At 68.0% G+C, this 57,671-nt stretch carries 48 protein-coding genes (2 of these 48 running past the window's edge); 31 read left to right on the top strand and 17 right to left on the bottom strand.

Annotated features, from left to right (window positions below):
- Positions 1–256: the 3' end of a hypothetical protein gene (locus LTI14_RS03340; protein ID WP_241470281.1), read on the top strand. The gene continues 521 nt to the left of window position 1, outside the view; 256 of the gene's 777 nt are visible here — the last part of the coding sequence; the start codon falls outside the window, past its left edge; it ends in the stop codon at positions 254–256.
- A 371-nt stretch (positions 257–627) separates the two neighbouring features.
- Here LTI14_RS03340 and LTI14_RS03335 read toward each other — a convergent pair whose 3' ends face one another.
- The 3 genes from LTI14_RS03335 to LTI14_RS03325 form a co-directional block, all read right to left on the bottom strand.
- Positions 628–999: a non-heme iron oxygenase ferredoxin subunit gene (locus LTI14_RS03335; RefSeq protein WP_241470280.1), complete on the bottom strand. Its 372-nt coding sequence runs from the start codon at positions 997–999 to the stop codon at positions 628–630.
- A gap of 55 nt (positions 1,000–1,054) precedes the next feature.
- A complete protein-coding gene (locus LTI14_RS03330; protein ID WP_241463655.1) occupies positions 1,055–1,450 on the bottom strand; it encodes an RNA-binding S4 domain-containing protein in 396 nt (131 codons plus the stop codon).
- A 207-nt stretch (positions 1,451–1,657) separates the two neighbouring features.
- Entirely contained in the window at positions 1,658–2,137 is a 480-nt protein-coding gene (locus LTI14_RS03325; protein WP_133725593.1) for a hypothetical protein, read from the bottom strand.
- A gap of 775 nt (positions 2,138–2,912) precedes the next feature.
- On the opposite strand from LTI14_RS03325, the gene LTI14_RS03320 reads away from it, so the two are divergent.
- Positions 2,913–8,183, top strand: a complete 5,271-nt coding sequence (locus LTI14_RS03320) for an SH3 domain-containing protein (RefSeq protein ID WP_342357713.1) — start codon at positions 2,913–2,915, stop codon at positions 8,181–8,183.
- A 196-nt stretch (positions 8,184–8,379) separates the two neighbouring features.
- Here the strand turns inward: LTI14_RS03320 and hisD are convergent, their stop codons facing one another.
- A complete protein-coding gene (hisD, locus tag LTI14_RS03305; protein ID WP_241475792.1) occupies positions 8,380–9,687 on the bottom strand; it encodes a histidinol dehydrogenase in 1,308 nt (435 codons plus the stop codon).
- A gap of 188 nt (positions 9,688–9,875) precedes the next feature.
- On the opposite strand from hisD, the gene LTI14_RS03300 reads away from it, so the two are divergent.
- Positions 9,876–11,486 (top strand): mechanosensitive ion channel domain-containing protein, encoded by a 1,611-nt coding sequence (locus LTI14_RS03300; protein WP_241475791.1) that lies wholly within the window; start codon positions 9,876–9,878, stop codon positions 11,484–11,486.
- Positions 11,487–11,562: 76 nt separating this feature from the next.
- On the opposite strand, the gene LTI14_RS03295 is transcribed toward LTI14_RS03300, so the two are convergent.
- Positions 11,563–12,546: an SDR family NAD(P)-dependent oxidoreductase gene (locus LTI14_RS03295; protein WP_241475790.1), complete on the bottom strand. Its 984-nt coding sequence runs from the start codon at positions 12,544–12,546 to the stop codon at positions 11,563–11,565.
- A 94-nt stretch (positions 12,547–12,640) separates the two neighbouring features.
- Here LTI14_RS03295 and LTI14_RS03290 point away from each other — a divergent pair, with 94 nt between their 5' ends.
- A complete protein-coding gene (locus LTI14_RS03290; RefSeq protein ID WP_241463662.1) occupies positions 12,641–13,048 on the top strand; it encodes a hypothetical protein in 408 nt (135 codons plus the stop codon).
- A 3-nt stretch (positions 13,049–13,051) separates the two neighbouring features.
- On the opposite strand, the gene LTI14_RS03285 is transcribed toward LTI14_RS03290, so the two are convergent.
- Entirely contained in the window at positions 13,052–13,861 is an 810-nt protein-coding gene (locus tag LTI14_RS03285; RefSeq protein ID WP_241463663.1) for an MBL fold metallo-hydrolase, read from the bottom strand.
- A 38-nt stretch (positions 13,862–13,899) separates the two neighbouring features.
- Between LTI14_RS03285 and LTI14_RS03280 the strand changes: the two genes are divergently transcribed.
- A complete protein-coding gene (locus LTI14_RS03280) occupies positions 13,900–15,048 on the top strand; it encodes a glutathione S-transferase family protein (protein WP_241475789.1) in 1,149 nt (382 codons plus the stop codon).
- 129 nt (positions 15,049–15,177) lie between these two features.
- Complete coding sequence (locus LTI14_RS03275; protein ID WP_241463665.1) at positions 15,178–15,969, top strand: SGNH/GDSL hydrolase family protein; 792 nt, start codon at positions 15,178–15,180, stop codon at positions 15,967–15,969.
- Between the two features lie 30 nt (positions 15,970–15,999).
- Here LTI14_RS03275 and LTI14_RS03270 read toward each other — a convergent pair whose 3' ends face one another.
- Entirely contained in the window at positions 16,000–17,295 is a 1,296-nt protein-coding gene (locus LTI14_RS03270) for an aspartate aminotransferase family protein (protein WP_241475788.1), read from the bottom strand.
- Between the two features lie 238 nt (positions 17,296–17,533).
- Between LTI14_RS03270 and LTI14_RS03265 the strand changes: the two genes are divergently transcribed.
- The 8 genes from LTI14_RS03265 (at position 17,534) to LTI14_RS03230 (ending at position 26,541) form a co-directional block, all read left to right on the top strand.
- Positions 17,534–19,012, top strand: coding sequence for an NAD-dependent succinate-semialdehyde dehydrogenase (locus LTI14_RS03265; RefSeq protein WP_241470273.1), 1,479 nt, complete (start codon positions 17,534–17,536; stop codon positions 19,010–19,012).
- A gap of 179 nt (positions 19,013–19,191) precedes the next feature.
- Positions 19,192–21,048: a molecular chaperone DnaK gene (dnaK, locus tag LTI14_RS03260; RefSeq protein ID WP_241470272.1), complete on the top strand. Its 1,857-nt coding sequence runs from the start codon at positions 19,192–19,194 to the stop codon at positions 21,046–21,048.
- Between the two features lie 13 nt (positions 21,049–21,061).
- Complete coding sequence (locus LTI14_RS03255) at positions 21,062–21,823, top strand: nucleotide exchange factor GrpE (protein ID WP_241463669.1); 762 nt, start codon at positions 21,062–21,064, stop codon at positions 21,821–21,823.
- A 31-nt stretch (positions 21,824–21,854) separates the two neighbouring features.
- Positions 21,855–22,850, top strand: a complete 996-nt coding sequence (locus LTI14_RS03250; protein ID WP_241475787.1) for a DnaJ C-terminal domain-containing protein — start codon at positions 21,855–21,857, stop codon at positions 22,848–22,850.
- Positions 22,851–22,894: 44 nt separating this feature from the next.
- Positions 22,895–23,329 carry a heat shock protein transcriptional repressor HspR gene (locus LTI14_RS03245; protein WP_241475829.1) on the top strand — a complete coding sequence of 145 codons (435 nt, stop codon included), beginning with the start codon at positions 22,895–22,897 and terminating at the stop codon, positions 23,327–23,329.
- 71 nt (positions 23,330–23,400) lie between these two features.
- The gene (locus LTI14_RS03240) at positions 23,401–25,341 is read left to right on the top strand and encodes a penicillin-binding transpeptidase domain-containing protein (protein ID WP_241475786.1); all 1,941 of its coding nucleotides are present in this window, start codon (positions 23,401–23,403) and stop codon (positions 25,339–25,341) included.
- Between the two features lie 2 nt (positions 25,342–25,343).
- Entirely contained in the window at positions 25,344–26,288 is a 945-nt protein-coding gene (gene trmB, locus LTI14_RS03235) for a tRNA (guanosine(46)-N7)-methyltransferase TrmB (protein WP_241470269.1), read from the top strand.
- A gap of 106 nt (positions 26,289–26,394) precedes the next feature.
- Complete coding sequence (locus LTI14_RS03230) at positions 26,395–26,541, top strand: hypothetical protein (protein WP_241470268.1); 147 nt, start codon at positions 26,395–26,397, stop codon at positions 26,539–26,541.
- Here LTI14_RS03230 and LTI14_RS03225 read toward each other — a convergent pair.
- From LTI14_RS03225 to LTI14_RS03215, 3 genes are all read right to left on the bottom strand, one after another.
- On the bottom strand, positions 26,523–26,852 hold the full coding sequence (locus tag LTI14_RS03225; protein WP_241475785.1) for a winged helix-turn-helix domain-containing protein: 330 nt from the start codon (positions 26,850–26,852) through the stop codon (positions 26,523–26,525). The genes LTI14_RS03230 and LTI14_RS03225 overlap by 19 nt on opposite strands.
- Positions 26,853–26,972: 120 nt before the next feature.
- Complete coding sequence (locus LTI14_RS13205; RefSeq protein WP_241463674.1) at positions 26,973–28,010, bottom strand: CPBP family intramembrane glutamic endopeptidase; 1,038 nt, start codon at positions 28,008–28,010, stop codon at positions 26,973–26,975.
- Between the two features lie 31 nt (positions 28,011–28,041).
- On the bottom strand, positions 28,042–28,833 hold the full coding sequence (locus tag LTI14_RS03215; protein WP_241463675.1) for a methyltransferase domain-containing protein: 792 nt from the start codon (positions 28,831–28,833) through the stop codon (positions 28,042–28,044).
- A 167-nt stretch (positions 28,834–29,000) separates the two neighbouring features.
- Here LTI14_RS03215 and LTI14_RS03210 point away from each other — a divergent pair, with 167 nt between their 5' ends.
- Positions 29,001–30,545: a hypothetical protein gene (locus tag LTI14_RS03210; RefSeq protein ID WP_241470267.1), complete on the top strand. Its 1,545-nt coding sequence runs from the start codon at positions 29,001–29,003 to the stop codon at positions 30,543–30,545.
- Positions 30,546–30,549: 4 nt separating this feature from the next.
- On the opposite strand, the gene LTI14_RS03205 is transcribed toward LTI14_RS03210, so the two are convergent.
- The gene (locus LTI14_RS03205; protein WP_241463677.1) at positions 30,550–31,512 is read right to left on the bottom strand and encodes a DMT family transporter; all 963 of its coding nucleotides are present in this window, start codon (positions 31,510–31,512) and stop codon (positions 30,550–30,552) included.
- A gap of 8 nt (positions 31,513–31,520) precedes the next feature.
- Positions 31,521–31,877, bottom strand: coding sequence for a metal-sensitive transcriptional regulator (locus tag LTI14_RS03200; RefSeq protein WP_446740371.1), 357 nt, complete (start codon positions 31,875–31,877; stop codon positions 31,521–31,523).
- 117 nt (positions 31,878–31,994) lie between these two features.
- On the opposite strand from LTI14_RS03200, the gene LTI14_RS03195 reads away from it, so the two are divergent.
- From LTI14_RS03195 to LTI14_RS03170, 6 genes are all read left to right on the top strand, one after another.
- Positions 31,995–32,216, top strand: coding sequence for a heavy-metal-associated domain-containing protein (locus LTI14_RS03195; protein WP_241475784.1), 222 nt, complete (start codon positions 31,995–31,997; stop codon positions 32,214–32,216).
- A gap of 5 nt (positions 32,217–32,221) precedes the next feature.
- Positions 32,222–34,546, top strand: a complete 2,325-nt coding sequence (locus tag LTI14_RS03190; protein ID WP_342357712.1) for a heavy metal translocating P-type ATPase — start codon at positions 32,222–32,224, stop codon at positions 34,544–34,546.
- Positions 34,547–34,603: 57 nt separating this feature from the next.
- Complete coding sequence (locus LTI14_RS03185; protein ID WP_241475783.1) at positions 34,604–35,473, top strand: PhzF family phenazine biosynthesis protein; 870 nt, start codon at positions 34,604–34,606, stop codon at positions 35,471–35,473.
- Positions 35,470–36,006 carry a DUF1648 domain-containing protein gene (locus LTI14_RS03180; RefSeq protein WP_241475782.1) on the top strand — a complete coding sequence of 179 codons (537 nt, stop codon included), beginning with the start codon at positions 35,470–35,472 and terminating at the stop codon, positions 36,004–36,006. Before LTI14_RS03185 ends, LTI14_RS03180 begins: the two co-directional genes overlap by 4 nt.
- Before the next feature lie 96 nt (positions 36,007–36,102).
- A complete protein-coding gene (locus LTI14_RS03175; RefSeq protein ID WP_241470263.1) occupies positions 36,103–36,414 on the top strand; it encodes a hypothetical protein in 312 nt (103 codons plus the stop codon).
- Positions 36,415–36,512: 98 nt separating this feature from the next.
- Positions 36,513–38,000 (top strand): HNH endonuclease signature motif containing protein, encoded by a 1,488-nt coding sequence (locus LTI14_RS03170; protein WP_241475781.1) that lies wholly within the window; start codon positions 36,513–36,515, stop codon positions 37,998–38,000.
- A 395-nt stretch (positions 38,001–38,395) separates the two neighbouring features.
- Here the strand turns inward: LTI14_RS03170 and LTI14_RS03165 are convergent, their stop codons facing one another.
- Positions 38,396–39,823: a GntR family transcriptional regulator gene (locus LTI14_RS03165; protein ID WP_241475780.1), complete on the bottom strand. Its 1,428-nt coding sequence runs from the start codon at positions 39,821–39,823 to the stop codon at positions 38,396–38,398.
- Between the two features lie 149 nt (positions 39,824–39,972).
- Between LTI14_RS03165 and LTI14_RS03160 the strand changes: the two genes are divergently transcribed.
- From LTI14_RS03160 to LTI14_RS03150, 3 genes are all read left to right on the top strand, one after another.
- Positions 39,973–43,620: a bifunctional proline dehydrogenase/L-glutamate gamma-semialdehyde dehydrogenase gene (locus LTI14_RS03160; RefSeq protein ID WP_241475779.1), complete on the top strand. Its 3,648-nt coding sequence runs from the start codon at positions 39,973–39,975 to the stop codon at positions 43,618–43,620.
- A gap of 361 nt (positions 43,621–43,981) precedes the next feature.
- A complete protein-coding gene (locus tag LTI14_RS03155; protein WP_241475778.1) occupies positions 43,982–44,683 on the top strand; it encodes an FMN-binding negative transcriptional regulator in 702 nt (233 codons plus the stop codon).
- Complete coding sequence (locus tag LTI14_RS03150) at positions 44,680–46,251, top strand: amidohydrolase (RefSeq protein ID WP_241475777.1); 1,572 nt, start codon at positions 44,680–44,682, stop codon at positions 46,249–46,251. Before LTI14_RS03155 ends, LTI14_RS03150 begins: the two co-directional genes overlap by 4 nt.
- Before the next feature lie 24 nt (positions 46,252–46,275).
- Here LTI14_RS03150 and LTI14_RS03145 read toward each other — a convergent pair whose 3' ends face one another.
- On the bottom strand, positions 46,276–46,470 hold the full coding sequence (locus tag LTI14_RS03145; RefSeq protein WP_241475776.1) for a hypothetical protein: 195 nt from the start codon (positions 46,468–46,470) through the stop codon (positions 46,276–46,278).
- A 210-nt stretch (positions 46,471–46,680) separates the two neighbouring features.
- On the opposite strand from LTI14_RS03145, the gene rlmN reads away from it, so the two are divergent.
- From rlmN to LTI14_RS03110, 7 genes are all read left to right on the top strand, one after another.
- Positions 46,681–47,919 (top strand): 23S rRNA (adenine(2503)-C(2))-methyltransferase RlmN, encoded by a 1,239-nt coding sequence (gene rlmN / locus LTI14_RS03140; RefSeq protein ID WP_241475827.1) that lies wholly within the window; start codon positions 46,681–46,683, stop codon positions 47,917–47,919.
- A 20-nt stretch (positions 47,920–47,939) separates the two neighbouring features.
- Positions 47,940–50,294: an ATP-binding cassette domain-containing protein gene (locus LTI14_RS03135; protein ID WP_241475775.1), complete on the top strand. Its 2,355-nt coding sequence runs from the start codon at positions 47,940–47,942 to the stop codon at positions 50,292–50,294.
- Between the two features lie 79 nt (positions 50,295–50,373).
- Positions 50,374–50,778: a TOBE domain-containing protein gene (locus LTI14_RS03130; RefSeq protein WP_241463689.1), complete on the top strand. Its 405-nt coding sequence runs from the start codon at positions 50,374–50,376 to the stop codon at positions 50,776–50,778.
- The gene (gene modA, locus LTI14_RS03125; protein ID WP_241475774.1) at positions 50,768–51,613 is read left to right on the top strand and encodes a molybdate ABC transporter substrate-binding protein; all 846 of its coding nucleotides are present in this window, start codon (positions 50,768–50,770) and stop codon (positions 51,611–51,613) included. Before LTI14_RS03130 ends, modA begins: the two co-directional genes overlap by 11 nt.
- 5 nt (positions 51,614–51,618) lie before the next feature.
- Positions 51,619–52,293 carry a molybdate ABC transporter permease subunit gene (gene modB / locus LTI14_RS03120; RefSeq protein ID WP_241475773.1) on the top strand — a complete coding sequence of 225 codons (675 nt, stop codon included), beginning with the start codon at positions 51,619–51,621 and terminating at the stop codon, positions 52,291–52,293.
- Positions 52,278–53,384: an ABC transporter ATP-binding protein gene (locus LTI14_RS03115; RefSeq protein ID WP_241475772.1), complete on the top strand. Its 1,107-nt coding sequence runs from the start codon at positions 52,278–52,280 to the stop codon at positions 53,382–53,384. The genes modB and LTI14_RS03115 overlap by 16 nt, the downstream gene beginning before the upstream one ends.
- A complete protein-coding gene (locus LTI14_RS03110; RefSeq protein ID WP_241475771.1) occupies positions 53,381–54,577 on the top strand; it encodes a pyridoxal phosphate-dependent aminotransferase in 1,197 nt (398 codons plus the stop codon). The genes LTI14_RS03115 and LTI14_RS03110 overlap by 4 nt, the downstream gene beginning before the upstream one ends.
- 6 nt (positions 54,578–54,583) lie before the next feature.
- Here LTI14_RS03110 and LTI14_RS03105 read toward each other — a convergent pair whose 3' ends face one another.
- The 3 genes from LTI14_RS03105 to LTI14_RS03095 form a co-directional block, all read right to left on the bottom strand.
- Positions 54,584–56,269 (bottom strand): molybdopterin-dependent oxidoreductase, encoded by a 1,686-nt coding sequence (locus LTI14_RS03105; RefSeq protein WP_241475770.1) that lies wholly within the window; start codon positions 56,267–56,269, stop codon positions 54,584–54,586.
- Positions 56,270–56,331: 62 nt separating this feature from the next.
- On the bottom strand, positions 56,332–57,144 hold the full coding sequence (locus tag LTI14_RS03100; RefSeq protein WP_241475769.1) for an anti-sigma factor: 813 nt from the start codon (positions 57,142–57,144) through the stop codon (positions 56,332–56,334).
- Positions 57,141–57,671: the 3' portion of a sigma-70 family RNA polymerase sigma factor gene (locus tag LTI14_RS03095; RefSeq protein WP_241463696.1), read on the bottom strand. Its footprint extends 27 nt past the window's final position; only the last 531 of its 558 coding nucleotides appear in the window; its start codon lies beyond the right edge, outside the window — the gene reads right to left on this strand; its stop codon occupies positions 57,141–57,143. Before LTI14_RS03095 ends, LTI14_RS03100 begins: the two co-directional genes overlap by 4 nt.

Below are 57,671 nucleotides of genomic sequence, written 5' to 3'. Positions count from 1 at the left end.
GATGATGTTCGGGTTCTTCTGGTCGATCCTCTACCGCCGGGTCAGCCTGGCGATGCTCTGGATCATCGCGCTGGGTCTCGTGGCCCTGCTGGCCGTCACCATCATGGTCGTCGCGCAGAACCAGTGGTGGCCCCATGTCGGGGACTGGCTGGCCGTGCAGAGCTCGTACTCCTTCGCCGGATGGGTGCTGCTGCTCACGCTGGTCCTGACTGCGGTGAACTATCTGGTGATCCGCCGGGCCGTACCCACTGCATGAGCGGCGGACCTCTCCAAGGCAGAAAGAAGGGAGCCCCAGATCGGCCAGCGTGAGGGGGACGCTGTATCGGCCGATCCGGGGCTCCCGAATCACTCGCACCTTGATGAGGTAGTCCTACCTTAGGACGTCTCCTTGGGCGGGCACTTGCGGTTTGCTGGTAAGTCACTGGAAATCGTGGCCCCAGTCTTGGCCATGAGAAGAGCCCCGAGTCGGCCAGCGTGAGGGGACGCTTTAAATGGCTGACTCGGGGCTCTGAATCACTCGCACCTTGATGAGGTAATAACTACTCTAGGCGACATTCTTGGCGTTTCCCCGTGCAGTTCCTGGGAGCTTCCTGAGTCTTAGTCTGCGACGCCTCACAGCTGCTCCGGTCAGGCGGCTGAGTCCTCGCTCGGGCGCGGTGTGCCGGGATGCAGCACCAGTCGATCTCCGTCGATCGTGACCTGATGCGTCTTCACCGGGCGCAGCGCTGGCAGCGTCTCCGGGACGCCGGTGCGCAGGCAGAAGGCTGAGGCGTGCATGGGGCACTCCAGAGTGTCTTCCTCGACATAGCCATCGGAGAGAGACACTGCCTCGTGGGAGCAGGTGTCGTCCAGGGCGTAGAAGCCGCCATCCTCGGCGTGGACCACCGCGATGTCGTCGTTCCACCCTGAGTCCTCTGCTGAGACTCGGAAGACCTCACCTTCTGGGTATTGGCTTGCGGGGCCGAGGTCGATCGGGGGGAGTGCGTCGGTGGCGGACATCTGTAGTGCCTCTCTAGCGGTGAGTATGTGCAGCCTGCATTCTTTCAGAATCCGATCAGCCCGGGAGCTGGCCGCGGAGCTCCTCGAGCTTCCGACGTTCCCGTTTCGTCGGGCGCCCCGAGCCGCGCTCGCGCACCGGCAGGCCCACGTCGCGGGGCCTGATCCGCTCAGGCGAGTGGTCGCGGTAGGCCTTCTGGGCCACCGGGGGGCCGACTCGCTTCGACAGGGTGTGGACGACGTCGAGGATGAGCTCGTGCCCTGGACGGCGGATGTGGATCCGGGTGCCGGGAGTGACGCGCAGCGAGGCCTTCGCCGGGTTGCCATCGATAGTGACGTGCCCGGCGCGGCAGGCGGTCGTGGCCGCGGACCGGGTCTTGAAGAGTCGGACCGACCAGAGCCATGCGTCGATGCGGACCGGGCCGGTGGGGCCGGTGGGGGCGGTCTCTGTCATGGAATCAGTCTAGAGAACCGCTGTCTCGCCTGCGGCGGAGATGTCCCAGTGAATGCGCAGACCCCGCGTCCGGAGTGTGAGGGAACACTGTTCCGATACGCGGGGTCTGCTGAATCACTCGCACCTTCAAGAGGCAGTTCCTACATTAGAGAGGCTTCTTGGGCAGTCGATGGTCGTGACCTGTGAGCTGCCTGAAACTCTTGGGGCTCAGGCGTCGCCGCCTGAAGTCTGGTTGTGATATTCGCCTTCACAGAATTCAACCGTGAACCATCCGTCCACCGGTTCCGCCGCGACCAGGACTGCTTCCTCGTCGAGTGATTCAACATCGGTGTCGACCAGAGCAAGAATGTTTTCAAGCGGCTCGCGCAGTTCTACTGGGACGAGAATATAGTTCTGCTCGACCGCAGAATAGATCTCATCAAGAACCTCTTGATCTTCAACCCCTTCATTCATGTCAGTTTGCAGGCCTTCCATCATTGAACCGATGAACATGCAAGCCTCTTCTTCAGAGAAATAAGCACCTAGTTCCTCAGTTCTTTCGATGTCGATCTCATCGGGATCGGGAAGGTCGCCTCCCGGTCCTTCTCCCTGGGGAATCTCGCCAGAATCGCCGTCGTCCGGTGAGGTGTCGGGCTGCTCCTCCGGTTCCGGGGTCGACGTCTGCTGTGGCTCCTCGGACTCCTCCACGGGGGGCGCCGACTCCGAGCTCGGCTGCGTCGGAGAGCTCGGCTCCTCCTCGGCTGCGCATCCCAACAGTGCGAACGGCGTCATGGAAGCGAGTATCAGCATCCCTCGCACTCTGGTGCGGGCCATCTGGGTGCCCTGCACGGGGGCGAATTTCGAAGCTGGAGGCGGCGTCATGGGTCCAGTGTGGCACGCGCTGCGCGGCGTGAGTCACGAACGCATCACAATGGCGTGCCGCGCCGGGCGTCGGCTCGTTCCTGCTCTCCTGGAATGGGATACTTTTCCAGCGAGGGCAGTGCAGCGCCACGCGAGCATCCTGCGGTAGTGATGTTCGCCAGCTGCGCTGCCCTCCAATCATTCCCAGGCGCTCGCGGACGCCTGGACGTCGACTCGAACGCTGCTCTTGCGTCCTTCACCGTGTTCATCAACGTGTCGTGTTCTGTTCGTTTCCATGATCACAGCGTGGTTAAAGTTCAACTTGAAGCTTTTTTAAAAACTCTTGTCGCGGACAACTAATCATGGGTTACAGTTGTCCCGACTCGGCTTGCTGTACGCGTAGGTTTCCCATCTCTTAGTACGGTTCGCTGCTTCCCCAGTCGCCATATCTGCTTATGAATACTCCGCATGCACGTGTTTCGCGTGCTGGTCCTCACTCACCCCGCAAGGGGGCTCGACGGTCTCCCAGCCGATGAGCGCGAGGGTCCCAGTCGTCGACCTTCGTGCCTGGCGGGGCGTTCATGGAGCCGTTCTGTTCTGAACGACTAGTGAGGAAGCACCTGTGCCGAAGAAACTCTCGTCTGCCGTTGTCGGCACCCTGGCCGTAGGCCTGACCATGCCACTGACCGCGAATGCCGCCGCCGCGGACACCGCGCCTATGAATGTGGCCGCGCTGCCCACCGCGGGGGTGGAAGCCCCAGCGACGAATCTCTCCGGACTGAGCACGGTGGACATCTCCGCCACGCAGAACGCCACCCAGTTCCGGTACCCGCTGGCCCAGCGCTCCTATACCTACACCTCCCCGTACGGCTCGCGCTGCATGCCGACCCAGGGCGCCTCCACCGCCCACTTGGGACAGGACCTCGGTGCCGCCGACGGCAGCCCGATCTACTCTGTGGCCGCAGGCACCGTGGTGCGCGCCTTCAGCGGCAACCGGTACAACACCGGCTTCGTCGTCGTGCAGCACCAGATCAACGGCAGGACCTTCCACAGCGCCTACCTCCACATGTGGGATGCACACACCCATGTCCGCGTCGGGCAGGCGGTGCAGGCGGGTCAGACCATCTCACGGGTGGGAAGCTCGGGTGCATCCACCGGGCCTCACCTGCACCTGGAGATCTGGGAGGGTGCCTGGATGCACGGCACCTCGCACAATCCGACGACCTGGCTCGCACAGCGTGGTGTCGACCTGCGCGCCTCCGCCTCATTCGTGATGAACATCACCAACCCGTCTGCCTGCAACTACTGGACCGTGAACTCAACTCCGCTGCGCGCCACCGCGAGCAGCACCGGTTCCGTCATCATGCAGCTCGGAGCGGGCGCCACGCTGACCGCAGCCCCGGGTGACACCAGCAACGGCATGGTGCGGGTGAACGCAAACGGTCGTATCGGCTGGGTGGCGCACTCTTCACTGACGCCCTCCCGCCCGGCCGGAGGCGGCACTGTGCCTGCGGCCAACGTCCCCCAGGGCACCTCCATCACGCCCACCCAGTACCGGACCACCGCGGCGCTGAATGGCCGCAGCGGACCCGGTACCAACTACGCGGTTCTCCAGGGGCTCACCTCGGGCACCACGGTGACCGTCACCGCAACCCACGGCGGCTGGATGAAGTTCACCCGCAACGGCCAGTCGGTCTGGTCCCACAGCGACTTCCTGGACGAGGTCGTCGCTCCGACCGTTGCTGCCAGCGGGACCTACAAGGTGAAGAGCGGTGTGAGTCTTCGGGCGCGCAGCGGGGCGAGCACCTCGAGCTCGATCGTGAAGGTGCTCGATCCGGGGACCACGGTGAGCGTGACGGGCAGGAGCGGTGACTGGTTCAGCTACCGGGACGGGTCGCAGACGCTGTGGCTGCAGGGGAGCTTCCTGGATCAGGTCAGCTCTGCCAGCGCGTCGAACACGGTTTCGGCCAGTGGCACCTATCGGGTGAAGAGCGGTGTGAGTCTGCGGGCGCGCAGCGGGGCCAGCACCTCGAGCTCGATCGTGAAGGTCCTGAACCCGGGCACCCAGGTGTCCATCACCGGGCGCAACGGGATCTGGGTGAGCTACCGGGACGGGTCACAGACGCTGTGGCTGCAGGAGAGCTTCCTGGATCAGGTCAGCTCTGCCAGCGCGTCGAACACGGTTTCGGCCAGTGGCACCTATCGGGTGAAGAGCGGTGTGAGTCTGCGGGCGCGCAGCGGGGCCAGCACCTCGAGCTCGATCGTGAAGGTCCTGAACCCGGGCACCCAGGTGTCCATCACCGGGCGCAACGGGATCTGGGTGAGCTACCGGGACGGGTCACAGACGCTGTGGCTGCAGGAGAGCTTCCTGGATCAGGTCAGCTCTGCCAGCGCGTCGAACACGGTTTCGGCCAGTGGCACCTATCGGGTGAAGAGCGGTGTGAGTCTGCGGGCGCGCAGCGGGGCCAGCACCTCGAGCTCGATCGTGAAGGTCCTGAACCCGGGCACCCAGGTGTCCATCACCGGGCGCAACGGGATCTGGGTGAGCTACCGGGACGGGTCACAGACGCTGTGGCTGATGGAGAGCTTCCTCGCCCAGGCTCACAACGGGACCGGCTCAGGCCCCGAGTCCTCAAGCTCGACACCTGTCACCTCGTCCGGGATCTACACGGTCAACAGCGGGGTGAACCTCAACGCTCGCACGGGTGCCAGCACCACCAGCTCCAGTGTGAAGGTGCTCGCACCGGGCACGAGGATCACCGTCACCGGGGAGCAGAACGAGTGGGTCAGCTTCCGGGACGGCTCACGCACACTGTGGGTGCACTCGGACTATCTGACCCAGGTCACTGCGAGTGCGGACACTTCTTCCACCACCGCTGCCAGCGGCACCTATCAGGTGCAGAGCGGTGTGAGCCTGCGGGCTCGCAGCGGGGCCAGCACCTCGAGCTCGATCGTGAAGGTCCTGAACCCGGGCACCCAGGTGTCCATCACCGGGCGCGACGGGATCTGGGTGAGCTACCGCGACGGGTCACAGACCCTGTGGCTGATGGAGAGCTTCCTGACCCAGGCCACGGCGAGCTCGGGCGCCGGCTCCAGCAGTGCGGACACTTCTTCCACCACGGCAGCCTCCGGCAGCTATGCGGTCAAGAGCGGGATCAATCTCAACGCCCGGACCGGCCCCAGCGCCACCAGCTCCAGCGCGCAGGTGCTCGCACCGGGAACTACGATCTCCATCACAGGCAAGAACGGTGAGTGGGTCAGCTACCAGGACGGCTCACGCACACTGTGGGTGCACTCGGACTATCTGACCCAGGTCACTGCGAGTGCGGACACTTCTTCCACCACCGCTGCCAGCGGCACCTATCAGGTGCAGAGCGGTGTGAGCCTGCGGGCTCGCAGCGGGGCCAGCACCTCGAGCTCGATCGTGAAGGTCCTGAACCCGGGCACCCAGGTGTCCATCACCGGGCGCGACGGGATCTGGGTGAGCTACCGCGACGGGTCACAGACCCTGTGGCTGATGGAGAGCTTCCTGACCCAGGCCACGGCGAGCTCGGGCGCCGGCTCCAGCAGTGCGGACACTTCTTCCACCACCGCTGCCAGCGGCACCTATCAGGTGCAGAGCGGTGTGAGCCTGCGGGCGCGCAGCGGGGCCAGCACCTCGAGCTCGATCGTGAAGGTCCTGAACCCGGGCACCCAGGTGTCCATCACCGGGCGCGACGGGATCTGGGTGAGCTACCGCGACGGGTCACAGACCCTGTGGCTGATGGAGAGCTTCCTGACCCAGGCCACGGCGAGCTCGGGCACCGGCTCCAGCAGTGCGGACACTTCTTCCACCACGGCAGCCTCCGGCAGCTATGCGGTCAAGAGCGGGATCAATCTCAACGCCCGGACCGGCCCCAGCGCCACCAGCTCCAGCGCGCAGGTGCTCGCACCGGGAACTACGATCTCCATCACAGGCAAGAACGGTGAGTGGGTCAGCTACCAGGACGGCTCACGCACACTGTGGGTGCACTCGGACTATCTGACCCAGGTCACTGCGAGTGCGGACACTTCTTCCACCACCGCTGCCAGCGGCACCTATCAGGTGCAGAGCGGTGTGAGCCTGCGGGCTCGCAGCGGGGCCAGCACCTCGAGCTCGATCGTGAAGGTCCTGAACCCGGGCACCCAGGTGAACATCACCGGGCGCGACGGGATCTGGGTGAGCTACCGCGACGGGTCACAGACCCTGTGGCTGCAGGAGAGCTTCCTGGACCGGGTCACAGCATCCGCTTCAAGCGGTTCCACCACCGGGTCCACAGCGACCACGGCGGCAAGCGGCACCTTCGAGGTCAAGAGCGGCGTGAACCTGAACGCCCGGACCGGAGCGAGTGCCACCAGCTCCAGCGCGAAGGTCCTCGCGCCGGGCACGAAGATCACCATCACCGGAAAGAACGGTGAGTGGGTCAGCTTCCAGGACGGTTCCCGCACACTCTGGGTCCATTCCGCCTACCTGACCCAGGTCGCCGCATCCGCGCCCACCGGGAGCACCAGCGCGAACACCGGGACCACGGTTTCGGCAAGTGGCACCTATCGGGTGAAGAGTGGTGTGAGCCTGCGGGCGCGCAGCGGGGCGAGCACCTCGAGCTCGATCGTGAAGGTCTTGAACCCGGGCACTCAGGTGTCCATCACCGGGCGCGACGGGATCTGGGTGAGCTACCGGGACGGGTCACAGACGCTGTGGCTGCAGGAGAGCTTCCTGGATCGGGTCACCGCCTCTGCGGACACCAGCGCACCGACGAACAGCGGGTCGTCTTCGAGCACCTCGGCGAGCGGCACTTACCACGTCAAGCCCAACGTCTACCTGAATGCTCGCAGCGGCCCAGGCACCTCACATCAGGTGGTCCTGAACCTGAACCCGCTGCGCCAGTTCGAGATCACCGGGCGCAGCGGCGGCTGGGTGAGCTTCGTCTTCAGCGGGCAGACCGTCTGGGTCGACTCCACCTACATCAACGCCGGTGCCGCCGGCAGCTCCGGGTCCAGCAGCACGGGCTCCAGCAGCTCGACCCCCACCCTGGCGAACTCGACGAACAGCACGAGCAAGGTCGTCGGGACCGCCTTCACCACGGCCCAGGTGAACGTCCGGATGGGCCCGAGCACCGAGAACAGCACGATGTTCTCCGTGCGCACCGGGACGAAGGTCGAGCTGCTCGAGAAGAAGACGACCGGCTGGCAGGAGGTCAAGGTCAACGGTGCCACCGGCTGGATGTCGGCGCAGTTCCTGAGCACCTCAGCTCCGGCAACCTCCGGCTCGACCACCGGCGGCTCCACCACCGGGTCCTCCGGCAGCGGCACCTCCACCGCACCGTCGACCTCGAACATGCACACCAAGAGCTCTAACGGCCCGTACAGCTCGGCCTGGGACAAGCTGGCACAGTGTGAATCCGGTGGAAACTGGAAGATCAACACCGGCAACGGCTTCTACGGCGGCATCCAGTTCAGCCCTGAATCCTGGAAGGAAGTGGGCGGCTCCGGCTTCCCGCACCAGGCCACCAGAGCGGAACAGATCAAGCGGGGTCACATGCTCTGGAAGAAGCAGGGCTGGAACGCTTGGCCGCACTGCACCTCCCAGCTGGGCCTCAAGGGTGACCCGGGCGGCTACGGGGACGACTACTACAAGGTCCACCCCAGCGCGAAGACCGTCTCCTCGGTCTCGGCCGCAGGGACCTGGACTGCGAGCTACAGCGTGCCGCTGCGCGAAGAGGCCTCCACATCCAGCGACAAGCTCGTGCAGGTCCCGCGCGGCACGGAGCTCAAGCAGCTTCAGCGCGAGGGGTCCTGGCTCAAGGTCCAGCACAAGGTCGGCGGGGACAGCTACACCGGCTGGGTCAACACCAGCTACATCTCCCAGGCCTGAGCGTTCCGCTCAGAGCTGGTAGAGAACTCAACACGGCAGCTCGGGGAGCGGCGCCACCAGTGGTGCCGCCTCCCCGAGCTGCCGTGTTGAGGACCAAGACGCATCAGTAGGACGACGGCGGGCTCGACTCCCTCATTCGCGGGAGAGTCGCGTCCGCCGTCGTCGTCGGTAAGGCTGCCGGCGGCGGGTCAGCGGGTCAGCGAAACCGGGCCTGGACGGCGTCGCCGTGGGCCGGCAGCCCTTCGGCCTGGGCCAATGCCGAGACGTGATCCGCCACCGCGCGCAGCCCCTCCCGGTCGTACTGGATGACCTGCTGGGAGCGCAGGAAGCTGGAGACGTTCAACCCGGAGGAGTACGCGGAGGCGCCTCCGGTGGGAAGCACATGGTTCGATCCGGCGCAGTAGTCACCCAGTGACACCGGGGTGTGGGCGCCGACGAACACCGCGCCGGCGTTGTGGATCTGCTCCACGATTCCGGCATCATCGCTGGTCATCACCTCGAGGTGCTCCGCGCCGTATGCGTTGGCGATCTCCACGCCCTGCCCCATCGTGTCGACCACGAGCACCGCAGACTGGGTGCCGCTGAGCGCCTGCTTGACCCGATCCGCGTGCCGGGTGCTGCGCGCCTGCAGCTCGACCTGGGCTCCCACAGCCTCGGCGAGGGACATCGAGGGCGTCACCAGCACCGCGGCGGCCAGCGCATCATGCTCCGCCTGGGAGATCAGATCCGCCGCGATCAGATCCGCCGGCGCGGTCTCATCGGCGAGCACCATGATCTCGGTGGGGCCGGCCTCTGAATCGATGCCCACCACCCCCTGGACCGCGCGCTTGGCCGTGGCCACGAAGATGTTCCCGGGTCCGGTGATCAGCGAGACCGGAGGGCAGGCCTGCTGGCCCTGCTCGTCCCGGGCCCCATAGGCGAACATCGCCACGGCCTGGGCGCCGCCGACGGCGTAGACCTCTTCGATCCCAAGCAGGTGCGCCGCACCGAGGACAGTCGGGTGGGGAAGGCCCCCGAAGTCCGCCTGCGGGGGTGACGCGATCGCCAGCGATCGCACCCCGGCCACCTGCGCCGGAACGACGTTCATCACCACTGAGGAGGGGTAGACCGCCTGACCGCCGGGCACATACAGGCCCACCCGTCGGATCGGGGCCCAGCGGTTGATCACCCGGGCGCCGGGGCCGGGTGAGACCTCCGAGGCCTCCGGCAGCTGGGCCTCGTGCACCTGCCTGGCTCGGAGGATCAGCTCCTCGAGCGCCGCACGAACCTCAGGCTGAAGCTCCTCGGCGGCTTCGCGGAGCTTCTCCGCCGGAACCCGCAGCGAGGGCGGCCGGACGCCGTCGAACTTCTCGGAGTAGTCCAGCAGTGCGGAGACACCTTTCAGCCGCACATTCTCCAGGATCGGGGCCACGGCCTCGATGGTGGTCGAGATGTCCTGGGAGGCGCGCGGAAGCACGGAGGCGGCGTCGATCGCGCTGCCGCGCAGATCCTTGAGGGTCAGCATGGGTCTCCTAGGGGTGAGGCGATCGGGTGCTCGCCCGCTGGATCGAGGGTGAACACCCCTCTATTGTCTCCATTGCGGCAGCCTTGCGCCCACTTCGTGACGTGAGAGCCCACACACCGGACGCCCCGCGGTGTTTCAGTGCCCGTCCAGAACGGCGTGGCATGATGCTGGCCATGGTCTTTTCCCGGATGGATTTCTCGTCGAGCTTCCTGGCGCCCGCTGTGCCGCAGACCGCCGATCTCGCTCCCGAGGAGACGGCGCCCACCGAAGGGGTCGGTGACATCGTCGAGGAGAGCGTCCCTGAGGGACTCGAAACCCTGATCGCCGAACAGGGCCCGTTCTTCGGCATCATCACCGGCCTGATCATCGCGGTGGTGATCGCCCTGGTGGTCACCGTGATGTCCTCGATGCTGCTGAAGCAGATCTTCCGGCACAACGATGGGGTCAAGCATGCGGTGAACCGGACCAGGACCCCGCTGTTCGTCACCCTGGTGCTGATCGGAACCTGGTTCACGCTGAACATCACGCTGCGCGCCGCCGAGTGGTTCCTGCCGGTCTCCTTCGTGCTGCTGGTCGCCGTGGTGATCGGGATCGCCTGGTGGGCGCTGCGGATCGTACGGATCGCCGAGGCGATGATCTATTCGAAATACATCGGTCACTCCGAGGGTGAGCTGGATGTGGAGGACCGGCGCGGCCGCCGTCTGGCCACCCAGGTCTCCCTGATCCGGCGGATCCTCACCGCGGTCATCATCACCGTGGCGGTGGCGGCGATCCTGTTGATGATCCCGCAGGTGCGCGCACTCGGCGCCGGCCTGCTCGCCTCCGCCGGCGTGGCCTCGGTGGTGGTCGGCCTGGCGATGCAGTCGGTGCTCACCAACGTCTTCGCCGGCATCCAGCTGGCCTTCACCGATTCGATCCGCGCAGGAGACGTCGTCGTGGTCGAGGGCAACTTCGGCACAGTGGAGGACATCACGCTCACCGCCGTGGTCATCAAGTCCTGGGACGAGCGCAGGTTCATCTATCCCTCCAGCTACTTCGTGGCCACCCCCTTCGAGAACTGGACCCGGGTGGGCACCGACATCCTGGGCACCGTGGAGCTCGACGTCGACTGGCGCGTCCCGATGGATCCGCTGCGGGCCCGGCTGAAGCGGCTGCTCGATTCTGCCGACCTCTGGGACGGCAGGGACTACTCGCTGCAGGTCACCGACGCCGTGGGCGGCATGATCAAGGCACGGGTCGTGGTCTCCGCGCGGAACTCCGGGGAACTCTGGGACCTGCGCTGCCTGATCCGTGAGGATCTGGTGAACTACCTGCGCGCCGAGCACCCCTATGCGGTGTTCACCCAGCGGATGCTGCTGACCAATGAGGAGGCGCTGGCGAAGGCTCCCGCGCCGGTGCGCACCGGGCAGGTCGGCGTCGTCGATCCCGGCGCAGATTCTCAGCCGGTGACCCAGGCGGGGGAGGGGGCTTCGGTCTTCACCGGCTCGATCGCCGCCGTGCAGCGTAACCGAGAGTTCTCCGGCCCCGGAGCCGAGGCCTACCGCGAGCGGCTTGAACGGCAGGAGGAGCGCCAGGACGGCCATGAGCTCGACGCCGACGGCACCGCCTATCCCGAGGATGCCGCGCCCACGCCGGCGGTCACCCCGCTGAAGACTGATGCGCCGCAGGAACGGGACGTTTCGGCGACGCGGAAGGTGTCGGCGAACGAGGAGGTCGAGGATGCGGAGGAGGAGGCCTTCGGTGCTGCGGCGACACGGCGTCCGGGCGAGGTGCCGCCTCGGCCTGGTTCATCGCGCTGAGCTCCCGATCGCGCTGAGCTCCCGTCAGCGCTGAGGACGCCGCTGGGTTGAGGCTCCGACCGCAGGTCGGTCCTGCTCACTCCTTCGGCGGCTGGGACTCTCGGTTGGCGCTGCCCTTGGCGGAGCTCTTGGCCTTCGCCGACTTATAGGCGTTGACGGTCTTGATCGCGTCGGTGGTCGGCTCCGCGGTGCCGTCACCGGTCCCGTACTCCGCACTCACCGAGGAGTCGCGATTCGCAGCGCGGAAGTCGCTCGCTCCTGCGGTCTCGCCCTCTGAGTCCTCACCGTTTTCAGGAGACCCGGTGCGCTTGTCCACGGCCCACTGCACCACCGAGTCGGGCATGAAGCGCAGTCCGGCGGTGAGCATCTGGTAGCTGCGCGCCGGCACGCAGGTCGAGGCGCCCTGGGCATTGGCAGTCAGCGCCTGGCGGACGACGTCGTCGGCGTCCAGCCACATCCAGCGCTTGACGGACTTGATCTTGATCCCAGAACGCTGGTGGAACTCGGTGCGCACCAGGCCGGGCACGAGCGCGGTCACGGTCACCCCGCGCGAGCGCAGCTGCGAATGCAGCCCCTTGGAGAAGTTGATCACCCAGGACTTCGCCGCGGAGTAGGTCCCGGTGGAGATGTATCCGGCCGTCGAGGCCACATTGATGATCCGCCCGCCGCGGCGACGCACCATCGCGTTGGCCGCAGTGTGGGAGAGCTCCATGGTGGTCTGCACATGCAGGCGCAGCAGCTTGCGCTCGTCGTCGAGGTCCGAGTCGATGAAGTCTGTGGCCAGCCCGTGCCCGGCGTTGTTCACCAGCAGGTGCACCGGATTCGTTCGGTCGGCGAGCCGCTCCTGGACCGCCGCCACGCCGTCGTCGGTCACCAGGTCCGCGACGATGACCGAGGTCCTCACCCCGTATTGGGAGGACATGGACTCGGCCTGCATCCGCAGGCGCTTCCCGTCGCGGGCGACCAGGACGAGGTTGTAGCCCTGTGCAGCCAGCTGGCGCGCGAACGCTGCGCCGAGGCCGGCGGTGGAACCGGTGATGACGGCCGTATGGTTGCTCATGCTCGCTATCCTAGAGTGCAGAGATGTGCGGAGCAGTCAGCATTGCACGCGGCGTGCTTCGTCTGGCCTCCGCAGGAACACAACAGGAGGATCATTGCGCTGGAAGAAACGGGCCGCATGGGGGCGGCGTCCCTTGGCGGTCGAAGAGTGGGCGGTGCTCCATGCCGAGGTCATTGCGGAGGACCTGATAGCTGTGGACGACGCGGTGGAGGAGCTCACCGGGTTCATGGACCCCTTCCGTGCCGACGTCGAGGAGGGCCCCCTGGTGGGAGTCACCGACGGCCAGCTCTCTGTCGCCAAGAGAGAGTTCCACGACCAGCGGGGCCGCCGCGGGCTGAAGCTGAGCTTCTACGCCGCAGGGGCGGCGACCGGCACCGGGAACGACGCCTTCGACCGGTTGAACTCCGCGGCTTCGGCGCTGCTGGATCATCTCAATGCCGAGGGCATCACGGTGGAGTCGATCCGCTGGACCGAGGCGGACCACATGACGCGGCCGTTCTAGCGTTCAGCGTTCGCCCAGGTGTTGCAGATGCTGCAGCTGAGCCGCCGCGATCTTGGTCGTGATCCCGGCCGGAAGCCCGGCGCGTTCACCGTAGATCAGCTTTCCCAGGGTCGCCGCATCCAGCGAGGTTCCGTCATTCTCGGCGGTGCGCAGCAGCTCACGGACCTGCTCCAGGCGCTCGATCCGGTGGGCCAGATAGCGCCGAGCCGCCTCGGCCACACTGGGCTGAGCCGGACCATGAGCCGGAAGCAGCCTGGCCCGGGCGTGCTCGCTGAGCCTTCTCAGACTCTGCAGATAGTCGGTGAGCGTCCCGTCGGGGTGATCGAGCATCGTCGTGCCCTCGCCCAGAATGGTGTCTCCGGTGAACATCGCCTGTTCATGGCGATCGGCGTCTCCATGCAGCCAGAAGCAGACCGAATCCGAGGTGTGCCCCGGGGTGTGCAGCACGCTCAGCCGCAGACCGCCCAGCTCGATGATCTCGCCGTCGGTCAGCGCCGCGGCTGGCTGGTCGGGAAGCCCGATGCACTGCTCCCGGCTGTGGCCGCGCACCGGCGCCGCGAAGGCTTCGCTGAAGCTCGCGGCAGCCCCGGTGTGGTCAGCATGACGGTGTGTGACCAGGATCTGTGCGACCCGGCGAGGGCCGACGACGGCGCGCACCTGCGCCAGATGCTCCGGGTGACCGGCCGGCCCGGGATCGATGATCACCACCTGTTGCGCCAGATCGGCGCCCAGGACATAGGTGTTGGTCCCCTGCAGCGTCATCGGGGAGGGGTTCTCGCAGGTGATCCGCTGCACCGGGCTGGCCTGAGACATGATCTCAGCCTACCGATGCCGACGCGTAGGCTGAGCCCATGGCCCAGAACAGCGAATCCCACCAGCACGAGCCGCAGAAGACGGCAGGCACCGAGCACTCCACCAAGGGTGCGTATGTGACCGGGGGAGAGTTCACCCGCGACACCAACTACATCGAGGATCGTGTCGTCGCCGATCCGCAGGCCGCCCAGTCAGCGCCGCAGGAAGAGTCATCCTCCATCGGAGATCCGCGCCTGACAGGACTCACCGAGGGCGGACAGGCCTGGCCGGTCGAACCGGGCCGCTACCGGCTCGTGGCCGCCCGCGCCTGCCCCTGGGCCCACCGCTCCATCATCATCCGCCGGCTGCTGGGCCTGGAGGACGCGATCTCGCTGGGCGCCCCCGGACCCACCCATGACGCGCGCTCCTGGACCTTCGACCTCGACGAGGGCGGGGTGGACCCGGTGCTCGGCACCGAGCGGCTGCAGGAGAACTACTTCGCCCGCTTCCCCGACTACCCGCGCGGGATCACCGTCCCGGCGCTGGTCGATGTCCCCACCGGAGGGGTGGTCACCAACAACTATCCGCAGCTGACCTTCGACCTCTCCACGCAGTGGCGAGAGCACCACCGCACCGGCGCCCCGGACCTGCTCCCGGAGGACAAGCTCGACGAGATGCTGCCGGTGATCAAGCGGATCTTCACCGAGGTCAACAACGGCGTCTACCGCGCAGGCTTCGCCGGCTCACAGAGCGCCTACCAGGACGCCTACGATCGGCTCTTCACCGCACTGGACTGGCTCGAGTCCCACCTGTCCGAACGCCGCTATCTGATGGGCGAGCACATCACCGAGGCCGATGTGCGACTGTTCACCACACTGGTCCGCTTCGACCCGGTGTATCACGGGCACTTCAAGTGCAACCGGAACAAGCTCACCGAGATGCCGAACCTCTGGGCCTACGCCCGAGACCTGTTCCAGACTCCGGGCTTCGGGGACACGGTGGACTTCGACCAGATCAAGCGGCACTACTACGAGGTCCACGAGGACCTCAACCCGACCCAGATCGTCCCGGTCGGACCGGACCTGGGGAACTGGCTGGGCGAGCACGGTCGCGAGGCCCTCGGCGGTTCACCCTTCGGCACCGGTACGGCTCCGGGTCCGGTGGCCGCCTCGGAGCAGCCAGGCGGGGCCAACCCGCTCTACCGCTGATCGGTTGACGCCCATCTGGAGGTCGTCGTCCCACCTGGTGGCGTCGACCCCGCCAGGTTCAGTCCTGGCCAGCCCACCGGTAGGGTTGCTGCAGAGAGTACGCCAGCCGCATGCGAACGGGAGGGCTCAATGTCCGCATCAGATCAACTCGACGGTCCATTTCAGAAACGCTTCGTCGCCCTGGGGGACTCGTTCAGCGAGGGTGTGGCGGACATCGATCCGTCCAGCCCCAACGGGGTGCGCGGCTGGGCCGACCGGGTCGCCGGCCAGCTGATCTCCAACGACTCCTCCTGGGGCTACGCGAACCTCGCGGTGCGCGGCAAAAAGCTCCAGCAGGTCCTCGACGAGCAGCTGGACCCCGCGATCGGTCTGGGCCCCACCCTGGTGACCGTCTACGCCGGCGGCAATGACATCCTGCGCCCCACGGTCAACATCGACGCACTCATGGAGCGCTACCGCTGGGGTGTGGAGAAGCTCATCTCCAGCGGCGCCCGCGTGGTGCTGTTCACCGGGTTCGACTCCGGCCAGGCACCTCTGTTCAAGGCCACCCGCGGCCGGACCGCCATCTACAACGAGCACGTGCGCAAGATCGCCGCAGACCTCGATCTGGACCTGGTCGACTTCTGGCACATGCGGCAGTTCCAGGACTGGCGCTACTGGGACGAGGACCGGATGCACCTGGGCATCGCCGGGCACATGATGATGGCCAAGGAGGTGCTCAAGGTCCTCGGCGAGAAGGACGAGATCGAGGATCCCGAGGTCGACGACTCGCCTCTCGGTTCACTGCCTCAACGCGTCATCAGCGAGCTGACCTGGACCAAGGACTATCTCTACCCCTGGCTCAGGCGACGCGTCACGCGCACCTCCTCGGGAGACGACATGTCACCGAAGTACCCGCAGCTGACCTCCCGGGTCTGGTAGCCGGAGGGCCGCCTCCGTCGCGCCTGAGTCTCAGGTGACGACGGCGGCCACGGCCTCCGACCACAGCGTCAGCGCCTGGTCCACCTCGGATTCCGAGACCACCAGCGCCGGGATGAAGCGGACCACCTCGCCCCAGGATCCGCAGATCAGCAGCAGCAGCCCACGACGGGCGGCCTCCTGCTGCACCGCCGTCGCGGTGGCAGGGTCCGGGGCGCCGTGCGCATCGCGGAACTCATTGCCCACCATCAGGCCCAGTCCACGCACCTCGGCGATGCGCTCCGCTGCGGCCCGGGCGTTCGCCTCGGCGGCGATCTCGCGCAGGCCCGCGCGCAGCTGCTCGCCGCGCGCCGCGCTGTTCTCCACCAGGCCCTCCTGTGCGATGACCTCCAGCGTGGCCACAGCCGCCGCGCAGGCCACTGCGTTCGCGCCATAGGTCCCGCCCTGGGAGCCCGGCCATGCCTTGCTCATCAGCTCCGCCGAGGCTGCGATCCCGGAGATCGGGAACCCCGAGGCGATGCCCTTGGCGAACATCATGATGTCCGGCAGTCGCGGCGAGCCCTCCGCCACGAAGTGGTCGTGCCCCCAGAACCTTCCGGTGCGCCCGAAGCCGGTCTGCACCTCGTCGATGATCACCAGGATTCCGTGCCGATCGGCACGTTCGCGAAGTCCCGCGAAGAACCGCTCATTGCCCGGCACATAGCCGCCCTCACCCAGCACCGGCTCGACCAGGAACGCCGCGGTGTCTGCCGGGTTGGACTGTGTCTGAAGCAGCAGGTCCAGCTCATCGAGCGCGAAGTCAGTGGCCTGCTCCTGGTCCCAGCCGTACTTGCGGTAGTGGCTGGGATTGGGGAACGGCGCGACGACGACGCCGGACATCAACGGGCTGAACCCTGCCCGGAACTTGGTGCCGGAGGTGGTCATCGAGGCCGCCGCCACGGTGCGTCCGTGGAAGCCGCCCTGGAACACCACGATGTTCGGCCGTCCGGTGGCCTGGCGCGCCAGACGCAGCGCCGCCTCAGCCGCCTCGGATCCCGAGTTGGAGAAGAAGACCGAGTCCAGACCTTCCGGGAGCACCTCGGAGAGCCGCTCGGTGAGAGTCAACAGCGGCTGGTGCATGATCGTGGTGTATTGGCCGTGGATCAGGCTCCCCACCTGCGCCTGCGCGGCGGCGACCACATGCGGATGGCAGTGCCCGGTGCTGGTGACCCCGATGCCGGCGGTGAAGTCCAGATGCGGCTGGCCGGCCTCGTCGTAGAGCCACACGCCCTCACCCCGGGTCGCCACCACGGGAGTCGCCTGCTTCAACTGGGGAGACAGCGTCGCCATCGAGAACACCTTTCGGATTGTTGACAATCTTCTTGCAGTTCAGGCTAACGGTCATCGGGGCGCATTGCCAGATATGACGTCGCAGGCCGTGGCGCGCCGTGGCGCGGGACCGGTGGTCCGCCCGGTGCGACACATGGCAGCGGTGTACAGCCAGAACGCATGACCGCGTGCCGCCGGCGGCGTAGGCTGGCCTGCGAAGGCCCACGTCACGCCCATCGCACCCTCTCAAGGAGGACACATGGCAGAGCAGACCATCACCGCAGAACGCGAATCCAGCCTGATCGAGGCCGCTCCCAAGCGCCTCTACATCGGCGGTGAATGGGTGGACGCCGAAGGCGGGGCCACCCTGGATGTCAACGATCCCTCCACCGGCAGGCTGCTCTGCACCGTGGCCGACGCCTCCGCGCAGGACGGCTGGAACGCGCTGAAGGCCGCCGAGGCCGCGCAGCCCGGACTCGCCGCGATGCCGCCCCGGGAGCGCGCGAACATCCTGATGCGCGCGTTCGAGCTGATGCACGAGCGCAAGGATGATCTCGCCCTGCTGATGACCCTGGAGATGGGCAAGCCGCTGAGCGACTCCTACGGCGAGGTCGCCTACGCCGCCGAGTTCTTCCGGCACTTCGCCGAGGAGGCCACCCGGATCAGCGGCAGCTACCAGACCGCCCCCGCCGGCGGCGCCCGCTTCCTGGTGACCAAGCAGCCGGTGGGCCCCGCGATCCTGATCACCCCCTGGAACTTCCCGCTCGCCATGGGGACCCGCAAGCTCGGTCCGGCCATCGCCGCCGGCTGCACCTCGGTGATCAAGCCTGCCGAGCTCACCCCGCTGTCGATGCTCGCGCTCGCCGACATCCTGCACGAGGCAGGCCTTCCCGCAGGTGCCGTCAATGTCCTGGTGACCTCCACCTCGGGCAAGGTGATGGAGCCGCTGATCCGCTCCGGCATCGCGCGCAAGCTCTCCTTCACCGGCTCCACCGGAGTCGGGCGCAAGCTGCTGGAGCAGGCCTCCGAGCGGGTGCTGCGCACTTCCATGGAGCTCGGCGGAAACGCAGGTTTCGTGGTCTTCGAGGACGCTGACCTCGACGCGGCCGTGGCCGGTGCGCTGCTGGCCAAGATGCGCAACACCGGCGAGGCCTGCACCGCCGCGAACCGGATCTTCGTCCACCGCTCCGTCATCGATGAGTTCGCGCAGAAGCTCTCCGCAGAGATGGAGAAGCTGCCCCTGGGCCGGGGCGTGGAGGACGGTGTGCGCGTCGGGCCGCTGGTCGACGCCAAGCAGCTGGACAAGGTCGATGAGCTGGTCACCGACGCGGTCGACGGCGGCGCCAAGGTCCTGATCGGGGGCACCCCGGTGGATCGCGAGGGCTACTTCTACCCGCCCACGGTGCTCACCGACGTGCCCGCCGGAGCGCGGATGCGTCAGGAGGAGATCTTCGGACCCGTCGCTCCGCTGACCCCCTTCGATACCGAGGACGAGGTGGTCGAGTGGATCAACTCCACCGAATACGGACTGGTCAACTACGTCTACACGGAGAGCCTGCGCCGCGGCATCCGCGTCGCCGAGGCCGTGGAGTCCGGCATGGTGGGGCTGAACCAGGGTGCGGTCTCGAACCCCGCGGCCCCGTTCGGCGGGATCAAGGAGTCGGGACTCGGTCGTGAGGGCGGCGACACCGGCATCGAGGAGTTCCTCGAGACCAAGTACATCGGCATCGCCATGTGAGCACCTTGTGGCTGCCTCTGCGGCGGCGCAGAACTCACGCGGGAATGGAATCTGTGAGGCTGTGGTTGGACCGGGAGTAGAAAGTTGAGTCACCTGCACTCAAGTCAGTTTGACACCACGTCGAGCGAGGACAAGACTTGAGTGCAGTTCACTCAACACCGCTCTCGAAAGGAGATCGCATGTCCCGCTCAGTAGGTATCGACCTCGGAACCACCAACTCGGTCGTCACAGTTCTCGAAGGTGGCGAGCCCACCGTCATCGCCAACGCCGAGGGTGCGCGCACCACCCCCTCGGTCGTCGGATTCTCCAAGTCCGGCGAGGTCCTCGTCGGCGAGGTGGCACGCCGCCAGGCCGTGTCCAACCCCGACCGCACCATCGCATCGGTCAAGCGCCACATGGGCACCGACTGGTCCACCGAGATCGACGGCAAGAAGTACACCGCGCAGGAGATCTCCGCCCGCACCCTGATGAAGCTCAAGCACGACGCCGAGTCCTACCTGGGCGAGGACGTGGCCGAAGCCGTCATCACCGTGCCGGCGTACTTCAACGACGCCGAGCGCCAGGCCACCAAGGAGGCCGGAGAGATCGCCGGTCTGAAGGTCTCCCGCATCGTCAACGAGCCCACCGCCGCGGCACTCGCCTACGGCCTGGACAAGGGCAAGGAAGACGAGCTCATCCTGGTCTTCGACCTGGGCGGCGGCACCTTCGACGTCTCCCTGCTCGAGGTCGGCAAGGATGAGGATGACTTCTCCACCATCCAGGTCCGCTCCACCTCCGGTGACAACCGCCTCGGCGGCGACGACTGGGACCAGCGGATCATGGACTGGCTCGTCGCGCAGGTCAAGGCCAAGGAGGGAGTCGACCTCTCCAAGGACAAGATCGCCGTGCCGCGTCTGAAGGAAGAGGCCGAGCGCGCCAAGAAGGAGCTCTCCTCCACCTCCAGCGCCAACATCAACATCCCCTACGCCACCCAGAACGACGGCGTCCCGGTGCACGTCAACGAGACCCTGTCTCGGGCGAAGTTCGTCGACATGACCTCGGACCTGCTGGACCGCACCAAGAAGCCGTTCAACGACGTCATCAAGGAGGCCGGGGTCAAGATCGCAGAGATCGACCACGTGATCCTCGTCGGCGGCTCCACCCGCATGCCCGCAGTCGCCGACCTGGTCAAGCAGCTCGCCGGCAAGGACGCCAACAAGGGCGTCAACCCGGACGAGGTCGTCGCCGTCGGCGCAGCCCTGCAGGCAGGCGTGCTCGCCGGTGAGCGCAAGGATGTGCTGCTCATCGACGTCACCCCGCTGTCCCTGGGCATCGAGACCAAGGGCGGAGTGATGACCAAGCTGATCGAGCGCAACACGGCCATCCCGTCGAAGCGCTCCGAGGTCTTCTCCACCGCCGAGGACAACCAGCCCTCCGTGGCGGTCCAGGTCTTCCAGGGAGAGCGCGAGTTCACCCGGGACAACAAGGCACTGGGCACCTTCGAGCTGACCGGCATCGCGCCGGCGCCCCGCGGCGTGCCCCAGGTCGAGGTCACCTTCGACATCGACGCCAACGGCATCGTCCACGTCTCCGCAAAGGACAAGGGCACCGGCACCGAGCAGTCGATGACCATCACCGGCGGCACCTCGCTGGAGAAGGAAGACATCGATCGCATGGTCGCCGACGCCGAGGCTCACGCTGAGGAGGACAAGGTCCGTCGCGAGGCCGCTGAGAAGCGCAACGCCGCCGAGTCCACCGCCTACTCCGTGGACAAGCTGCTCAAGGACAACGGCGACAAGCTGCCCGAGGAGGTCAAGACCGAGGTCCAGGCCGACGTCGACGAGCTCAAGAAGGCGCTCGAGGGCGAGGACAACGCCGACGAGGTCAACGCCGCGTACGAGAAGCTCCAGGCCTCCCAGGTCAAGATCGGCGAGGCGCTCTACGCGCAGGCCCCGGACGCCGCTGCCAATGGCACCGGCGAGCCCGCGCAGGACGAGGATGAGGACATCGTCGACGCAGAGGTCGTCGACGAAGAGGACGAAGCCGAGAAGAAGTAAGGGGGTCTGACACATGGCAGATCACAAGAACCCTGAGGTTCCCAGCGGCGAAGAGCCCGACGAGCAGGATCCCGTGCAGGACCCGCTGGCCCAGGCCGAGAAGATTCTGCAGGACCTCCCCGTGGAGGACGCCGACCCCCGTGTGGCCGAGGAGCCCGAGCTCACTCAGGCCTCCGCTGAGGACGGCATCACCGGGGGCGTCGAGACCGAGCCCGAAGAGCGGATCCAGGCGGCTGATGAGTTCCTCCGTGGCACGGAGGAGGAGACGATCGCTGACGCCGCCATGGCGATGGACCCGGAGGCGCTCCTGGCCGAGGACAGCATCCGCGAGGATGCTCCTGCCGAGGACGGCGTGCGCGAGGCCGAGCTGCAGGCTGACCTGCAGCGGCTTCAGGCCGAGTACATCAACTACCGCCGACGGGTGGAGCGCGACCGGGCGACCGAGCGCGACCGGACCAAGGGTCAGCTCATCACCGAGCTGATGCCGGTCCTGGACGACATCTCTTCGGCCCGCCAGGCCGGAGATCTACAGGATGGCCCCTTCGCGCACATCGCCACCCGGCTGGAGTCGGTGCTGCAGAGCCAGGGTCTGGAGGTGTTGGGAGAGATCGGCGAAGCATTCGATCCCAACCAGCACGAGGCCATCATGGCTCAGCCCCATGAAGAGATCCCCGCTGACCACGTGGCCATCGTGCTGCGCGCCGGCTATCGCCACGGGAACCGCCTGCTCCGGGCGGCCCAGGTGATGGTCTCTTCCGGGCCCGAGCAGAGCTGAATCTCTAAGCAGCAGAAAGGAGGGAGGCGCCATGGCCTCACAGGACTGGATCGATAAAGATTTCTACGCAATCCTCGGCGTCTCCCGCGATGCCTCCGAGGAGGACGTCAAGAAGGCGTACCGAAAGCTCGCCCGGAAGCATCATCCCGACAAGAACCCCGGTGATGATGCTGCCGAGCAGAAGTTCAAGGACGTCGCTGAGGCTCACTCCGTGCTGGCTGACAAAGAGCAGCGCGAACAGTACGACGCCGTCCGCGCCATGGGCTCGGGCGCCCGGTTCTCGGGCGGCCCGGGCCCCGGTGGGGGAGGCGGCTTCGAAGATCTCTTCGGCAACCTCTTCAACGGAGGCGCCGGCGGTGCGCGCGGCGGCTCCGGCCGCGGCGGCGCCAGCGGCCCCGACCTCTCGGACCTCTTCGGGGGACCCGGCGGGTTCGGCGGCTCCGGCCGCTTCGGCGGAGGCGGAGCCCCTGCGAAGGGCGCCGACCGCACCGCGCGGACCACCATCTCCTTCGGTGGGGCCATCCGTGGCACCACCGTGGGTCTGCGCGAGCCGGATGGCGGCGTCATCGACGTCCGGATCCCCGCGGGGATCCGGACCGGCCAGAAGGTGCGCGTGAAGGGCAAGGGTCAGCGCGGCTCCGGCGGCGCCGGTGACCTCCTGGTCGAGGTCGCCGTCTCCGGCCACAGGTTCTTCGAGCGCGAGGGCGACGACATCCGCATCCACCTGCCCGTGGCCTTCGACGAGGCGGCGCTGGGCACCGCGGTGCAGGTTCCGACGGTCCACGGCGAGAAGGTCAACATCAAGATTCCTGCCGGAGTGACCTCCGGGCGCGTGCTCCGGCTCAAGGGCCATGGCGTGCGCCGGAAGGAGAAGGGCCGCGAGGTCGCCGGCGACATGCTGGTCACGGTTCAGGTGGAGGTTCCCAAGGACCTCTCCGCCGAGGCGGTCGAGGCCGTGAGGGCCTATGCGGAAGCCACCAAGGGGCTCGATCCCCGGAAAGGCCTCGAGGCGAAGGCGGTGCTGTGATGGTGGACCCCCGGATGCGTGACCCCCGGATTCTGGACTCGCGGATGCTCGAGCCCGAACACCGGCACGCGCCGATGTTCGTCATCTCCGTGGCCGCCGAGCTCGCCGACATGCACCCGCAGACGCTGCGCCAGTATGACCGGATCGGTCTGGTCACCCCGCGGCGCCAGGGCGGGCGACATCGCAGATACTCTCCCTACAACATCGAGCAGCTCCGCCAGATCCAGCAGTTCTCCCAGGATGGGGTCTCGCTGGAGGGCATCCGCAGGATCCTCGATCTGCAGAACCGGGTGGAGGCGCTCGAAGAGACGGTGGACGCGCTGCGCCACGAGCTGCGCGAATCGCAGCGGCACTCCACCAAGCCGCGATTCTTCGCCGTGGGTCCGCACGGCGACGTCGTCACCGTCGCCCGTGGACGCCGCGCCAGGGCCAACACCCAGGCGCTGGTCCTCTGGGAGCCCGGCCCTCGTCGTCGCTGACCTGGAGACCCTTTGTGCGCACCCCGCGAGTCCTGCCCGAGACGCGCCCACGGTGCCGCAATAATCAGGTCATGTCTGTCTCCTCTCGCTCCCGGCTGATCATTCCGAGCGCGGTGGGGGTCGCGGCTGTGATGGTGCTCACCAGCTGCAGCGTCGACCCGTCCGAGACCGTGGAAGAGGCCGCCGATGCGCTGGCCTCCGCGATCTCCAGCGGTGACTTCTCCGCGCTGAGCTTTGAATCCGGAGACCCCGAGACCATGACGGCGGCCGTGGAGAATCTCCACGCGCCCTTTGAGGAGCTCACCCCTGAGGTGAGCACCGGCGAGGTCGTGCTCGATGAGCCGCCGGAGGATTCACCCCGCCCGGTCACCGCCACAGTCCCGCTTCTGCACAGCTGGGAACTGGAGGAGCTCGGCATCGAGGGCGAGGCCTGGACCTATGAGACCACCGCCGAACTGGTCTACGACCAGGAGACCGAGGTCTGGGCAGTGGAAGCCACGCCAGAGATCATCATGCCCGACTATGCCGGCACCGAGTCGATCAGCCTGGCCACCACTCCCGCCGACCGTGGCCGGATCATGGACGACGACGGACGGGCCATGGTCTACAACCGCGACGTCGTCCGGCTGGGCATCGACAAGGCCCAGCTCGCCCAGGACGGCGAGCCCGCCGATCAAGATACGCTGCGCTCCTCCGCCGGGGCGCTCGCCGAGCTGGTCGAGATCCCGGTGGACCCCTACGTCGAGAGCGTGCTCGGCGGCGGAGACCTGGCCTTCGTGGAGGCCATCACGCTGCGCCGATCCGAAGACGACGTGACCGCCACCGACGTCGAAGCGATCCCCGGCGCCTCAGGCATCTATGACCAGATGTCCTTGGCGGACTCCCGGGACTTCGCCCCGCTGCTGCTGGGCCGGGTGGGACCGGTGACCGCCGAGTCCCTGGAGGCAGACCCGAGCCTGAGCGTCGGCGACACCATCGGCACCTCCGGCATCCAGGCCTCCTACGAGCAGACCCTGCGCGGAGCTCCGGGGATGGCGATCCAGAAGGACGGCGAGCCCCTGTACTCGGTGGCCCCCGCCGACGGCGGAGACGTGGAGACCACCATGGTGCCGCGGCTGCAGAACCTCGCCCAGGAGATCGTCGAAGATCAGGACGTCTCTGGGGCGATCGTCGCCATCCGACCCTCCGACGGCGGCGTCCTGGCCGCCGCCAGCCACGACCCGGACGGCGGCCAGGTGGAGATCGCCACCCAATCCACCTACGCGCCCGGCTCCACCTTCAAGGTGGTCTCCTCGCTCGCCATGCTGCGCGACGGACTCACCCCCGACACCGATGTGAGCTGCTCGAACCAGACCACCGTGCACGGGCAGTCCTTCGGCAACTACACCGGGTTCCCCTCCGAGTACCTCGGAGACATTCCCTTCCGCGACGCGGTGGCAGTCTCCTGCAACACCGTCTTCGCCGACGCCTACGACGATGTGACCTCTGCGGAGGTCCACCAGGCCGCGCTCGACCTCGGCATCGTCGAGGAGACGCACCTGGGCGTGCCCGCACGGATGGGATCGGTGCCGCAGGACTCCGAGCTCAACCTCCATGCCTCCAATCTCTTCGGCCAGGGCGTGGTGGAGTCCTCCACCTTGGGCATGGCCACCGTGACCGCCTCGATCGCCACCGGCAGGACCGTCCATCCCCACCTGGTCGTGCCGGAGGAGTCGGAGACCCCGGAGAGCGGGATCACAGAAGCCGAGGCCGAGGACCTGCGCACGCTGATGACCGACACCGTGAACTTCGGCTCGCTGGAGTCGCTCGTGGACGTCCCGGGCGAGCGGATCTACGCCAAGACCGGCACCGCGGAGGCAGGGGACGGCGATGACTCCTACTCCCACACCTGGGTCATCGCGATGCAGGGAGACCTCGCCGTGGCGATCTTCCTCGAGGAGGGGGAGTTCGGCGGATCCACCAACGGACCGCTGCTGCAGGAGTTCCTAGAGGGGGCCTCCGCTATCCTGTAGCGGTGACTTCCCAGCCCGACATCTCCCAGCCTGACACCTCTGACCCCAAGAATTCTGACCCCGGGAACACCAATCCCGAGCACGCCGATCCCGAGCACACCGATCCCGGGGACTCCCGACCCCCGCTGCCCATGCGCCGACCGCTCTCCTTCGTCCGGCGCAGCAACCGGCTCAAGCCCAGCTACCAGCGGACCTGGGACGCGGCGCTGGGGGAGGAGCTGCTGGACATCCCGCACGGAGAGCGCGACACCTCCGTGGCCGAGGGCTTCCGCGTCGACTGGGCGGCCGAGTTCGGCCGCACCGCCCCGATCATCGTAGAGATCGGTTCGGGCTCCGGGGAGGCGGTGGCCCATGCCGCCGCCGCCAGTCCGGAGAAGGACTTCCTGGCCATCGAGGTCTACAAGCCCGGCGCCGCCCAGCTGGTCAGCAGGATCCGCCGCGAGGGGCTGAGCAACGTCCGGGTCGCCGTGGCCAATGCGCCCGAGGTCCTGGATCAGCTCTTCGCCCCCGGTCAGGTCGCCGAGGTCTGGATCTTCTTCCCCGACCCCTGGCACAAGAAGAAGCACAACAAGCGTCGGCTCGTCGATGCGGGGTTCATCGAGAGGGTCGCCAGAGTCCTGCCTGCCGGCGGAGTCTGGCGCCTGGCCACCGACTGGTCCGGCTACGCCGTGCAGATGCGCTCGCTGATCGGCGCCTCCTCCCAGTTCAGGAACCTCCATGCGGGGGAGCGGGCGGGGGATGACTCGCCGCTGACCGAGGTCCGCCTCCATGATCTGGACGCCATCTCGATGGGCAAGGAGCCGGCGCCGCTGGAGCTTCACCAGGCCCGGGACGACGACGGCGGCTGGGCTCCCCGGTTCGATGGGCGCGTCCAGACCGACTTCGAGACCAAAGCGCTGGCCGTCGGCCGCAGGATCTTTGACCTGACCTTCATCCGGGAGCCATAGCGCCAGCCCGGAACACCGAAGACGCTCGCGCCCAGTCACACCACGGCGTTCTGCCTGCCACCCTGCCTGGACCCAGGAGGAGTCACGCACGCGCTGCGGGAGAAATATGCCGCACCCGCCGGTGAGCAGCACGGTGAGCAACGTGGTGCTCGACGGCGTGCAGCGCTTCGACTTCGCCACCGGTGGGTGGGGCGGCGGCTGTGATCCGGAGACCGGCGGAGACGCTCTCGTGGGTCAGACCACCAGCCGGTAGCCGCGCTTGACCACGGTCTTGACCATCGACGGGTCAGGCAGTGATTGGCGCAGCCGCGAGACCCACATCTCAAGGGCGTGCTCTGAGCCGCAGTGCGGCAGCACCGCCAGCAGGTGTTCCCTGGAGAGCACGGCACCTTGGGCCTTCATCAGCGCGCGGAGCAGTGCCAGCGGACCCGGTGCCAGCTGGACCGGAGCCGCGTCACGATGCGGCAGGTGCAGAGTGTCGCCGCTGACCTTCATCTCCCCGGATCGGGTGTGCAGACGCAGCGCAGAGTCTCCCGCCACCGGCTGCTCGGCCGGAACCATCATCGCCGCTCCTCCCCGTGAGGCCTGGGGTCCAGGCAGCTGCTGGGCTGCCTGGACCCCAGGCTAGAGGGAGGGCGTTTCTCCGCGTTGTCGGCGGTGTGACGCTGATGTGTCCGGGACTCCTCAGCGACGCTCCTGTGAATTCTGCGGAAAGGCGCGGCGGGCGAAGATCAGCAGCCCCAGCAGCAGCAGCCCCGGCAGGATCCAGCCGGAGAGCCCCTGCAGCGTGGCCTGACGCAGGTCCACCATCTCGCCTGCGCTGGCGAACCAGAAGTGCAGGATCGCCGCGGCCGAGATCATCGACTGCGCGAACGCGGCGGGCCAGATCGAACCGGACTGCATCCGCAGCCAGGCGAGCACCCCGCCGATGATGATCGCGTAGCCGAGCATCAGCGCCAGCGCCTGGAACACCGGGGTCTGGTCATAGAAGAACCCAGCCGCCAGCAGCGGGGCGTACCAGAGCCCGGAGATCACCCCGGTGAGCACGACGGCGGCGCGAGGGCCCCAGCGCAGCTGCAGCCGGGGGAAGAGGTAGCCGCGCCAGCCCATCTCGATCCCGGCGTGGAGGAACACGCCCAGCACCGCGGCGGAGAAGATCACCCCGACCTCCACCAGCATGCCGGTGGCGATGAACTCGGTGGCGTCCTGGCCGAGCCGCGAGCTCAGGTCCTGCACGAAGATCGGCATCGAGGGGTCGAAGGGGTAGACCCCGAGCGCGCCGCCCAGCGGCAGCGCCGCGAAGCTGAAGGCGAAGAAGAGCAGCAGTCCCAGCACGGACCAGCTCAGGAGCCGGCGCACCGGGCGCAGCGGGGTGATTCCCAGCGCGTCGGTCACGCTCTGTGGTCTTAACACCCGGGCGGGCTGCGCAGTCTCCACAGAGACCGCATTCTCCCCGGGGGCCACATCCCCATGATGGCCGTAGAGCACGCCGAGCGGCTGACGGCGCTCCAGCACATAGGCGGTCACCGCGGCCAGCGCCGGGGTGAGCATGAAGAGGTTGTAGTACACACCGAGCGGTGCGCTGTTGCGCTCCTCCGGGCTCATCAGCACCATGGGCAGGGCGATCAGCCAGCCGAGCGTCAGCGCCACCAGCACGAAGGTGCTCAGGATGACGAGGGGAGTGCGCGGCGTCGTGGTCAGGGCGGAGGCAGGAACAGTCACGCGAGAACCCTACCGGCTCAGCCTGGAATGCTCAGCCGCGCCCGGTGCTGCGCCGGGCGATGAAGAACAGCCGCCGGAACGGCAGGATCGTGCCGATCCTGGTCGCCGGGTAGGCCTCGCGCAGCGCGGCCTTGTACTCCGTGATGAACTCCTCGCGCACATCGGCGGGGAGAGCCTCGAGCACCGGACGCGCCGCCGCCGCAGAGATCCAGTCGAACACCGGGTCCTCACCCTGCAGCACGTGGTGGTACCGGGTCTCCCAGGCCTCGACCTCCCATCCGGGCAGGGAGACGTCGAGCATGTACTCACTCAGCTCCGAGGTGGGCTTGAGCAGCGACTCCGGGTCGATGTGCGCGGCATAGGGGCTCTTCGCGGCGAACTGGGCGAGCAGCTGGTGGCTCGGGGCGTTGAAGTTGCCCGGAACCTGGACCGCCAGCGCGCCGCCGGCGGCCACATTGTCCATGATGGAGGGCAGCAGCTCGCGGTGCTCGGGGATCCACTGCAGCGCGGCATTGGAGACGATCAGATCCGCTTGTCGTTCAAGGTCCAGATCCCTGATGTCCGCGCGGGTATAGGAGATCCGATCGTCATCGGTCGCCTCGCCGGCTCGCTGAAGCATCTCCTCCGAGGAGTCGATTCCGGTGATCCATGCCTTGGGCCACATCCCGCGCAGCACCGGCATCCCGTTGCCGGGCCCGCATCCGAGGTCCACGATTCGGTCTGCCTGGGGGGCTCGCACACGCTGGAGCAGGTCGATGAAGGGCTGGGTTCGTTCGGAGGCGTAGGTCAGATACGCACCCGGGTTCCACTGGGTACTGGGCATGGTCCGAGTCTAAATCGGGGTGCTGGCGCGCCGCGCGGGGGTCGACACAATCCGACACCGGGTCGCGTTGGCCGCGGAGGGTGGTGTAGCCGGGAGGCGGCGTGACCCCGGCGGACAGTAATGCGAACGAGTTGCAATTAAGCTGGCTCTAAACAAGAATGATTCGCATGAACACCAGACGCCTCACTCTGCCCTCCGTCTTCATGATCTCCGCCCTGGCACTTGTCTCCTGCGCCGACGGTGCGTCCGGGGATGGCCAAGCCGCTGAGGGGGAGACCGCCGCATCCGCTGAGCCGACCGCGGCCTCCGATGTCGCCGACGACGCCGACGACACCTCCGACGGCGAGGACGAGGCGGCTGCTGAAGCTGCCGTCGTCGAGCCCTCCGACCGGGAGACCCTTGCCGCCGGCGGCCCCAGCCCACGCCTGGCGATCACCCACGACGGCGGGGTCTCGGTGCTCGACGGCGCGAGTCTGGAGGTGCTCAGCGAGCACCAGGCAGAAGGCTTTCTCCGAGTCAACCCTGCCGGCGATGGTCGGCACTTCTTCCTCAGCGAGGGTGAGACCTTCCGGCTGATCGACGGCGGCACCTGGGGCGAGCCGCATGGGGATCACAATGATTACTTCACCACCGATCCGCACCTCAGCGATGTGACCGTGGATGGTCCCGCTCCTGGGCACGTGGTCTCCCACGACGGTGTCGGCACGCTGTTCTTCGACGGCAGCGGCGAGATCCACAGCTATGAGCTCGCTGAGCTCTCCGACCTCGACCTCGGGGCTGACTCGGAGCTGGAGACCGAGGTGGCCGAGACGCAGGAGGCGCACCACGGCGTGGCCGCGGTCTTCGCCGACGGAGGTCGCTTCGAGACCCTGGGCGATGAAGATGGCAGCAACGGTGCGCGCGTGCTGGACGCCGACGGCGAGGAGGTCGCGCGCAGCGAGGAGTGCCCCGGGCTGCACGGCGAGGCGGCAGGCCCCGAGGGCATGATCGCGGTGGGCTGCGAGGACGGCGTGATGGTCTTCGACGGCGCCGAGTTCTCCAAGATCGCCGCCGCTGAAGAGTATGCGCGCATCGGCAACCTCTTCCCGGCCGAGGACTCCTCGATCTTCCTAGGGGACTACAACACGGATGAGGACGGCGAAGAGCCGATGACCCAGGTCGCACTCGTGGACGCCGCAGATGAGGAGATCTCCCTGGTCGACCTCGACGCCGCCTATAACTTCCGATCCCTCGCCCGCGGACCTGAGGGCGAAGCCCTCGTCCTCGCCGAGGACGGCCAGCTGCACGTGATCGATGCAGAGACCGGGGAGCACGCCGACCATCTGGAGATCATGGGGGAGTGGACCGAGCCGGAGGAGTGGCAGGAGCCGAGCCCGGCCATCCGCGTGGTGGGCGACATCGCCTACATCACCGAGCCCGACGCGCAGGCGCTGCACATGGTGGATCTCGGCTCGATGGAGATCATCAACTCAGCCGAGCTGGACTTCACCCCGAACGAGATCGCCGCGGTCGACGGTCGGCCGGCCGAGGGGGCGGCGGAACATGAGGGTGAACACGGGGAGGACGAGGCCCACGAGGGGCATGGCCACACCGACGACGAGCACGACGATGGTGAGCCCGCCGAAGGCGAGGATGCCGATGACGAGCACGCCGATCATGATCACGCTGAAGACCAGCCCGCCGATGACGAGCACGACGATCATGATCACTGATCCCTCAGTGTCGCGAACTCAGTCCGCTCTCCACGGCTGAGTCCACAGGAAGGGTCGGGGGCACCACGCCTCCGGCCCTTCTTCGTGCCGCCGCCGCGGTCCACCAGGCTCCGCCGATGATCATCGCGCAGCCCATCAGCTGCCAGGCGCTGGGGATGTCGGCGAAGAGCACCGCGGCCAGTGCCACCGCGAAGACCGCGGAGAGCAGCATCAGCGTGCTGGACGCGGTCTCGGAGATCGCGGTCATGGCGACGTTGAAGCACAGGTAGGTGAGCACCTGGCCCACGAAGGCCAGCGCAAGCATCGCACCCCATCCGCCCAGCCCCTCCGGCACCTCCAGGCGACCAAGTCCGGTGGCGGCCAGCGCGGTGGTGACCCCTGCCGAGAGGCAGACCAGGCTGAGGATCGTGAAGGGTGCGGACTTGTGGCGCCGAGACTCTTTGGGCGCGGTGCGCCGGATGATCGCCAGATACAGCGCATACCCGGTGCCTGCCGCGAGTCCGGCCAGCACCCCCGCGAGCTGGACGTTCCCCAGATCCAGTGCGCCGGCGGTCAGCGCCACCCCGGCGAGCATCAGCGGGATGATCAGCGCCAGCTGGCGCATCGGCCGCACGCCCTCCATGGCCCACGCGATCAGCGGCAGGATCACGACCTGCACATTGATCAGCACGGTTGCGATGCCGGGCCCGATCATGTTGATCGAGGTGTTGTAGAAGCTGTAGTCCACGCCCAGCGCGACCCCGGCGATCAGCGCTCCGACCAGTGTGCGGCGCGAGAGCTTGGCCCTTCCCCTGCGGCGCAGCAGCTCCCAGGCCGCCAGCGGCAGCAGCATCGGCACCGCGAGCAGGCAGCGCCAGGCTGCGACGCTCAGCGGCTCGCCGTCGATCGCGGAGATCATCGCCGCAGAGGCGGCCATGGCGAGGGTGCCCACCACCATCAGGGCTACGCCGCGTGCGGGAGTCATCATATGAGTGGTCAGGACTTCACGAGGCGGCGGATGGCTGCCGTGGCTTCCTGGATCTTCTCCTCGGCCTCATCCCCGCCGACGGCGACCGCATCGGCCACGCAGTGCCGGAGGTGGTCTTCCAGCAGCGCCATCGCCACGTTCTCCAGCGCCGCCGTGGTGGCGCTGATCTGGGTGAGGATGTCGATGCAGTAGGTGTCCTGCTCCACCATCCGGTGGATCCCGCGGGCCTGCCCCTCGATCCGGCGCAGTCGGCCCAGGTAGCGGTCCTTCTGCGTCATATAGCCATGATGCTGCTCCTGGGTCGCAGTGTCGGCAGGGGCATCGGCAGGGATGTTGCCAGGGTCGTCGAGCGCTGCGCTGTCCATGGATCCTCCTCAGGTGGCCGAGGCCACCACTATATGAGCTGTGTTCCACAAATATACCCTGAGGGGGTATATTTGAGAATGTTCTTGCACCACCATTCGTCTGCCGAGGAGCTCATCATGACCGACACCCGCCGCTACAGCGTCACTGGAATGTCCTGTGGACATTGCGAGAGCGCCATCCGGGCAGAGGTCGAGCAGCTCCCCGGCGTCTCCGGCCTGGAGGTCAGCGCGGACACGGGGCGCCTGGAGATAGCTGTCACCGACGACGCAGCCCTCACCGACGAGACCGTCCTCGCCGCCGTGGACGAGGCCGGCTACGACGCCGTGCGCCAGCTGTGAGCTCGGTGAGCACCGGGCGCATCGAGCTCGAGATCGGCGGGATGACCTGCGCCGCCTGCGCGCAGCGCGTCGAACGAAAGCTCAACAAGCTCGACGGTGTCACGGCCACCGTCAACTACGCCACCGAGAAGGCTGCTGTCCAGATTGCGGATTCCGCAGACCGCGACGCCGCCGACCGCAGCTCCGTCGACCGCGACTCCACCGTCGCGGAGCTCATCGCGGCGGTGGAGAAGACCGGATACAGCGCCCAGGAGCCGGCGCCGCTCACCGAGGAGCCCTCCGCTGCGAGCCCGGCCGCGCGGGAGCTGGTCGGGCTGCGTCGTCGTCTGCTGATCTCCGCCGTGCTCACCGTGCCCGTGGTGCTGCTCGCCATGATCCCGGCGCTGCAGTTCCCCTGGTGGAACTGGGTCTCGCTGGCACTGACCCTGCCGGTCGTGCTCTGGGCCGGGTGGCCCTTCCACCGCGCCGCGGCGCTGAATGCGCGCGCCGGCGCCGCCACCATGGACACGCTCATCTCACTGGGCACGCTCGCGGCGCTGCTCTGGTCGCTCTACGCCATGATCTTCGGCGCTGCCGGCGACCCGCGGCTGCGGCACGAGTTCGTGTTCTTCGCCGAGCCGCCCTGGCTCTCCGATGCCGCCCACCACATGGGTGCTGCCAGCATCTACTACGAGGTGGCCGCTGCGGTGACCGTCTTCCTGCTGCTGGGCAGGTACTTCGAGAAGCGCTCCAAGTCCAGCGCCGGGCAGGCGCTGCGCTCGCTGCTCAACATGGGAGCCAAGGAGGTCTCGGTGCTGCGCGACGGCTCCGAGGTGCTCATCCCGGTGCGCGAACTCGCCGTCGGGGACGAGTTCATCGTGCGCCCGGGGGAGAAGATCGCCACCGACGGCACCGTGGTCACCGGCGCGTCCGCGGTGGACATGTCGATGCTCACCGGAGAATCGGTGCCGGTGGAGGTCACCCAGGGTGACAGCGTCACCGGGGCCACGATGAACTCCTCCGGACGACTGATCGTCCGTGCCTCGAGGGTCGGTTCCGACACCCAGCTGGCCCAGATGGCCCATCTGGTTGAGGAGGCGCAGTCGGGCAAGGCCCAGGTCCAGCGGCTGGCAGACCGGATCTCCGGGATCTTCGTGCCCATCGTGCTGGTCATCGCGCTGGTCACCCTGCTGATCTGGCTGCTCCTCGGCCCCTCTGCGGAGTTCGCGTTCACCGCCGCCGTGGCCGTGCTGATCATCGCCTGCCCCTGCGCGCTCGGGCTGGCCACACCCACGGCACTGCTGGTGGGCACCGGCCGCGGCGCGCAGCTGGGGATCCTCATCCGCGGCCCCGAGGTCCTCGAGGCCTCGCGCGGCATCGACACAGTGGTGCTGGACAAGACCGGCACGGTGACCACGGGGGCGATGAAGCTCGCCGCGATGCACTCGGCACGCGCCTGGAGCGCTCCGGATTCCGCTGACGACGACGCCGAGCTGCTCCGTCTCGCCGGCGCGCTGGAGTCAGCCTCCGAGCACCCGATCGCCCGCGCCGTGACCAATGCGGCGCGCGAGACCCTCGGCTCGACCTCCGGGAAGCTGTCTGAGGCGAGCGATTTCACGAACCACCAGGGGTATGGCGTCTCCGGGACGGTCTCCGGGCGCACGGTGACGGTGGGCCGCCGCGAGCTGCTGCGCCAGCAGGGGATCGAGCTTCCGGCCGAGGTCGCCGGGCTGCTCGCCCAGGCCGAGTCGCAGGGATCGACCCCGGTCCTGGTCGCAGTCGACGGCAGCTTCGCCGGGGTTCTGATCGTCTCGGATGCGGTCAAGGACACCTCCGCCGAGGCCGTGGCCCGCTTCTCTGCCATGGGACTCTCTACGGTGCTGCTCACCGGTGACAACGCCGGCGCCGCAGACCGGGTGGCCGCCGAGGTCGGCATCGATGAGGTCATCGCCGAGGCGCTGCCGCAGGACAAGGTGGCCGCGATCATCCGGCTCCAGGAGCAGGGACGGACAGTGGCCATGGTCGGCGACGGCGTCAACGACGCGGCCGCGCTGGCCCAGGCGGATCTGGGCATCGCCATGGGCACGGGCACCGATGTGGCGATCAACGCCGCGGGGATCACTGTTATGCGCGGAGACCTGCGCTCGGTCGTCGATGCTCTGGCGCTCTCGCGCCGGACACTTCGAGTGATCAAGTCCAACCTGTTCTGGGCCTTCGGCTACAACGTCGCCGCCATTCCGCTGGCCGCGCTGGGCCTGCTCAACCCGATGCTCGCCGGCGCCGCGATGGTGTTCTCCTCGCTCTCGGTGGTGGGCAACAGCCTGCGGCTGCGCGGGTTCAAGGGCGTCTGAGCAGAATCTCCGTGGCGTCAGGGTGCCGCGCCGCGGAACCCTGTCTAAGATGAGCCCATGTTGAAGCCATTTCGCCAGGTCGACGTCTTCGGCGACGGACCATTCATGGGCAATCCCGTCGCGGTGATCGCCGAGGCCGAGGGCCTCAGCGACGAGCAGATGCGCACCATCTCGCGCTGGACCAATCTCTCCGAGTGCACCTTCCTGCTGCCGCCGACCACGCCGGAGGCGGACTACCGGGTGCGGATCTTCGCCCTGGACAAGGAGCTGCCCTTTGCCGGGCACCCCACCCTGGGCTCGGCGCGCGCCTGGCTGGACCAAGGGCACGAGCCGCGATCAGCCGGCGTCGTCGTCCAGGAATGCGGTGTGGGTCTGGTTCCGGTGCAGATCGGCGATCAGACGCTCTCCTTCGGCGCACCCGGCCTGGTGCGGTCGGGGCCGATCGCGAAGGCGGCCCGCGAGATGCTCACCGACGCGCTCGGCATCACCCCTGATCAGGTGCTGGACGCGGCCTGGGTGGACAACGGTCCCGGGTGGGTCGCGCTGCTGCTGGACAACGCCGAGACCGTGCTGGGCGTGACCCCGGATCTGAGCAGGATCACCGATCCGGAGTACCGCTTCCTCGGTGTGGTCGCCCGGCAGCCCGAGGGTGCGGACACCGCTCTCGAGCTGCGCGCCTTCTTCCCAGACGACACCGGCGCGCTGCGCGAGGATCCGGTCACCGGAAGTCTGAACGCCTCGGTGGCGCAGTGGCTGGAGTACTCGGGCAAGATGTCTCCGCCCTACGTGGCCAGCCAGGGCACGGTGCTGCAGCGTCGCGGCCGGGTGCACATCGAGGGCGAGGGCGAGTCGCTCTGGGTCGGCGGCCGGACCGATGTCGCGGTCAGCGGAACCATCGAGGTGGGGGAGCTCGGCCCATCGGTGTGATCCAGGCTCGCGGCGCGACGCTCATTCCGGGCAGGCTCGCGCTGATCGTCGGCCTGCTGGTCTATACGGGGGTGCTCGCCTGGATCGCGCTCGCCGGACCAGATCCGCTGCCCGCGCATCTCGGCTTCGATGGGACACCTACACGCTGGGCGTCCAAGACCTGGGTTCTCAGCGCCGCGGCAGTCACAGGGGCGGTGGTGTTCGCGGTGGTCCTCGGCTGCCGAGTGCTGATCAGCCGCGTGAGCCCCGAGCTGCTTTCGCTGCCCTCGACCAGCGCCGAAGCGTACTGGACCACGCCGGAGCGCCGGCCGGAGCTGAACCGGCGGATGAGTTCGGATCTCGAGCTGATCTTCGGCGCCACCTACCTGCTGCTCGCCTGGATCGCCGCCGGGCTGGTGCGCGCGGCCGACGGTTCGGGTGATCCCACGCTGACCGTGGCGATCCTGGTCTACGCCGCGGTGCTCGTGGGGGTCACCCTGATGATGTTCAGGAGCCGGCGCTACCGAGCTCCGGAGGGCTGGGCTGATGACTGAGTCGACGGCGCCAGGGTCCCCGACCGCGCTGATCCGGCGGCTGCGCTGATCCGGCGGCCGCGGCGCGAGGAGGCGAATCACATCGCGGCGGCGCACGTGGCCACCTGGCAAGAGACTTACACGGACCTGCTCCCCGCCGAGTTCTTCGCCGAAGGGCATTCTCGTCAGCGCCGCGAGATGTGGGCACGGATCCTCTCCGAGCTGCGGGCCGAGTGGAGCGTCCGGGTCGCAGAGCCCGATGGCGAGATCATCGGCTTCGCGATGGCAGGGCCGGTCAGTCTCTGGGTGGCCAAGCAGAACCCGCGTGCCATGGCGTTCTACCGCCGCAATGGGTTCCGCTGCGACGGAACTGAGAAGCGGGATCCTGGCGCTTCCGCCATCACGGACATCCGGATGGTGCGTCCCTGAGACGGGTCTCGCTGACCCATCGACCTCCCTTCAAATAAAACCAAACTGGCATGAACTGAACTATTGAATCTCACCCTATTAGAAGATATATTCGAATCATGCAGGTTGTACTCACTGATCCGAATGCAGAGCCGCTGCGGGAGTCCCAGCGGCAGCTGAATCGAGGTCAGGCGGAGCAGCTGCGCCTGCTTGTGGACTACGTGGAGTCCTTCCTGCGTGACACCGCGGTGATCGAGCCCGAGCTCATGCGCAGCGCTCGCGGTCATGCGACCGCCGAATCGGCGGCCATCATGAATGCGGCAGAGGCCCTGGGGGCCAGCGAGGGGCACGTGTACACCCAGTACCAACAGGCCTGTTTCGCCCGGCACCACCTGCCGCGAGTGTGGGGCGCGGTGCGTGCCGGAGATGTTCCCGTCCGTTCTCTGGTCCGTGTGATCTCAGCGGCTGAACGCCTCGTCGCTCCGGTGCACCGGGAACGCCTCGACGCCGAGGCCGCGACCTATGCACTGACCCATCGGCCGGCGCGGCTGAACGCCTGGTTGAACCGTTTTGTGGCTCGAATGGAGCCTGACCAGCATGTGCAGCGGTGTCGCCGCAGCCATGCCGAACGCCGGGTATGGCTGGAGCATCTGGAGGATGGAGTCAGCATCCTTCACGCGATGCTGCCCACTCTCACCGCTGAGGCCATCAAGAACCGGTTGGTGGATGTTGCCCGGAGCCCGAGGCAGGACGTCCCCTACGATCCCTGTGTCGAACGGCCGGTGGTGGGGAGGGTCGGCGCCGGGGGTATGACCAGCGCTGCTGGCGCTCCGGGTGGATTCGACTGGCTCGGCCTCCCGGGTGGCGGACCTGATGCTGGGTCGGACGCCGGGTGGGAGGCGCCGAAGCTGGGACCCGCCGAGGACCCTGTCGGGGTGGCCGGTGACGGTTCCTCAGAGCGCGCCGCAGCTCCGACGAACCGAGAAGCGGGGGATCCCAGGACCCAGGCCCAGCGGGAGGCAGATCTCGTCTCGCACTGGCTGCTCGCCGGTCAGAGTGAGTCCGGCACACCCATCAACGCCCACGTCGGAATTCTGATCGAGCCCGAGACCTTGCTGTCGGGTTCGGGCTGGGCCGCGGGCACGCCTCGGGGTGCTGGGCAGCCCGCGCTGAGTCGAAATCGGCGGCACGCCTATCCGGCAGAGATGATTCGGCGGATCATCCTCAGCGAAGAGCATCAGATCACCTGGACCCCGGTGCCGGCGCCGGTCCCAGCCGCCCGGTCCGCCCCATCCGACGCCGCGCCCGCTCCACCGGATGCCGCGCCCGCTCCACACGTGGCGGCGTTCGAGCCCCTGATGCGGGTCTATGAGAGCCGATTCGTGCCCAAGCTCCTTCGTCGGGCCATCGAGTTCCGCGATGGCACCTGCCAAGCGCCGGGATGCATGGTCGCAGCTGAGCACTGCGACATCGATCATCAGATCCCATGGCCCCACGGCCAGACCACGGCGGCCAATCTGTGGGCGTTGTGTCGCAAACATCATCGGCTCAAGACCGCAGGTTTCCTGGACGTTCCCGCCGACCGTCCACCCCCGGCGAGCCCGTAGGCCAGCCCTGATGACAGCACCCCTGGGGGAGTGTTGCCAGCGCGAAGATCCTGCCCAGGTTTCCGGTCTGCGGCCCTGTCCGATGCCCCGGTGTGGGGCTCCGTCGCCACGAAGGATCCCATGACCGACGAATACCGACATTCCGCCTCCGGCCTGACCTCCGGGTGCGAGGAGCGGCAGGGGCTGGAAAACATCAACCAGGTGCGGCGCTGCGCCTCGCATATCGTCGCGATGAAGGACGACTGCATCGCCGCCGAAGGCACCGCGGCGCAGGTCGGCACCGAGGAGGCGAACCCCAGCGTGTTAGGTGTCGACTTGCGCGTGATCGAGGACCCAGGGGCCAGCGCCGCTGATGATTCCCATGGCGCCGGTGCACCGACTCGCCGGCTGAGCGGCTACCGGCTCAGCCGTGACCACAGCTCAGCGTCGAAGGACTCCGGAGCCAGCGCAGACATGTGCCGTACGGCATTGTCGAGCTTCAACCGCCAGGCTCGCACTGCAGCTTCGGCGTCTCCGGCCAGCACCGCGGTCAGGATGCGCCGGTCATCGCTGACGATGCGCTCCACCGCGGGGCTGTAGTCCAGGCGCAGCACGGCGATGAACATCCGCACCCGCAGGGTCAGCGCATGGAACCCCCGCGCGGACTGGCTCAACCCGGACGCCTCCGCCAGCTCCTGCTGAAACTGCAGATCCGCCAGGCCGACATCGAACCGGGTGCCCTGAATCGCCGCCGCCTCCACCGCCCCCAGCGCCAGTCGGACCGGCAGCATCCGGTGCCGGGGCTGCACCGCGCAGGCCCTGAGCAGGACCATCCCGAGGTGCAGTCGGGCTGCGTACAGGTCGACGACGTCCGCCCCGGTCACTGCGGGAACCCTGAAGCTTCCCTGATGGAAGTCCAACAGCCCATCATCGACCAGTCGGCTCATCGCCGCGCGGACGGCGCTGCGGCCGAGTCCGAGTTGACTGCCGAGCACGTCAGGAGAGAGGCGGTCGCCCGCGAGGAAGCCCGAATTGGTGATCTCCCGGCGCAGTGCGATGGCGATCTGTTCAGTCACCGAGAGCTCCACCTGGGAGAACCAGCGGTTCCGCGGCGACCGCTCCGGGTCGGTGGGCAGCGCGGCATCTTCGGCGCCCAATTCGGAATCTGAGTCAGAAGAAAATTCGTTTTGCTGGGCCCCTCGCTGCCACTCTGTGCCGTGCAGTCCTCGTCCGGCACGTCGGGCCAGGAGATCCAGCAGGTCACCGGGAATCGCGTCGGCGGTCGGCGCACAGAGGCTGAGCAGTGCAGCTGTGCGGTCGAGGAACTGATCCCAATCGGGGGCATTGGCGTCCCAGCAGGCGCTCAGCTGGTCTGGGTCGTGAACGGCGACCTCTGCGGGGTGAGCCGCGCCGGCATCCCGGACCCGCCAGCGCGCGGCCTCCGAAGCGTGCAATGAGGCCATCAGGGCAGTGGACCGACGTTCCGCGACGGTCTGCTGCCGGATGGCGGTTCTCGCCTGAGGGGCGAAGCGCAAGATGATTCGCGGGAACCTCACCTGCAGCTCCGTCACGACCAGGTCGCCGACCGCCGGATCCGGAGCCCCGCCGAGCCGTTCGTCCACTCCGTCGCCATCTGTGCCCCCACCGGCCCCGCCTGCGCGGGCCCGCCGGATCCTCCGGCAGGCGCGGCTGACCAGCGTCTGGCTCAGTCCGGTGAGCTCGGCGATGCGCCGGGTGGAGAAGTCCGGTGTGCTCACCCTCGCCCCGGCCGTCGCGAGCACGCTGGCCACGATGTCATCAGCCGTGTCCTGGATCCGCGGGCGGCCCCGACCGGTGGTCTGCATGCTTGCCAGTCTCCACCATTTATGACTCAAAAGATACGGAGAAAACCCGTCATGGGGTGCTTCCCGAGTGTGTGACGACACACACTGGAAGTCAGTAGACCGAGCACTCCGACAGCTGAACCCGCATCCTTGCGTGAAATGAGGCCCCGATGTCCACTCAGAACACCGCCGAGCTCACCGACCTTTCCGAGGCCGCAGTCTCCAAGGTCACCCGCTGGCTGCAGCGCGGCCCCGGTGAGACGGGTTCCAGCAAGCCGAGCAAGCCGAGCAAGCCGAGCAAGCAGAGCAAGAACCACGCCGCCGCGGACAAGTCCGCCCAGCGACTCTCCGCTGTGCTCTCCCATCCCAACGGCCTGGACTTCACGGTGGGATTCGTAGACCGGGTCATCCGCACCGAGGACACCAGGGCCGCCGCCTCCGCGCTCGCTGAGCTGGGCGGACTCGCCCCGGACACGCTCTCTTCGCTGGACCGGGCGCAGATCCGCGCCGGCAGCGCGCTGGCCAAGACGCTGCCCGACGTCGTCGTCCCCGCGGCCCGCGCGCGGATGCGATCCATGGTCGGTCACATGGTCGTCGATGCCCGAGACAAGCCCTTCGGCAAGTCCGTGGCTTCGATCAAGCAGGACGGGCATCGGCTGAACATCAACCTCCTCGGCGAGGCGGTGCTCGGAGAGGCTGAGGCGGACAAGCACCTGCAGGACACCGTCGACCTGCTGCGCCGCGATGACGTCGACTACGTCTCCATCAAGGTCTCCTCCATCGCCTCGCAGATCTCGATGTGGGGCTTCGAGCAGACCGTGGACTATGTGGTCGCCCGGCTCATCCCGATGTACCAGGAGGCGGCCAAGGCTCCCGCGGGATCCAAGTTCATCAACCTGGACATGGAGGAGTACCGCGACCTCAACCTGACCATCGCGGTGTTCACGACCCTGCTCTCGCGCCCCGAGCTGAAGCACTACGAGGGTGGCATCGTGCTGCAGGCCTACCTCCCGGATGCGCTCGGCGCGACCCAGGAGCTTGCTCAGTTTGCCAACGCCCGGGTCGCGGCGGGCGGAGCAGGGATCAAGATCCGCCTGGTCAAGGGCGCGAACCTGGCTGTGGAGAAGGTCCACGGCGAGATCGCCGGCTGGCCCCAGGTCACCTGTGAGTCCAAGGAGGCCACGGACGCGAACTACAAGCTCGTCCTGCACTGGCTGCTGACCGAGGAGAATATGGCAGGGGTGCGGATCGGAGTGGCCGGACACAACCTCTTCGACATCGCTTTCGCCCACCTGCTCGGCGCCGAGCGCGGTGTCACCGGGCAGATGGAATTCGAGATGCTCCAGGGCATGGCCACCGAGCAGGCCGAGGCGGTCAGCGCCGACGTCGGCCAGCTGCTGCTCTACGTCCCGGCAGTGCGCCCCGCTGAGTTCGACGTGGCCATCTCCTACCTGGTCCGCCGGCTCGAGGAGAACGCTGCCAGCGAGAACTTCATGTCAGGCATCTTCGAGCTGGAGGTGGACGGCTCCGGCCGCGGCAGCGAGGTCTTCGAGCGCGAGGCCCAGCGCTTCCGTGACTCGTTGGCGCTGCTGGAAGAGATCCTCAGCAAGCACGGCCACACCGCGCCCGGCCCGCAGCACACCCAGGATCGCAGTCTTGAAGAGCGGCAGGGTGCTGAAGCGCTGTCGAGCGCGGGCGAGCTGAAGAACGACGACGCCGCCGCCCTCCCGCCCTTCGTGAACGAGCCCGATACCGATCCCGCGCTGCCGGCGAACCAGCGCTGGGCCGCGGACGCCGTTGCCCGCGCGTCACAGCCAGGCTGGCTGGAGGGTCAGTCGCTGCCGGAGAAGATCAGCGGCGAGCGCATCGATGAGCTGGTGGCCCAGGCGCGCGCGGCGGCCGAGCCGTGGGCGGCGCGCCCCGCCGTCGAACGGGCCCGCATCCTCTACCGGGCCGCAGACATCCTGGCCGCGCGCCGTGGACATCTTGTCTCGATCGCCGCGGCTGAAGTGGGCAAATCCGTGGCCCAGACGGATCCGGAGATCTCCGAGGCGATCGACTTCGCCCGCTACTACGCGCACAGTGCCCTGGAGATCGAGCAGGTCGAGCATGCCCGGTTCATCCCGGACCGCCTGGTGCTGATCACCCCGCCGTGGAACTTTCCGCTCGCCATCCCGGCAGGCGGCACCTTCGCCGCGCTGGCCGCCGGTGCCGCGGTGATCCACAAGCCCTCGAACCACACTCCGCACTGTTCGATGGCGATCCTGGATGCGCTCTGGGATGCGGGCGTTCCGCGCGAGGTGCTGCACGGGGTCTATCCCTTCGAGGGCGCGGACGGCAAGCGCCTGGTCTCCCACGACGGGATCGACCGGGTGATCCTCACCGGCGCCTCCGAGACCGCTGCGATGTTCCGCTCCTGGAAGCCCGCGCTGGCGATCAATGCCGAGACCTCCGGCAAGAACGCCCTGATCGTCACCCCCTCGGCGGACCGCGACCTGGCAGTGGCGGACCTGGTCACCTCGGCCTTCGGCCACGCCGGGCAGAAGTGCTCCGCCGCCTCGCTGGGCATCCTGGTGGGAAGCGTCTATGACTCGGAGCGGTTCCGCCGCCAGCTGGTGGACGCCGCCTCATCGATGGTCGTGGACTGGCCGAGCAGCCTTGCCGCCACCGTCGGCCCGCTGACCGAGGAGCCCAGCGAGAAGCTGCGCCGCGCGCTCACGACCCTTGAACCCGGTGAGTCCTGGCTCCTGGAGCCCAGGCAGCTCGATGACACCGGCCTGCTGTGGTCCCCGGGAATCAAGGACGGCGTGAAGCCCGGATCCTTCTTCCACCTCACCGAGGTGTTCGGACCGGTGCTGGGGCTGATGGAGGCCACTGATCTGGACGAGGCCATCGCCGCGCAGAACCAGGTCGACTTCGGACTCACCGGTGGCATCCACTCGCTGGAGCCCGCAGAGGTGAGCACCTGGCTGGACAGGGTTCAAGTCGGCAACGCCTATGTCAACCGGGGCATCACCGGGGCGATCGTCCAGCGCCAGTCGTTCGGCGGCTGGAAGCAGTCCTCGGTGGGGCTGGGCTCCAAGGCCGGCGGCCCCAACTATGTCATGCTCTTCGGTCGCTGGGAAGATGACATGGTGGGTGTCGCGGCTCCTGCCGGAGGCTCCGCCAGGGCTGTGGTCGAGGAGAGTGTGGGGAGGCTCATGGACTCAGCCGTCAGCTCCGGGATCGTCTCCGGGGCTGATCGCTCCTGGCTCGCCGCGGCCGCCGCCGATGATCAGCGCTGGTGGGAGGCCGAGTTCGGTCAGCCCGCTGACCGCACCGGGTTGGAGAGCGAGGCGAACATCTTCCGGTACCTCGGTGAGGACGTGCTGCTGCGCGTGGGCGTGGACGCCACCGCGGTTCAGCTGCTGCGCGCGCTGGTCGCAGCCCAGCGCGCCGGGGCAGACGTGAGCATCTCGGCGTACCCCAAGCTGCCGCCCGCGACTGCGAAGGCGCTGGAGCTGGGGCGCAGGACGCTGAAGCTGACGGTGACCCAGGAGACCACGGGTCAGTTCTCCACGGCGCTTGCCGCCGGTGTGCATGACCGCGGAGTCGGGGTGCGGGTGCGGGTGCTCGGCGCCGTGGACTCCGAGCTGCGCACGCGGCTCGCGGAGCGCCCTGAGGTGGCGCTGATCGCCGATGAGGTCACCGCCTCCGGCCGGGTGGAGCTGCGCTATTGGCTCAAGGAGCAGGCGGTCTCGATGACCCTGCACCGCTTCGGAAACCCCGCGCGGGACTTTCACCGATTGGCGCAGGAGCTCAAGCGGCCGGTGGTCTGAGGCTTGACCAGGTCACTCGCCGAGGCGGATTCGCAAGGTGTACGCGGCCGACAGTTCTTCGGCCGCAGTCCGGGTCCTCGGTCCGTGCGCGCTGAGACTGCGTGCGTTGAGACTGCGTGCGTTGAGACTGCGTGCGCTGAGACTGCGCGGCCTGACCGAGCAGCGGCAGGAACGCCCGGCTGGCGCGCAGCATCGGCGGCTCGGGCTCAGTGAACACGTCCAGCCCTGCACCGCGGGCGGCCCTGCCGTCCTGTCAAGGCTCTCCGTGCTGGTCAGCGGCTCCAGGGCGGTGAGCGCGCTGGTGTGCGTGAAGGGAGTCCTTCCACTTGGTGCGGCCGAGGCAGCTCCCTATCCTGGGGGGATGCGTCACAACCCGGATTACGCCCTCGAGGACCTCGAGGCCATCAAGGACCTGATCACTGCGCACCCCTGGTGCACCTTCGTGGCACACACCCCGGCGGGCCTCGTCGCCTCGCACTACCCGGTGATCCTCGAGGAGCAGGCCGACGACGACGGCGGGCTCGTCCTGCTCAGCCATGTCGGTCGGCCCGATGAGGCCAAGCTCGGGCTGGGTGGTGCTGGCGGGACCGAGCCGAGCGAGCTGCTCGCGATCATCCAAGGGCCGCACGGCTACATCTCACCGAGCTGGTACGGCAGCCGCCCGAATGTGCCCACCTGGAACTTCGCCGCGGCGCACCTCTATGGCGTGCCCGAGGTCCTCTCCGAGACCGAGAACCTCGCCGTGCTGCACCGCCTCGTGGAGCACTTCGAGCGCCCGCTCCCGGACCCGCACCTGCTCGACGCCACGGAGGAGAACAGCGAATACGCCCAGCGGATCGTGCGCGGGACCGTCGGGTTCCGGCTGCGCGTCACCCGCATCGAGGCCAAGGAGAAGATGAGCCAGGACAAGTCCATGGAATCAGTGCGCAACATCATCGATGAGCTGCGCGGCACCGGCCCCTATGCGGACCCGGCGCTGGCAGATCGGATGTCCCGGGTGAATGAGGCGGCACTGAATGAGGCGGCACTGCGGGAGACCGCTGTGAAGGGAGATGCCCGATGAATCCAACGTCACGGCGTTCTGACTCGCTGATCCTGCGCAACGTCCGGCTCCCCGGTGGGGATGGCGCGCTGACCTCGGGCCCGGTCCTGCACGATGTGCACCTGGTGGATGGGCGGGTGGCATCCCTGGCCCCCGCCGGGCCGGGGGCCCGGCGGGGAGGAGCTGCAGGCGCCGACTCCCTGGACGCCGACGGCCGCTTCCTGATCCCCGGGCTGTGGGACCACCACGTGCACTTCACCCAGTGGGTGATCGCGCGGCGGCGCCTCGACCTCGCCGCGACCACCAGCGCGGCAGAGGTGCTGCAGCTGGTGCGCGGGGCGCTCAGCTCCGACCCGGCGCTCGCGGTGGAAGGTTCGGAACAGGCGGGCTCCGGCGTCGTCGGGTACGGGTTCCGGGATGGGCTCTGGCCCGACCTTCCCTCGCTGAGCAGCCTGGACGAGGCGACCGGTTCGGTGCCGGTGGGCCTGATCAGCGGCGATTTGCACTGCATGTGGCTCAACACCGCGCTGCAGACTCGACTGGGAGTCTCCACGGACGCCAGCGGGCTGCTGCGCGAGGCGGACTCCTTCGCCGTGATGGACCAGCTCCAGGACCCCGCCGCGCTGACCCCCGAGATCTACCGGCAGACCGCTCAGGCGGCGGCGAAGCGTGGGGTGGTGGGGATCGTCGAGTTCGAGAATGCCGACAACATCTCCCAGTGGCCGCTGCGCACCGCGGCCGGAGTGGACTCGTTGCGCGTGGAGGTGTCCGTCTGGCCCGACCGGCTGCAGTCGGCGCTGCTGGCGGGGATCTCCACCGGCGATGCGCTCGACGAGCGTGGACTGGTGACCATGGGGCCGCTGAAGGTGATCTCCGACGGTTCGCTGAACACCCGCACCGCCTGGTGCTGGGACCCCTATCCGGAGGTGGACCGTCTGCATCCGCACAGCTGCGGGATGCAGACGGTGCCGATGGATGAGCTGCAGGATGTGATGCGTCAGGCCCGCGACGGGGGGATCGCCGCGGCGATCCACGCGATCGGGGACCGGGCGAACAGCGCCGTGCTCGACGCGTTCGAGGCGCTGGCCATGCCGGGAGTGATCGAACATGCCCAGCTGCTGCGCTGGGAGGACATCCCGAGATTCGCCCGGCTCGGACTCACCGCCAGCGTGCAGCCCGAACATGCGATGGATGACCGTGACGTGGCCGATGCATATTGGGCCGGGCGCACCGATCGGGCCTTCCCGCTGGACGCGCTCACCCGCGCCGGGGTGCCGCTGCGGCTGGGCTCCGATGCGCCGGTCGCCCCGCTGGACCCGTGGGTGGCCATCGCCGCGGCGGTGAGTCGAAGCCGCGACGGCCGGGACGCGTGGCATCCGGAGCAGCGCCTGGACCCGGCCACCGCGCTCGCGGCAGCCACCCGCGGGGGCACCGCAAAGGGAAGTCACCAGGTCAGCGAGGGAGACGCGGCGGATCTGGTGCTCGTGGAGACCGATCCTCTCGCTGATCCTCAAGCCGTCGGTCTGCGTGAGATGGGCGTCTCCGCGACGCTGCTCGGCGGTCGGCTGACCTACGACGGGATCAGCTGAGCGGCTCGGAGTGAGCGAAGCGCGTCAGTCTCTCCAGGCCTGGTGCGCCAGCAGCGCCGCCAGGCAGTTGCCGCCGTAGAGCACGATGGTGATCATCCCGACCGGGAGATCGGACTCAGGCGCAAGCAGGGCTCCTTCAGGGGCTGCTGGAAACCCGGTCGCGCCAGCTGAGCTCCGCCCGCCTGAGGGCAGTGTCAGCACCGGGCATACCGGTTCCACGCCGCCCATGGGACAATCAGTGCGATGTCATCTTCGAAGAACTCGCGCCCCGAACCGTCCAGCTCCGCGCCCAAGCAGGGGCCGGCCCGCAATGCCTCCGGGACGCCGAAAACCGCAACCGGCGGTCCGCCGAGAAGCTCCACGTCGGCTCCGCCCGCAGATGCCACGCGTCCGCAGATCCGGCCCAAGGCAGAGGGCTGGAAGCAGCCCATGGACGCCGAGGGTCGACCGAAGCTTCAGTTCGCGCAGCCCAAGGTCAAGCAGCCGCCCAAGCACCTGGCGGACATGACCCTGGACGAGCGGATCGCCCGGGCCAAGGAGCTGGGCATCTCCGGCTTCCGCGCCAAGCAGCTCTCGGTGCACTACTTCCGGCACTACACCTCGGACCCGGAGCAGATGACCGATCTGCCCGCCGAGACCCGCGAACAGCTGGTCGAGGAGTTCCTGCCCCCGCTGCTCACCGAGGTCCGCCGGCTCAAGACCGACGACGGCGCCACGATCAAGTTCCTCTGGCGGCTCTTCGACGGCGCCATGGTCGAGTCGGTGCTGATGCGCTACCGCAGCCGGATCACGCTGTGCATCTCCTCGCAGTGTGGCTGCGGGATGAACTGCCCCTTCTGCGCCACCGGCCAGAACGGACTGACCCGCAACATGTCTTCGGCTGAGATCGTGGACCAGATCGTCCAGGCCAACCGGGCCATCGCCGCCGGAGAGCTCGACGCGCCGAACGCCGCCGAGATCGCCGACGAGGCCGACCATGCGGCCCTGGGCGAGGAGACCGACTTCGCGGAGTCCGAGGAATCGGCAGCCGCGGGCAAGGGCGCGTCGTCGTCCCCCGGCGTGGGCCCGCAGCGGGTCTCCAACATCGTCTTCATGGGGATGGGCGAGCCGCTGGCGAACTACAAGCGGGTGATGAACGCCGTGCGCCGGATGGTGGATCCCGCGCCGGAGGGCCTCGGGATGAGCGCCCGCGGGATCACCATCTCCACCGTGGGGCTGGTCCCGGCGATCCGCAAGCTCGCCGATGAGAACCTGCCGATCACCTTCGCGCTGAGCCTGCACGCCCCCGACGACGAGCTGCGCGACGAGCTCATCCCGGTGAACTCGCGCTGGAAGGCCGATGAGGCCATCGACGCGGCGTACCACTACTACAAGACCACCGGCCGGCGGGTGTCCATCGAGTACGCGCTGATCAAGGACATGAACGATCACCAGTGGCGCGCCGAGCTGCTGGCCGAGAAGCTCAACGCCCGCGGCCGCGGCTGGGTGCACGTGAACCCGATCCCGCTGAACCCCACCCCGGGATCGATCTGGACCTCCTCGGAGCCCGACGTGATGCGAGCCTTCGTGAACCGGCTCGAGTCACTCGGGGTGCCCACCACGCTGCGCGACACCCGCGGCAAGGAGATCGACGGCGCGTGCGGCCAGCTCGCCGCCGCTGAGGACTGACACTTAAGGACTGTCTGCCCATGAACGAGTCCGCACGCCGCCACGACGTCATCGAGGTGATCGGTGCGCGAGAGAACAACCTCAAGGGCTTCAGTCTGCAGATCCCGAAGCGGGCGCTCACGGTCTTCACCGGGGTCTCCGGCTCGGGGAAGTCCTCACTGGTCTTCGGGACCATCGCCGCGGAGTCTCAACGGATGATCAACGAGACCTACAGCGCCTTCCTGCAGGGGTTCATGCCCAGCCTGAACCGGCCAGATGTCGAGGACCTGCAGGGCCTGACCGCGGCGATCGTGGTCAACCAGGAGCGCCTCGGCGCGAACATCCGCTCCACGGTGGGCACCGTGACCGATGTCAACACACTGCTGCGGATCCTCTTCAGCCGAATCGGGGAGCCGCACATCGGCTCCCCGCAGGCCTTCTCCTTCAACGTGGCAAGCATCAGCGGGGCCGGCGCGGTCAGCTTCGAACGCGGCGGAGAGACCACCAAGGAGCGCCGAGAATTCAGCGTCACCGGCGGCATGTGCCCGCGCTGTGACGGCCGCGGCCAGATCAACGACATCGACGTCGCCCAGCTCATCGATGACACCAGGTCGCTGAACGAGGGCGCCATCACCGTGCCCGGGTACAAGGCCGGCGGATGGTCGGTGCGGTACTACTCCGAGTCCGGCTTCTTCGATCCGGACAAGCCGGTGCGGGACTACACCGAGCAGGAACGTCACGACCTGCTGCACCGCGAGCCCGAGAAGGTCAGCATCGGCGGGATCAACATGACCTACCAGGGCCTGGTGCCGCAGGTGCGCAAGTCCATGCTCGCCAAGGACCGCGACGCGATGCAGCCCCATATCCGGGCCTTCGTGGACCGCGCGGTCACCTTCGTCACCTGCCCCGGATGTGACGGGACCAGGTTGAGCGCGCTCACCCGCTCGGTGACGGTCAGGGGCCGCAACATCGCCGAGGTCTGCGCGATGCAGCTCAGCGACCTGGCCGAGTGGCTGCGCGCACTGGAGGCGCCCGCCGTCGCGCCGCTGCGCGCCTCGCTGCTGGAGACCGTGGAACACTTCATCGACATCGGGCTGGGCTACCTGAGCCTGGATCGCCCCGCCGGCACGCTCTCCGGCGGCGAGGCGCAGCGGGTGAAGATGATCCGCCACCTCGGCTCGGCGCTGACCGACATCACCTATGTCTTCGACGAGCCCACCATCGGGCTGCACCCGCATGACATCGCCCGGATGAACACGATGCTGCTGCGGCTGCGCGACAAGGGCAACACCGTGTTGGTGGTCGAGCACAAGCCCGAGACCATCGAGATCGCCGATCATGTGGTGGACCTGGGCCCTCGGGCAGGGGAGGCCGGCGGTGAGCTCTGCTTCGAGGGCACCGTTGCGGCGCTGCGCGGCAGCGCGACGCTGACCGGCCGGCACCTCGGCTACCGGGCGCAGGTCAAGGACCAGGTCCGTGATTCCAGCGGAGCGCTGGAGATCCGGGGTGCGCGGACCAACAACCTGCGCGACGTCGACGTGGACATCCCCACCGGAGTGCTCACCGTGATCACCGGGGTGGCCGGATCGGGGAAGTCCACGCTGATCGAAGGCAGCCTCGCCGGACGCGAGGGGGTGGCCTTCATCGACCAGGCCGGGATCAAGGGCTCCAGCCGCTCGAACCCCGCCACCTACACGGGGCTCCTGGAGCCCATCCGCAAGGCCTTCGCCAAGGCCAACGGGGTCAAGCCCGCACTGTTCAGTGCGAACTCCGAAGGAGCCTGCCCCACCTGCGGCGGCGCCGGGGTCATCTATACCGAGCTGGGCGTGATGGAGACCGTGGCGAGTCCGTGTGAGGACTGCGAGGGCCGCCGCTTCCGCCGCGAGGTGCTTGCCTACACGCTGGGCGACCTGAACATCAGCCAGGTGCTCAACCTCTCGGTGGATCAGGCGCAAGAGTTCTTCTCCGCCGGAGCAGCCCGGCTGCCCGCCGCCACCAAGATCCTCACCCGACTCTCCGACGTCGGACTCGGCTACCTGCGGCTGGGGCAGCCGCTGAACACCCTCTCCGGAGGCGAGCGGCAGCGGATCAAGCTGGCCACGAAGATGTCCGACCCCGGCGGGGTCTACGTCCTGGACGAGCCCACCACCGGGCTGCACCTGGCCGATGTGGAGAACCTGCTGGGCCTGCTCGATCGGCTCGTGGACTCCGGCACCTCTGTGGTGGTGATCGAACACCACCAGGCGGTGATGGCCCATGCCGACTGGATCATCGATCTGGGTCCCGGCGCCGGCACCGACGGCGGGCGGGTGGTGTTCACCGGCACCCCGGCGCAGCTGATCCATGAGGCTGAGACGCTCACCGCTGAACACCTGGGGCGTTACGTGACCGGGTGAGCCCGAGTCAGGTTAGGATTTTGCAGCTGCTGTGAGGACTGTCCGATCTGGCCGCTGATACACCCATATACTCGTCACCATGACGCAGCTGCGAGTTTCACAGGTCGCCCGCCTTCTGGGAGTCAGCTCCGACACCGTGCGCCGGCTGATCAGCGCAGGGACCCTGAGTGGAGCACCTGACGCAGCCGGACGGACCGCCGTCAGCGGCGAGTCCGTGGCGGCCTACGCGCGGTCTCGTTCCGAGCCCGGCTCTGACGGGTCGCGCGTGTCCGCGAGGAACCGGCTCGAGGGCATCGTCACCGAGGTGAAGACCGACGGGGTGATGGCACAGGTCGAGGTGGCCGCAGGCGCATTCAGGCTGACCTCCCTGATGACCCGCGATGCCGCCGAGGAGATGCGCCTGGCCCCAGGCGTTCCCGCCACCGTCGTGGTCAAGGCCACCAACGCGGTGGTCGAGCTGGGGGAGATCATCGATGAGCGGTAGAGGCCCGAGCGGCAGAAGGCCGCGTCGCCTGCGCGTCGGCGCAGGGGTGGGCGTGATGCTCGCGGTCACGGGCTGCGCGACGCCCGGGTCAGGCAGCTCAGGGCCGGAGACCGATCAGGGCGCTGCCGACGGGCGGGTGCAGGTCGCGGCCGCAGCCGATCTCAAGTACGCCCTCGACGAGGTGATCGATGAGTTCGCTGTCGATCATCCAGAGGTCGAGGTGGCAGTGACCTATGGCTCCTCCGGGAACTTTGCGGCGCAGATCCGCAACGGAGCTCCGTTCGACGTCTACCTCTCCGCAGACATCGAGCTGGCGCAGGATCTCGCCGAGGACGGATTCGGCGACCCGGACTCAGTCTTCGACTACGCCGTGGGCCGCCTGGTCGTCTGGGCGCCGCAGGATTCCCCCGCGGATGTCGAGGCTGGAATCGACGGGCTCGTCGCTGAGGAGGTGCGCACCGTGGCCATCGCTAATCCGGAGCACGCCCCCTACGGCGAGGCCGCCCAGGCCGCGATTCAGACAGCAGGTGCCACCGAGGAGCTGCAGAGCAAGCTCGTGCTCGGGGAGAACATCGCTCAGGCGGCAGAATTCGTGCTGAGCGGCAACGCCGATGCCGGCATCGTCGCCCTGTCACTGGCGCTCTCACCCCCGATGACCGGCGCGGGCAGCCATGTCGAGGTGCCGCTGGACTCGTTCCCCACGCTGCGCCAGGGCGGGATGCTGCTCGATGATGCGACTGTGCAGGATGAAGACTTCGTGGCCTTCATCGGTTCCGAGGAGGGTCAGGCGATCCTTGCCGACTATGGGTTCTACCCGCCCTCGGGCGAGGACTGAGCAGGATGGACTGGGCAGCTGTTGAGCTGAGCATCCGTCTCGCCACGCTGACGACGCTGATCCTGCTCGTCCTGGCGGTGCCGCTGGCGGCGTGGCTGGCGTATTCGAGGCAGCGTTGGACCGCGCTCATCGAAGCGGTGGTGGCGCTGCCGCTGGTGCTGCCCCCCACGGTCCTGGGCTTCTACGTGCTGGTCGCGCTGGGGAACCGGTCGCCGATCGGGCGGTGGTGGGTGGAGCTGACCGGATCTCCGCTGGCGTTCTCCTTCAACGGGCTGCTCATCGCCTCGGTGATCTACAGCCTGCCCTTCGCCGTGCAGCCGATGGTGGCCGCCTTCGTGGGCGTGGATCGACGGCTGCTCGAGGCCTCCACCGTCCTCGGGCGCTCCTGGTCCTCGACGATCCTGCGCGTGGTCCTGCCGCTCTCACGCACCGGGATCACGACCGCCGCGGTGCTCACGTTCGCACACACCATCGGCGAGTTCGGCGTGGTGCTCATGGTCGGCGGCAACATCCCCGGTGAGACCCGGACCATCGCGATCTCCATCTATGACAGCGTCCAGGCCTTCGACTACGACACCGCGGCCACCACGAGCCTGTGGCTGCTGCTGCTCTCCGTCGTCGTCCTCGGGCTGACCTATGGGCTCAACAGCAGGGGGAGGACCATATGGCCGAGGATCTGAACGTGCGGATACGTCACCAGGTCCTAGATGTGGACCTGACCCTCCCGCTGGACGCGTGCGCACCGATCACCGGGGTGTTCGGACCTTCCGGGGCCGGCAAGACGACGCTCCTGCGCTGCATCGCCGGACTCGCCCACCCCGGAGCCGGCTCACGGGTCGCCCTGGGGGGAGAGGTCTGGCAGGGGGAACGACGCGCAGTTCCCGTCCGACGACGCGGGATCGGCTACCTGTTCCAGGACCATGCGCTGTTCCCGCACCTCTCCGTCGCCGCGAACGTGGCCTATGGGATCCCGAAGATGCCACGATCGCTGCGCGAGGAGCGGGTCCGAACGGCTCTGCAGAACGCGCGAGCCGGTCATCTCCTCGACCGGGACACCACGAGCCTCTCCGGCGGGGAGGCGCAGCGCGTGGCTCTGGCCCGCGCGCTGGCGTCCGCTCCGAAGCTGCTGCTCCTCGATGAGCCTTTCAGCGCGCTGGACGCCCCCACCCGCGACCAGCTGCGCGGAGAGCTGCGCGAGATCCTCCTCGCCACCGGCACCCCTGCGCTGCTGGTCACCCATGACCGCTCCGAGGCCTGGGCGCTGGCGGATCGAGTGCTCAGCCTCGCCGACGGCGGAGTCCAGCAGATCGGCTCCGTCGAGGAGGTCTTCAACCGTCCGAGCACGACCTCAGCCGCTCGGGCAGTGGGTGTGGAGAACATCATCCGCGGGGAGATCACCCGACGCAGCGGCGAGAACATCGAAGTCCGGGCGGGAGAGCTGGTGCTGGTCACCCGCAACCCGGAGGGGCTCGAGGTGGGGCAGTCTGCGGCGGTATGCGTTCGCGCGGAGAACATCTCCCTCACCGCGGAGGCACCCGCATCGGCGAAGGCCCCGAACCGCTTCACCGCGCAGGTGGCCGAGATCAGGGAGCGCGGAGCCCTGCACCAGATCCGTCTGCAGACCGACCCGGTGATCACCGCCTATGCGCTGGGATCTGGCTCACGCAGCGCGATGCGGCCGGGTGCGCGGGTGAGCGTCGAGGTCCCGATCGAGCATTGCCACACGATCCGAACTGTTCACACGGAGCGAGTCGATAGGCTGGAGCGATGATGCCCTCGCAGAGATCACAGGTGCCCGGATTCGAGGTGATGAGCATCCTGGCCCGGATCGATGCGATGCGCGCCGCCGGTCGGGATGTCGTCTCGCTGACCGCGGGGGAGCCCGGCTCCGGCGCCCCGCCGGCGGTCAACCAGGCGGCCGCGGAGATCCACGCCGGCAACACCGTGCTGAACTACACCGCCGCGATGGGGATCGCCCCGCTGCGCGCGGCGATCGCGGATCACTATGCCCGCTGGTACGGGGTCACCGTGCCGCCGGCGCGGATCGCGATCACCACCGGCTCCTCGGGGGCCTTCATGCTGAGCTTCCTGGCGTCCTTCGACCCGGGTGACCGGGTCGCGCTGGCCCGGCCGGGGTATCCCGCCTACCGCAACATCCTCAGCGCGCTCGGCATCGAAGTGGTGGATCTGGACTGCGGGCCGCAGGAGCGCTTCCAGCCGACCGTCGCCCAGCTCAAGGAACAGCTCGACGCCGGCACCAGCCTGGCCGGCCTGATCCTCGCGTCCCCGGCGAACCCGACGGGCACCATGATCGAACGTGAGCAGCTGAGCGAGCTCTCCGACTGGTGCGCCGACCATGGGGTCCAGCTCATCAGCGACGAGATCTACCACGGCATCAGCTACGGCGCCGAGACCGTGAGCGCCACCGAGATGGGGGAGGAGGCCGTGGTGATCTCCTCGTTCTCCAAGTACTGGGGGATGCCCGGCTGGAGGCTCGGTTGGATGGTGCTGCCCGAACATCTGGTGGACCCGGTCTCCAGGCTCGCCGGAAACGTGGCGCTGTGTCCGCCGCACGCCACCCAGCTCGCAGCCGTGCAGGCCTTCACCCCCGAATCGCTGGACTTCGCCGCATCCCAGGTCAGCGGCTACGCAGCGGCACGCGAGCGGGTGCTGGGACTCATTCCGCAGCTCGGCTGGGGTGAGGTCGCGCCGGCAGACGGCGCCTTCTACGTCTACGCCCATCTGGGCGAGCAGCTCGAGCGGTTCGGGGACTCCCCGACCTACTGCGCGGCGCTGCTGGAAGGCGCCGGCGTCGCCGTCGTGCCGGGCACCGACTTCGATCCGGTGGCAGGGCATCACTGGGTCCGGCTCAGCCTGGCCCCCGGGGAGCAGGCTGTGGCAGAGGGGCTGCGCCGGATACTGGCGTTCCAGGAGGAGCAGGCGGAGCAGACCGGATCAGTCTGACCACGATCACTCCACGCTGAACTCGATCCGGTGCTGCCCGGTCGCGGCGTTCGGGATCGGGTCGCGCCGCTCATCGGTCTGGGTCTCCCCGGCGGCGTTGATCGCGCGCACGGTCACCGAGTGCCGGCCTGAGTCGACGTCGGCAAAGGCATGTCGCCACTGCCGCCAGGTGTCGATGTTGACCTCGTCGCCCAGCTCCACGGCCTCCCAGTCGCCGTCGTCCAGGCGGACCTCGACGGCTTCGATGCCCTCATGCTGGGCCCAGGCGCTGCCGGCGACGACGAGCTCCTCCCCGCTGGCCACCCGGGCCAGCGGCCGAGGCACATCGATGCGGGAGGCGACCAGTATCGGTCCCTCGGCGTCCCAGCCGCGGTCGGTCCAGTAGGCGGTCTCGGCATCGAAGCGGGTGACCTCCAGCTCGGTGACCCACTTGGTCGCCGAGACATAGCCGTAGAGGCCCGGGACGACCATTCGAGCCGGGTAGCCGTGCTGTGCCGGCAGCGGCTCGCCGTTCATGCCCACCGCGAGCAGGCAGGCGCGGTCCTCGTCGGTGAGCACCTCCAGCGGGGTCGACGCCGTCCAGCCGTCGATCGAGCGGGAGAGCACCATGTCAGCCTCGCTCAGCGGGCGGGCCCGGGCGAGCAGCTCGCGGATCGGGTAGCCCAGCCAGGTGGCGTTGCCGAGCAGATCTCCGCCGACCGGGTTCGAGACGCAGGCCAGCGTGATGTGGTGCTCCTGAAGCGGCAGGTCGAGCAGCTCGTCCATGTCGATGGTGACCTCCTCCTCGACCAGGCCATGGATCCGCAGCGTCCAGTCCTGCGGGGCGAGCTCCGGCACCACCAGCGCGGTGTCGATCCGGTAGAAGTCGTTGTTCGGGGTGATGAACGCAGGCACCCCGTCCACGCCGACGCTGGCGCCGGCGGGGATAGCGGCAGCGCGCACCGCGGGGGAGGGGAGGACCAGCCGCGCCGCCGCCGACCCGGCCTCGCGACCGAGCGCGTTGACGGAGCGTCCGAAGGTGATCGAGCCCGCGGCGATGGCGGTGCCGGCGGCGGCCAGGCCCAGGAAACGACGCCGTGAATGGGCGCGCTCGTCCTCGGTGCTGGGGCGGGTGGCAGCGGCGCCCCGGGTATCCGCCGGCCGGTCGAGCGGAGCCGATCCGGCCCGATCCGCCTGAGCAGCCTCGGCGGCCCGGGTGAGCCCGGTGGCGGCGCCGCTGAGCAGCAGCAGGCTGAGGATCCCGAGTCCGGCGCCGACCAGCGTGGGCAGCGCATCAAGCGGGGAGCTCTCCGGGCGCAGCAGCACCACGATCAGCAGGAGCACCGCGACGGCGGAGAACAGGCCCACGGCCAGGCGCAGACTGCGTCGGGCCAGGGCCCCGATCAAGGCCGCCAGGATCATCCCGACGACGCCCATGCTCAGGTAGAGCACCAACTTGTTGTTGCTGCCGAAGTAGGAGATCGCAAAGTCCTGCAGCCAGCTGGGGGAGAGCGTGATGATCGTGGAGCCCAGCGAGACCAGCGGCGAGGAGGCGGGTCCGAAGAGCTGGGAGACCAGATCTGCCACGCCGAGGAAGATCGCGGCTGCGAGGACGCCGGCGATCAGATGGGGGATCAGACGGCGCCGTCGTCTCGCCGGCCGGGAGGATCCGCGGCCGGCGGTTCCGGGGGTCTCGTGCACTGTCTCAGTCATATCTTCAGTTCGGAGCCGAGCCGCGGTTGGATGGGTGGACGGTGATCTCTGCAGGACCTGGGTCAGAGATCCGCGAGCACCACCGGATCGCTGGTCGGCTCTTCAGAGCCGCCCGCGGGCTCCACGGTGACTCCGAAGATCATGTCCTCATCCATCGCGAGGTCGGTCAGCAGCTCGGTGCTGGTGCCGGTCATCAGGCCGGCGCTGTGCGGGCCCTCCTCGTCGATCAGCCATAGCTGCATGGTCTGATCCGCGGGGAGCTCGGGCATGTCGTGCGGGGTCAGATGCAGCATCTGCTCGGAGACCGAGTAGGCCAGCGTGACGCGCCCGCCGCCGGTCGCCTCGGCCTCGGTGAATGCTAGGTCCGAGGCGCTGAGCAGCCGCTGGGTGCGCTCGCGCTCAGCCTCGGCGACGGTCAGCGACTCCTGGATCTGGGTGGTGTCGTGCTGCTGGTTGATCAGCGCGCCGGCAAGCACCGCGGAGAGCAGCAGCAGCGTGGAGGCCGCGAGGGCGAAGAGCATGGTGGTCGGACGTCGAGTCTTTTCTGGGCCTGGGCCTGGGCCTGGGCTGGTGACGGGGGCCGAGGCCCCAGCCGCGGTGGGTGCAACAGGTTCCGCAGCGTGCTCAGGTGCAGTCCGCTCCGGTGCAGCCTGCTGGTGCAGCCGGGGGATGCTGAGGATCGCAGCCTCGGTCTCGGCGCTGGGGGCGACGGCATCGTCGGACCCGGCCAGCAGCCCCAGCGTCTCGCAGAAGGACTGGACCTCTTCGGCGAAGTCGGGATCAGCGGCTTCGAGGTCGAGGGCCTCGATCATCTCGGCGTCGGCCAGGGTCCCGAGGGCAAGGCCGGCTGCCAGGTATTCGCGATCGGCGTTCATCCGGCACCTCCTAGCTGAGCCCTGAGTCTTCGCATGCCGTCTCGTATTCTAGATTTCACTGTCCCGAGGGGGACATCGAGTCGCTGTGCGATCTCGGAATGGGAAAGTTCCTGGTAGTAGGCCATCGCGATGGCGGTGGCCTGCTCTTCGGGAAGCGTCTGCAGCGCTGTCTGCGCGCGGGCCGCCTCCACCTGAGTGAGGACTGAGTCCTGGACGTCGGGCTCATGTGCATGAGCCTCCTTCACCCCCTGGGTGAAGTCTCTGTTCTGCTGGGCCTGCACCGCTCTGACCCGGTCGATCGCTCGGCGCCGACACATGGTGGTCAGCCAGGCGCGTCCGCTTCCAGCCTGGACGCGGTAGCTGTGGCAGTTGACCCAGACCTCGGTGAAGATCTCTTGGAGAACCTCCTCCGCGAGTGATCTGTTCCGCAGCACCCGCAGCGCGGTGGCCAGCAGGATCGAGCTCTGTTCGCGGTAGAGCTGCTCGAAGGCCAGCTCATCACCCTGCTGGATCTTCAGCAGCAGGGT

The organism is Nesterenkonia sp. YGD6 (assembly GCF_022565895.1).
Classification (GTDB): Bacteria; Actinomycetota; Actinomycetes; order Actinomycetales; family Micrococcaceae; genus Nesterenkonia.
This window is presented reverse-complemented; position numbering and strand designations above follow the sequence as displayed.

Coding starts and splice junctions, on each gene's coding strand:
- LTI14_RS03160 (WP_241475779.1), top strand. CDS start 39,973: ATGTCCACTCAGAACACCGCCGAGCTCACCGACCTTTCCGAGGCCGCA.
- LTI14_RS03270 (WP_241475788.1), bottom strand. CDS start 17,295: ATGGCGACGCTGTCTCCCCAGTTGAAGCAGGCGACTCCCGTGGTGGCG.
- LTI14_RS03245 (WP_241475829.1), top strand. CDS start 22,895: ATGCTCGAGCCCGAACACCGGCACGCGCCGATGTTCGTCATCTCCGTG.
- LTI14_RS03110 (WP_241475771.1), top strand. CDS start 53,381: ATGATGCCCTCGCAGAGATCACAGGTGCCCGGATTCGAGGTGATGAGC.
- LTI14_RS03150 (WP_241475777.1), top strand. CDS start 44,680: ATGAATCCAACGTCACGGCGTTCTGACTCGCTGATCCTGCGCAACGTC.
- LTI14_RS03265 (WP_241470273.1), top strand. CDS start 17,534: ATGGCAGAGCAGACCATCACCGCAGAACGCGAATCCAGCCTGATCGAG.
- LTI14_RS03225 (WP_241475785.1), bottom strand. CDS start 26,852: ATGATGGTTCCGGCCGAGCAGCCGGTGGCGGGAGACTCTGCGCTGCGT.
- LTI14_RS03130 (WP_241463689.1), top strand. CDS start 50,374: ATGACGCAGCTGCGAGTTTCACAGGTCGCCCGCCTTCTGGGAGTCAGC.
- LTI14_RS03275 (WP_241463665.1), top strand. CDS start 15,178: ATGTCCGCATCAGATCAACTCGACGGTCCATTTCAGAAACGCTTCGTC.
- LTI14_RS03170 (WP_241475781.1), top strand. CDS start 36,513: ATGCAGGTTGTACTCACTGATCCGAATGCAGAGCCGCTGCGGGAGTCC.
- LTI14_RS03255 (WP_241463669.1), top strand. CDS start 21,062: ATGGCAGATCACAAGAACCCTGAGGTTCCCAGCGGCGAAGAGCCCGAC.
- LTI14_RS03205 (WP_241463677.1), bottom strand. CDS start 31,512: ATGATGACTCCCGCACGCGGCGTAGCCCTGATGGTGGTGGGCACCCTC.
- LTI14_RS03105 (WP_241475770.1), bottom strand. CDS start 56,269: ATGACTGAGACAGTGCACGAGACCCCCGGAACCGCCGGCCGCGGATCC.
- LTI14_RS03280 (WP_241475789.1), top strand. CDS start 13,900: ATGGCCCAGAACAGCGAATCCCACCAGCACGAGCCGCAGAAGACGGCA.
- LTI14_RS03210 (WP_241470267.1), top strand. CDS start 29,001: ATGAACACCAGACGCCTCACTCTGCCCTCCGTCTTCATGATCTCCGCC.
- modA (WP_241475774.1), top strand. CDS start 50,768: ATGAGCGGTAGAGGCCCGAGCGGCAGAAGGCCGCGTCGCCTGCGCGTC.
- LTI14_RS03135 (WP_241475775.1), top strand. CDS start 47,940: ATGAACGAGTCCGCACGCCGCCACGACGTCATCGAGGTGATCGGTGCG.
- LTI14_RS03155 (WP_241475778.1), top strand. CDS start 43,982: ATGCGTCACAACCCGGATTACGCCCTCGAGGACCTCGAGGCCATCAAG.
- LTI14_RS03115 (WP_241475772.1), top strand. CDS start 52,278: ATGGCCGAGGATCTGAACGTGCGGATACGTCACCAGGTCCTAGATGTG.
- LTI14_RS03300 (WP_241475791.1), top strand. CDS start 9,876: ATGGATTTCTCGTCGAGCTTCCTGGCGCCCGCTGTGCCGCAGACCGCC.
- hisD (WP_241475792.1), bottom strand. CDS start 9,687: ATGCTGACCCTCAAGGATCTGCGCGGCAGCGCGATCGACGCCGCCTCC.
- LTI14_RS03215 (WP_241463675.1), bottom strand. CDS start 28,833: ATGCCCAGTACCCAGTGGAACCCGGGTGCGTATCTGACCTACGCCTCC.
- LTI14_RS03335 (WP_241470280.1), bottom strand. CDS start 999: ATGTCCGCCACCGACGCACTCCCCCCGATCGACCTCGGCCCCGCAAGC.
- LTI14_RS03240 (WP_241475786.1), top strand. CDS start 23,401: ATGTCTGTCTCCTCTCGCTCCCGGCTGATCATTCCGAGCGCGGTGGGG.
- LTI14_RS03285 (WP_241463663.1), bottom strand. CDS start 13,861: ATGTCTCAGGCCAGCCCGGTGCAGCGGATCACCTGCGAGAACCCCTCC.
- LTI14_RS03295 (WP_241475790.1), bottom strand. CDS start 12,546: ATGAGCAACCATACGGCCGTCATCACCGGTTCCACCGCCGGCCTCGGC.
- LTI14_RS03200 (WP_446740371.1), bottom strand. CDS start 31,877: ATGGACAGCGCAGCGCTCGACGACCCTGGCAACATCCCTGCCGATGCC.
- LTI14_RS03185 (WP_241475783.1), top strand. CDS start 34,604: ATGTTGAAGCCATTTCGCCAGGTCGACGTCTTCGGCGACGGACCATTC.
- modB (WP_241475773.1), top strand. CDS start 51,619: ATGGACTGGGCAGCTGTTGAGCTGAGCATCCGTCTCGCCACGCTGACG.
- LTI14_RS03100 (WP_241475769.1), bottom strand. CDS start 57,144: ATGAACGCCGATCGCGAATACCTGGCAGCCGGCCTTGCCCTCGGGACC.
- LTI14_RS03330 (WP_241463655.1), bottom strand. CDS start 1,450: ATGACAGAGACCGCCCCCACCGGCCCCACCGGCCCGGTCCGCATCGAC.
- LTI14_RS03250 (WP_241475787.1), top strand. CDS start 21,855: ATGGCCTCACAGGACTGGATCGATAAAGATTTCTACGCAATCCTCGGC.
- LTI14_RS03230 (WP_241470268.1), top strand. CDS start 26,395: ATGCCGCACCCGCCGGTGAGCAGCACGGTGAGCAACGTGGTGCTCGAC.
- rlmN (WP_241475827.1), top strand. CDS start 46,681: ATGGACGCCGAGGGTCGACCGAAGCTTCAGTTCGCGCAGCCCAAGGTC.
- LTI14_RS03165 (WP_241475780.1), bottom strand. CDS start 39,823: ATGCAGACCACCGGTCGGGGCCGCCCGCGGATCCAGGACACGGCTGAT.
- LTI14_RS03195 (WP_241475784.1), top strand. CDS start 31,995: ATGACCGACACCCGCCGCTACAGCGTCACTGGAATGTCCTGTGGACAT.
- dnaK (WP_241470272.1), top strand. CDS start 19,192: ATGTCCCGCTCAGTAGGTATCGACCTCGGAACCACCAACTCGGTCGTC.